Source organism: Nonomuraea angiospora, from assembly GCF_014873145.1.
In the GTDB taxonomy this organism is placed as follows: Bacteria; Actinomycetota; Actinomycetes; order Streptosporangiales; family Streptosporangiaceae; genus Nonomuraea; species Nonomuraea angiospora.
Genome location: NZ_JADBEK010000001.1, coordinates 3,924,835 through 3,982,021 on the forward strand (window position 1 = coordinate 3,924,835; position 57,187 = coordinate 3,982,021).

The 57,187-nt window shown below is 70.8% G+C and carries 49 protein-coding genes and 1 pseudogene (2 of these 50 running past the window's edge); 19 read left to right on the forward strand and 31 right to left on the reverse strand.

Features of this window, described 5'->3' with window-relative positions:
* On the reverse strand, positions 1–74 hold the 5' end (the start) of the coding sequence (locus H4W80_RS17765; protein WP_192786117.1) for a GNAT family N-acetyltransferase. It extends 451 nt beyond the left edge of the window; the window shows 74 of its 525 coding nt (coding positions 1–74); it begins with the start codon at positions 72–74; its stop codon lies off the left edge, out of view.
* Positions 75–120: 46 nt separating this feature from the next.
* Between H4W80_RS17765 and H4W80_RS17770 the strand changes: the two genes are divergently transcribed.
* Positions 121–708: a helix-turn-helix domain-containing protein gene (locus H4W80_RS17770; RefSeq protein WP_192786118.1), complete on the forward strand. Its 588-nt coding sequence runs from the start codon at positions 121–123 to the stop codon at positions 706–708.
* 27 nt (positions 709–735) lie between these two features.
* Here H4W80_RS17770 and H4W80_RS17775 read toward each other — a convergent pair whose 3' ends face one another.
* The 3 genes from H4W80_RS17775 to H4W80_RS17785 all read right to left on the reverse strand — a co-directional run bounded on the left by H4W80_RS17775 (position 736) and on the right by H4W80_RS17785 (position 4,139).
* Complete coding sequence (locus tag H4W80_RS17775; RefSeq protein ID WP_192786119.1) at positions 736–2,205, reverse strand: SDR family oxidoreductase; 1,470 nt, start codon at positions 2,203–2,205, stop codon at positions 736–738.
* A gap of 107 nt (positions 2,206–2,312) precedes the next feature.
* A complete protein-coding gene (locus H4W80_RS17780; protein ID WP_192786120.1) occupies positions 2,313–3,179 on the reverse strand; it encodes a hypothetical protein in 867 nt (288 codons plus the stop codon).
* A gap of 51 nt (positions 3,180–3,230) precedes the next feature.
* On the reverse strand, positions 3,231–4,139 hold the full coding sequence (locus H4W80_RS17785; RefSeq protein ID WP_192786121.1) for a LysR family transcriptional regulator: 909 nt from the start codon (positions 4,137–4,139) through the stop codon (positions 3,231–3,233).
* A gap of 141 nt (positions 4,140–4,280) precedes the next feature.
* Here H4W80_RS17785 and H4W80_RS17790 point away from each other — a divergent pair, with 141 nt between their 5' ends.
* Positions 4,281–5,342: an alpha/beta hydrolase gene (locus H4W80_RS17790; RefSeq protein WP_192786122.1), complete on the forward strand. Its 1,062-nt coding sequence runs from the start codon at positions 4,281–4,283 to the stop codon at positions 5,340–5,342.
* A gap of 108 nt (positions 5,343–5,450) precedes the next feature.
* On the opposite strand, the gene H4W80_RS17795 is transcribed toward H4W80_RS17790, so the two are convergent.
* A complete protein-coding gene (locus H4W80_RS17795) occupies positions 5,451–6,653 on the reverse strand; it encodes a hypothetical protein (protein WP_192786123.1) in 1,203 nt (400 codons plus the stop codon).
* Between the two features lie 174 nt (positions 6,654–6,827).
* Between H4W80_RS17795 and H4W80_RS17800 the strand changes: the two genes are divergently transcribed.
* Positions 6,828–7,412 carry a hemerythrin domain-containing protein gene (locus H4W80_RS17800; protein ID WP_225963504.1) on the forward strand — a complete coding sequence of 195 codons (585 nt, stop codon included), beginning with the start codon at positions 6,828–6,830 and terminating at the stop codon, positions 7,410–7,412.
* Between the two features lie 87 nt (positions 7,413–7,499).
* On the opposite strand, the gene H4W80_RS17805 is transcribed toward H4W80_RS17800, so the two are convergent.
* From H4W80_RS17805 to H4W80_RS17815, 3 genes are all read right to left on the reverse strand, one after another.
* Positions 7,500–9,008: a nitrilase-related carbon-nitrogen hydrolase gene (locus tag H4W80_RS17805; RefSeq protein WP_192786124.1), complete on the reverse strand. Its 1,509-nt coding sequence runs from the start codon at positions 9,006–9,008 to the stop codon at positions 7,500–7,502.
* Between the two features lie 104 nt (positions 9,009–9,112).
* Positions 9,113–9,772, reverse strand: coding sequence for a response regulator (locus H4W80_RS17810; RefSeq protein WP_192786125.1), 660 nt, complete (start codon positions 9,770–9,772; stop codon positions 9,113–9,115).
* Positions 9,773–9,776: 4 nt separating this feature from the next.
* The gene (locus H4W80_RS17815; RefSeq protein ID WP_192786126.1) at positions 9,777–10,880 is read right to left on the reverse strand and encodes a sensor histidine kinase; all 1,104 of its coding nucleotides are present in this window, start codon (positions 10,878–10,880) and stop codon (positions 9,777–9,779) included.
* A 242-nt stretch (positions 10,881–11,122) separates the two neighbouring features.
* On the opposite strand from H4W80_RS17815, the gene H4W80_RS17820 reads away from it, so the two are divergent.
* Complete coding sequence (locus H4W80_RS17820) at positions 11,123–12,682, forward strand: alpha-L-arabinofuranosidase B (protein ID WP_192786127.1); 1,560 nt, start codon at positions 11,123–11,125, stop codon at positions 12,680–12,682.
* An 86-nt stretch (positions 12,683–12,768) separates the two neighbouring features.
* Here H4W80_RS17820 and H4W80_RS17825 read toward each other — a convergent pair whose 3' ends face one another.
* The 4 genes from H4W80_RS17825 to H4W80_RS17840 all read right to left on the reverse strand — a co-directional run bounded on the left by H4W80_RS17825 (position 12,769) and on the right by H4W80_RS17840 (position 17,749).
* Positions 12,769–13,998 (reverse strand): serine/threonine-protein kinase, encoded by a 1,230-nt coding sequence (locus H4W80_RS17825; RefSeq protein WP_192786128.1) that lies wholly within the window; start codon positions 13,996–13,998, stop codon positions 12,769–12,771.
* Positions 13,999–14,105: 107 nt separating this feature from the next.
* On the reverse strand, positions 14,106–15,794 hold the full coding sequence (locus tag H4W80_RS17830; protein WP_318786919.1) for an aminotransferase class V-fold PLP-dependent enzyme: 1,689 nt from the start codon (positions 15,792–15,794) through the stop codon (positions 14,106–14,108).
* 74 nt (positions 15,795–15,868) lie between these two features.
* Entirely contained in the window at positions 15,869–16,789 is a 921-nt protein-coding gene (locus H4W80_RS17835; RefSeq protein ID WP_192786130.1) for a phosphotransferase, read from the reverse strand.
* 33 nt (positions 16,790–16,822) lie between these two features.
* Positions 16,823–17,749, reverse strand: a complete 927-nt coding sequence (locus tag H4W80_RS17840) for an alpha/beta fold hydrolase (protein WP_192786131.1) — start codon at positions 17,747–17,749, stop codon at positions 16,823–16,825.
* 400 nt (positions 17,750–18,149) lie between these two features.
* On the opposite strand from H4W80_RS17840, the gene H4W80_RS17845 reads away from it, so the two are divergent.
* Complete coding sequence (locus tag H4W80_RS17845; RefSeq protein ID WP_192786132.1) at positions 18,150–18,869, forward strand: carbonic anhydrase; 720 nt, start codon at positions 18,150–18,152, stop codon at positions 18,867–18,869.
* A 210-nt stretch (positions 18,870–19,079) separates the two neighbouring features.
* Positions 19,080–20,513, forward strand: a complete 1,434-nt coding sequence (locus H4W80_RS17850) for an MFS transporter (protein WP_192786133.1) — start codon at positions 19,080–19,082, stop codon at positions 20,511–20,513.
* On the opposite strand, the gene H4W80_RS17855 is transcribed toward H4W80_RS17850, so the two are convergent.
* The 3 genes from H4W80_RS17855 to H4W80_RS17865 form a co-directional block, all read right to left on the reverse strand.
* Positions 20,477–21,253: a GNAT family N-acetyltransferase gene (locus H4W80_RS17855; protein WP_192786134.1), complete on the reverse strand. Its 777-nt coding sequence runs from the start codon at positions 21,251–21,253 to the stop codon at positions 20,477–20,479. The genes H4W80_RS17850 and H4W80_RS17855 overlap by 37 nt on opposite strands.
* Positions 21,250–22,362: an LLM class flavin-dependent oxidoreductase gene (locus tag H4W80_RS17860; RefSeq protein WP_192786135.1), complete on the reverse strand. Its 1,113-nt coding sequence runs from the start codon at positions 22,360–22,362 to the stop codon at positions 21,250–21,252. The genes H4W80_RS17855 and H4W80_RS17860 overlap by 4 nt, the downstream gene beginning before the upstream one ends.
* A gap of 86 nt (positions 22,363–22,448) precedes the next feature.
* Entirely contained in the window at positions 22,449–23,507 is a 1,059-nt protein-coding gene (locus H4W80_RS17865; RefSeq protein ID WP_192786136.1) for an LLM class flavin-dependent oxidoreductase, read from the reverse strand.
* Positions 23,508–23,626: 119 nt separating this feature from the next.
* Here H4W80_RS17865 and H4W80_RS62725 point away from each other — a divergent pair, with 119 nt between their 5' ends.
* Positions 23,627–23,752 carry a hypothetical protein gene (locus tag H4W80_RS62725; RefSeq protein WP_264085988.1) on the forward strand — a complete coding sequence of 42 codons (126 nt, stop codon included), beginning with the start codon at positions 23,627–23,629 and terminating at the stop codon, positions 23,750–23,752.
* Entirely contained in the window at positions 23,752–24,846 is a 1,095-nt protein-coding gene (locus H4W80_RS17870) for a YeiH family protein (RefSeq protein WP_192786137.1), read from the forward strand. Before H4W80_RS62725 ends, H4W80_RS17870 begins: the two co-directional genes overlap by 1 nt.
* Before the next feature lie 167 nt (positions 24,847–25,013).
* Here the strand turns inward: H4W80_RS17870 and H4W80_RS17875 are convergent, their stop codons facing one another.
* Complete coding sequence (locus tag H4W80_RS17875) at positions 25,014–26,045, reverse strand: oligogalacturonate lyase family protein (RefSeq protein WP_192786138.1); 1,032 nt, start codon at positions 26,043–26,045, stop codon at positions 25,014–25,016.
* Positions 26,046–26,112: 67 nt separating this feature from the next.
* On the opposite strand from H4W80_RS17875, the gene H4W80_RS17880 reads away from it, so the two are divergent.
* Complete coding sequence (locus tag H4W80_RS17880; protein ID WP_192786139.1) at positions 26,113–26,970, forward strand: AraC family transcriptional regulator; 858 nt, start codon at positions 26,113–26,115, stop codon at positions 26,968–26,970.
* Between the two features lie 66 nt (positions 26,971–27,036).
* Positions 27,037–27,936 (forward strand): phytanoyl-CoA dioxygenase family protein, encoded by a 900-nt coding sequence (locus H4W80_RS17885; protein ID WP_225963505.1) that lies wholly within the window; start codon positions 27,037–27,039, stop codon positions 27,934–27,936.
* Between the two features lie 71 nt (positions 27,937–28,007).
* Here H4W80_RS17885 and H4W80_RS17890 read toward each other — a convergent pair whose 3' ends face one another.
* From H4W80_RS17890 to H4W80_RS17905, 4 genes are read right to left on the reverse strand one after another with little or no spacing between them, the layout of a single operon-like run.
* Positions 28,008–28,898, reverse strand: a complete 891-nt coding sequence (locus H4W80_RS17890) for a carbohydrate ABC transporter permease (protein WP_192786140.1) — start codon at positions 28,896–28,898, stop codon at positions 28,008–28,010.
* On the reverse strand, positions 28,895–29,827 hold the full coding sequence (locus H4W80_RS17895) for a carbohydrate ABC transporter permease (protein WP_192786141.1): 933 nt from the start codon (positions 29,825–29,827) through the stop codon (positions 28,895–28,897). Before H4W80_RS17895 ends, H4W80_RS17890 begins: the two co-directional genes overlap by 4 nt.
* Before the next feature lie 14 nt (positions 29,828–29,841).
* The gene (locus H4W80_RS17900; protein WP_192786142.1) at positions 29,842–31,212 is read right to left on the reverse strand and encodes an extracellular solute-binding protein; all 1,371 of its coding nucleotides are present in this window, start codon (positions 31,210–31,212) and stop codon (positions 29,842–29,844) included.
* A gap of 15 nt (positions 31,213–31,227) precedes the next feature.
* A complete protein-coding gene (locus tag H4W80_RS17905) occupies positions 31,228–34,353 on the reverse strand; it encodes a DOMON domain-containing protein (RefSeq protein ID WP_192786143.1) in 3,126 nt (1,041 codons plus the stop codon).
* Positions 34,354–34,562: 209 nt separating this feature from the next.
* On the opposite strand from H4W80_RS17905, the gene H4W80_RS17910 reads away from it, so the two are divergent.
* Positions 34,563–35,603: a LacI family DNA-binding transcriptional regulator gene (locus H4W80_RS17910; protein WP_192786144.1), complete on the forward strand. Its 1,041-nt coding sequence runs from the start codon at positions 34,563–34,565 to the stop codon at positions 35,601–35,603.
* 46 nt (positions 35,604–35,649) lie between these two features.
* Here the strand turns inward: H4W80_RS17910 and H4W80_RS17915 are convergent, their stop codons facing one another.
* Positions 35,650–36,906, reverse strand: coding sequence for an MFS transporter (locus tag H4W80_RS17915; RefSeq protein ID WP_192786145.1), 1,257 nt, complete (start codon positions 36,904–36,906; stop codon positions 35,650–35,652).
* Positions 36,907–37,115: 209 nt separating this feature from the next.
* Between H4W80_RS17915 and H4W80_RS17920 the strand changes: the two genes are divergently transcribed.
* A complete protein-coding gene (locus H4W80_RS17920; RefSeq protein WP_192793572.1) occupies positions 37,116–38,042 on the forward strand; it encodes a LysR substrate-binding domain-containing protein in 927 nt (308 codons plus the stop codon).
* A 39-nt stretch (positions 38,043–38,081) separates the two neighbouring features.
* On the opposite strand, the gene H4W80_RS60765 is transcribed toward H4W80_RS17920, so the two are convergent.
* The 4 genes and pseudogenes from H4W80_RS60765 to H4W80_RS64565 form a co-directional block, all read right to left on the reverse strand.
* Entirely contained in the window at positions 38,082–38,603 is a 522-nt protein-coding gene (locus H4W80_RS60765; protein WP_225963508.1) for a hypothetical protein, read from the reverse strand.
* Positions 38,604–38,612: 9 nt separating this feature from the next.
* Positions 38,613–41,327, reverse strand: coding sequence for an ATP-binding protein (locus H4W80_RS17925; protein WP_318786920.1), 2,715 nt, complete (start codon positions 41,325–41,327; stop codon positions 38,613–38,615).
* Between the two features lie 38 nt (positions 41,328–41,365).
* Positions 41,366–41,803 carry an AraC family transcriptional regulator gene (locus H4W80_RS60770; protein WP_420540607.1) on the reverse strand — a complete coding sequence of 146 codons (438 nt, stop codon included), beginning with the start codon at positions 41,801–41,803 and terminating at the stop codon, positions 41,366–41,368.
* A 15-nt stretch (positions 41,804–41,818) separates the two neighbouring features.
* Positions 41,819–42,408, reverse strand: a pseudogene (locus H4W80_RS64565) (AraC family transcriptional regulator); the annotation flags it as partial.
* A 253-nt stretch (positions 42,409–42,661) separates the two neighbouring features.
* Here H4W80_RS64565 and H4W80_RS17935 point away from each other — a divergent pair.
* Positions 42,662–43,096, forward strand: coding sequence for a VOC family protein (locus H4W80_RS17935; RefSeq protein WP_192786146.1), 435 nt, complete (start codon positions 42,662–42,664; stop codon positions 43,094–43,096).
* 184 nt (positions 43,097–43,280) lie between these two features.
* On the opposite strand, the gene H4W80_RS17940 is transcribed toward H4W80_RS17935, so the two are convergent.
* From H4W80_RS17940 to H4W80_RS17955, 4 genes are all read right to left on the reverse strand, one after another.
* Positions 43,281–43,862, reverse strand: a complete 582-nt coding sequence (locus tag H4W80_RS17940; RefSeq protein WP_192786147.1) for a CHRD domain-containing protein — start codon at positions 43,860–43,862, stop codon at positions 43,281–43,283.
* Positions 43,863–44,799: 937 nt separating this feature from the next.
* Positions 44,800–45,234 carry a VOC family protein gene (locus H4W80_RS17945; protein WP_192786148.1) on the reverse strand — a complete coding sequence of 145 codons (435 nt, stop codon included), beginning with the start codon at positions 45,232–45,234 and terminating at the stop codon, positions 44,800–44,802.
* Between the two features lie 110 nt (positions 45,235–45,344).
* Positions 45,345–46,034: a type 1 glutamine amidotransferase domain-containing protein gene (locus H4W80_RS17950; protein WP_192786149.1), complete on the reverse strand. Its 690-nt coding sequence runs from the start codon at positions 46,032–46,034 to the stop codon at positions 45,345–45,347.
* A gap of 265 nt (positions 46,035–46,299) precedes the next feature.
* Complete coding sequence (locus tag H4W80_RS17955) at positions 46,300–49,560, reverse strand: BTAD domain-containing putative transcriptional regulator (protein WP_192786150.1); 3,261 nt, start codon at positions 49,558–49,560, stop codon at positions 46,300–46,302.
* Between the two features lie 182 nt (positions 49,561–49,742).
* On the opposite strand from H4W80_RS17955, the gene H4W80_RS62735 reads away from it, so the two are divergent.
* The 4 genes from H4W80_RS62735 (at position 49,743) to H4W80_RS17970 (ending at position 51,483) form a co-directional block, all read left to right on the forward strand.
* Positions 49,743–49,865, forward strand: a complete 123-nt coding sequence (locus tag H4W80_RS62735; RefSeq protein WP_264085989.1) for a hypothetical protein — start codon at positions 49,743–49,745, stop codon at positions 49,863–49,865.
* 359 nt (positions 49,866–50,224) lie between these two features.
* A complete protein-coding gene (locus H4W80_RS17960) occupies positions 50,225–50,626 on the forward strand; it encodes a QcrA and Rieske domain-containing protein (protein ID WP_225963510.1) in 402 nt (133 codons plus the stop codon).
* A gap of 68 nt (positions 50,627–50,694) precedes the next feature.
* On the forward strand, positions 50,695–50,838 hold the full coding sequence (locus tag H4W80_RS17965) for a hypothetical protein (protein WP_192786152.1): 144 nt from the start codon (positions 50,695–50,697) through the stop codon (positions 50,836–50,838).
* A gap of 201 nt (positions 50,839–51,039) precedes the next feature.
* The gene (locus tag H4W80_RS17970; RefSeq protein ID WP_192786153.1) at positions 51,040–51,483 is read left to right on the forward strand and encodes an SRPBCC family protein; all 444 of its coding nucleotides are present in this window, start codon (positions 51,040–51,042) and stop codon (positions 51,481–51,483) included.
* Between the two features lie 371 nt (positions 51,484–51,854).
* On the opposite strand, the gene H4W80_RS17975 is transcribed toward H4W80_RS17970, so the two are convergent.
* Positions 51,855–52,922, reverse strand: a complete 1,068-nt coding sequence (locus H4W80_RS17975) for an NAD(P)-dependent alcohol dehydrogenase (RefSeq protein WP_225963511.1) — start codon at positions 52,920–52,922, stop codon at positions 51,855–51,857.
* Between the two features lie 400 nt (positions 52,923–53,322).
* Here H4W80_RS17975 and H4W80_RS17980 point away from each other — a divergent pair, with 400 nt between their 5' ends.
* Both H4W80_RS17980 and H4W80_RS17985 read left to right on the forward strand, forming a co-directional pair.
* The gene (locus H4W80_RS17980) at positions 53,323–54,717 is read left to right on the forward strand and encodes an NADP-dependent succinic semialdehyde dehydrogenase (RefSeq protein ID WP_192786154.1); all 1,395 of its coding nucleotides are present in this window, start codon (positions 53,323–53,325) and stop codon (positions 54,715–54,717) included.
* A gap of 454 nt (positions 54,718–55,171) precedes the next feature.
* Entirely contained in the window at positions 55,172–56,434 is a 1,263-nt protein-coding gene (locus tag H4W80_RS17985; protein WP_192786155.1) for a S1 family peptidase, read from the forward strand.
* Between the two features lie 298 nt (positions 56,435–56,732).
* Here the strand turns inward: H4W80_RS17985 and H4W80_RS17990 are convergent, their stop codons facing one another.
* Positions 56,733–57,187: the final stretch of an MBL fold metallo-hydrolase gene (locus tag H4W80_RS17990; RefSeq protein ID WP_192786156.1), read on the reverse strand. The gene runs 601 nt beyond the window's last position; only the last 455 of its 1,056 coding nucleotides appear in the window; its start codon lies beyond the right edge, outside the window; the stop codon is at positions 56,733–56,735.

Below are 57,187 nucleotides of genomic sequence, written 5' to 3' on the forward strand. Positions count from 1 at the left end.
TACGCGTAGATCTCGGCCACGGCCTCCAGGTCCGCGAGGACGGCGGGGCGGATGACCGCTTCGGGGACTGTCACATGAAGCTCATTTCTCTATAGCGAAATTCGTTGTTATTATAGCGGAATGCTGGATCTGGCGGTATTGGGCGGGCACATCCAGGCGCTGCGGCACGACCGGGGCCTGACCCTTCAGCAGCTGGCCGAAGCGGCCGACGTGAGCCTGAGCATGCTGTCGTCAGTGGAGCGCGGGCAGAAGGCGCCCACCATCGTGGTTCTCGCCCGCATCGCGGACGGCCTCGGCGTGCCCCTCGCCGACGTCGTCACCCAGCCGGACGAAGGCCGGGTCATCGTGCGCCGCGCCGCCGACCAGGACACCGTCGACGAGCCCGGCGGGTGGCGGCGGACGATCCTCACGCCGGTCATGCCCGGCGTGAACTTCGAATGGATCCGCACCACCCTGCCGCCGGAGTGTGACGCGGGCCGGTTCCCGGCCTACGCCCCGGGCTCCCACGAGTACGTCGTCGTCGAATCCGGCACCCTGCGCCTGACCATCGCCGACACGCCCGTCGAGCTGAAGGAGGGCGACTCGGCCTACTTCGCCGCCGACGTCACCCACGCCTACGCCAACGCGGGCTCCAGCCCCTGCACCTATTACGTGGCCGCCCTGATCATGCGTCCCCGCGCGGCCCAACCACGTACCAACTCCGGTTGATCCAGCCGGTTCGCGCGGGAGCGGATCTTACGCGGGCACGGCCTTTCGCCGGGCGGCGGCCGCCGCCACGTTGACGGGCATGCGCCCGAAGATCAGGTCGTGGAAGGGGCGGATCGCCCACCAGTAGAGGTGACCGAGCAGGCCGTGCGGGTGGAAGATCGCCCGCTGCCGGTAGAACGTGCCGCCGCCGGAGCGGGAGACGCTCAGTTCCAGCCAGGCCAGGCCCGGCAGCCGCATCTCGGCGCGCAACCGCAGCAGGCGACCGGGCAGCACCTCCTCCACGCGCCAGAAGTCGAGCGCGTCGCCCACCCGCAGCCGGTTCGCGTCACGCCGCCCGCGGCGCAGCCCGACGCCGCCGAAGAGCCTGTCCAGCAGGCCGCGCAGGTGCCAGGCGACGGGAAGGGAGTACCAGCCGTTGTGACCGCCGATACCCTCGATGACCTGCCACAACGCCTCCGGGTCCGCGTCCACGCGGAGGCTGCGGCAGTCGATGTAGAGGCTGCCGCCCGCCCAGTCGGGATCGGTCGGCAGCGGGTCGCTCGGGGTGCCGGATACGGAGGCCGAGGACCAGCGCGTGGCGACGTCGGCCTCCTTGATCTTCTTGAGCGCCAGGGAGACGGCCTCGCGGAAACCGATCAGCCCGTCCTCCGGGTCGGGGACGTAGCGGGAGATGTCGTGTTCGCCGCAGATCCCCTCATTGCGTAGCGACTCGACCAGCGGCCGCGCGATCCCCGACGGGACCGGGGTGACCAGGCCCACCCAAAGGCTCGACAACCTCGGGGTGAGCACCCGCACGGGAATGATCGCGCGGTGGGGCAGACCGGCCACGGACGCGTAGCCGTGCATCATGTCGGCGTAGGTCAGCACGTCCGGGCCGCCTATGTCGAAGGCACGGTTGACCTCGTCGGGCACGCTCGCCCAGGCGGTGAGGTAACGCAGCACGTCCCGTACGGCGATGGGCTGCGTGCGGGTGTGCACCCAGCGAGGCGTCGTCATGACCGGCAACCGTTCGGTCAGGTAGCGCAGCATCTCGAACGACGCCGAACCGGAGCCGATGACGACCGCGGCCCGCAGCACCACCGCCGGCACCACCGCCCGCAGGAAGATCTCTCCCACCTCCGCCCTGGACCGCAGATGAGGGGAGAGCCGCTCGCGGGGGACGAGCCCGCCGAGGTAGACGATGCGACGCACCCCCGCCTGCCCGGCCGCCGCCGCGAACGTCTCGGCGGCCCTGCGGTCGTTCTCGGCGAACTGCCCGGCCCCGCCCATCGTGTGGATCAGGTAGTAGGCCACGTCGATGCCGTCCAGGGCCTCCCGGGTCTGTCCGGGGTCGGTGGCGTCCGCCTTGACGACCGACGTCCGCGCCACCCACGGCAGGTCGCGCAGTCTCTCGGGGGAACGTGCCATGCAGCGGACCTCGTGGCCTGCCGCGAGCAGTTCGGGGGCCAGCCGGCCGCCGATGTAGCCGGTCGCCCCGGTGACCAGACAACGCGCCATCTCCGCACCCTCCGCTGTAGCGGGCACCAGGACAATCCCTTCGGGTCGCGCTACCCAGCAGATTGCGACATAACCGCACGTCAGCGCGTACGGTCGCCGGGTCGCGCTCAGCGCCTGTTCAGCCCGCGCAGCACCGGCAACCCCGTACCGGAGTCGAGCACGAGGCGGTCGCCGAGCGGCCGGGCGAGGGTGACGGTGATCGTGGCCGTCTTGAGTATCGCCGGGCAAGGCTTGCCGGAGCCGGTGTGCTCCTCGTCCACGCCGACCACCACCAGCTGTCCGGTCTCGTAGGCGCGTGCCCCCCGAACGGTGTCGCAGGCGCCGTACCCGTAGCGGAGCAGCAGTTCCTGCGGCCTGCCGGCGACAAGGTCGAACGCCGGCACCTCCTCGACGTCCCCCCGCGCCCGCTCGGGACGGGAGGTGACGGCCGAGGGGTCGACCGCCACGTGGACCTTCTTCTGCTCGACCCCCTCCACGGTGAACATCCAGGCGGGCACCTGGACCGCGCCGCGGCTGGTCTCCAGCGGGACCCTGCCCAGCCTGGCCCCGGTCACCCGGAGGGGGCGGCATCCCTTGGCCGGGCACTCCTCCTCGATGAGATCGGCCGGTTTGCTGAACTCCGCGTACGCGCGCTCCGCCGTGATGATCGGCACCTGCGAGACCTCGCCGTCCGGCCAGCGCACCTCGGCGCGGGCCGGGGAATCGGCGGGCAGCCTGGCGGCCAACCGCCAAGCGCCGTTGTGCGAGCTCCTGTTCACCCAGGCCGGGATCTGGCGCACATGGTTCCATCCGTGCGGATTCAGCACCTCCAGCGCGACGAACCCGTCGCGCCAGGCACGGTCGTCGGCCGACCCCTGCCAGCGCTCCGCCACCTCCCGGGCACGCCTGTCGAACTCAGCGGCGCCAGGGGACCCGCCCCCACCGCAGGAGGACAGGAGCAGCATCAGGGACAGGCACGCGATCGCTCTTCGCACGAGACCTCCACGTTCGACGATTTTCCGGCGAGGTTGCGGGAGTGCCTGCGGTCAGGGCCCCGGCCCCCGTCCGGCGTCGAGCGGAGGGAACAGGGCGCGGAAGTTGTGGACGAGCGGGTTGAGGTCGCCGGTGCGCCAGGTCAGGTCCAGGGTGACCACGCGGGTCGCCGGTGACAGCGGCCGGAAGACGACGTCGCCCCGGCGGAGGCGGGCCACCGACTCCGGCACGATCGACACCCCCAGCCCGGCCGCCACCAGCCCCACGATGGTCTGCATCTGCACGGCCTCCTGCACGATCCGGGGCTCGAACCCGGCCGCCCTGGCCACCCCGATGATCTGGTCGTGGAGGCCGGGCCCGAACCGCCGGGGGAACATGACGAACGGCTCCCCCGCCAGCATCTCCGTCGGCAGGGACTTGCGCGCGGCATGGGGGTGGCCGGCGGGCAGGGCGGCGAGCAGGAGTTCGCGGGCGACGGTGCGGGTGCTCAGCACCTCGGCGGCCGGCCCGGCCAGCGGGGCGTGCAGGAGGCCGACGTCCAGCAGCCCCTGTCGCAGCTCTTCGGCCTGCTGGGCGGTGGTCAGCTCGCGCAGGTCGACCTCTACGCCCGGATAGCGGGCTCGGAACCGGCGCAGCACCCGGGGCAGCGTGAGGTTGGTCGCCGACCCCACGAACCCGATCGCCAGCCGCCCCGCCTCCCCCCTGCCCGCCCGCCTGGCCGACTCGGCCGCCAGCTCGGCGTGGGCGAGGCTGGCGCGGGCCTCGGCGACGAAGGCCTCTCCGGCGGGCGTGAGGCGTACCTGCCGGGTCGTGCGCTCGAACAGCCGCACCCCGAGCTCTTCCTCCAGCTTGCTGATCTGCTGGCTGAACGGCGGTTGCCGCAGGCCCTCGCGCAGGGCCGCGCGGCCGAAGTTGAGCTCGTCGGCGAGCGCCACAGCGTAGCGGAGCCGCTGCAGATTCATACGCGGATCATATGAGTCGCGAGCGACCGATTGATATGCCACGCATATGGATCATCGCTGATTGCGCGCACAATGCGGTCCCGCCAGGGGAGGCGGCGGCAGGATCGAGATCTCATGTCCGTTTCCCGAGAAGGAGTTCCGATGGGTTTCCTGCTCAACACCGTCGTCGGCCTGGTCGCCGTCGTCTCGTTCACGGTGGAGACGAGACCGCAGGAGGTCGAGCGCGCGGACTTCCACGTCACGAGCGACCCCGGCGTCAGGATCGCGGTGCGCGAGGTCAGCACCAGGAGGTCGGCCGGCCCGCCCGTCCTGCTGCTGCACGGCGCCCGCGTCCCCGGCGTGGGCAGCTTCGACCTGCCTGTTCGCGGCGGCTCGCTCGCCGAGGACCTGGCCCGCGCCGGCCACCGGGTCTACGTGATGGACGCCAGAGGCTACGGCCGCTCCACCAGGCCCCCGGCCCTGTCACAGCCGCCGGAGGCGAACCCGCCCGCCGTACGCTCCGACGCCGTGGTCCGCGACGTCGCCGCCGTCGTGGACGGGATCCGCCGACGCTCCGGCGGCGGCGGGGTGGCGCTGCTCGGCTGGGCGACCGGCGGCCACTGGCTCGGCCAGTACGCCGCCGCGCACCCGGACAAGGTGGACCGCCTCATCCTCTACAACACCCTCTACGGCCCCGTCCCCGACCACCCGACGATGGGCCGTGGCAGCGACAACGAGCACCCGGATCGCCCCGGCCAGTTCAACGCCGCCCGGTTCGGGGCGTACCGGCTCAACACCGGCGACAGCCTCCTCCCGTCGTGGGACCGCAGCATCCCGGCCGAGGACAAGACGACCTGGCGCGACCCGGAGGTCGTGGAGGCGTACGTCACGGCGGCCCTCGCCTCCGACCCGACCAGCGGCACCCGCACGCCGCCCAGCTTCCGCGCCCCGTCCGGAGCCATGGAGGACAGCTTCTACCTGTCCACGGGACGCCAGCTCTGGGACGCCAGTCTGATCACCGCGCCGACACTCGTCGTGCGCAGCGGCAACGACTTCTGGAGCCGTCCCGAGGACGTCACCACCCTCAGCTCCCACCTGGTCCACGCCCGGTCGGTCAAAACCGTGGAGCTGCCAGGTGCCACGCACTACGTGCACCTCGACCGCCCCGAGCGGGGGCGTGACCGGTTCCTGCGGGAGATCACCGCCTTTCTGGCGGCGCGCTGATCGCGACGCTCCCGGCCTCCACCCGGTCGATCCCCCACCCGATGGTGTGCCACCGCTCGTCCGCCGCGTCCAGCGCGGTCATCTCGAAAAACTGCCCCGCCGGACGACTCAGCGGTGGAAGGCCAGGCTGCGGACGGGGTGCTCGCCCTCGGTCTGCAGGCGGTACTCCTGGCCGGAGATGGCCCGGTTGTCCTCGATGACCCGCTCGGACGGCGCCTTGTCGCCGCCCATGAGCGCCTCCTGCATCTTCTCGAAGCGCTCGTGGGCCTCCTGCACGTAGCCGGTCCCCAGCGTGGTGTAGTCGATCTGGGTCGCGATCAGCTCGCGCAGGTACGCCTTGTTCGGCTCGAACGTGACCGGGGCGGGCAGCTCGGGGGCGCACACCTGCTCCGGATCGCGGCCGTCATGCCTCTTGAACAGCTCGGCGGCCAGCCGCAGGTGCTCCAGCTCCATGTTGAGGTGCAGCTCCCAGATGCTCTTCACCTTGGGGTCCGACTCGGTCTCCATGAACGAGTGGTACAGGTAGCACTCGTTGTACTCGTGGTTGAGCAGCATCTCCCACCAGCTCTCGCCCGGATCGACGAGCGACTCGTAGTGGGTGACGTGCTCCTCCTCGATCAGGCCGATCTCCTGATACAGCTGGCGGGCGATCGGCTCCATGTACATGGGGCCGACGTTCATGTAGAAGTTCATGGTCTGCTGCTCGGCGGCCATGATGGTCAGCGCGTGCAGCTTGCTGACCGGGGCGGTGTCGTTGCGGTCGTAGGGCTCGCGCACGTTGTCGACCGGGTCGCGGTGGTGCAGGTAGGTGGGGCGGCCGGGCATGACCTCGGTGAGCGCGTCCACGATCTTCTCGGCCTTGCGGTGCTCGATCATCTCGTACAGGTTCGCGTACCGGTAGAGGTGGTCGAAGTCCTCCAGCACGCCGAACTGGTAGGCCTGCTTCAGGTACCCGTTCGGCTCCATCCGGGCCACCCAGGCGGTCAGGTCCACGGCGACCTGCTCGTAGGCGATGGTGGTCTCCAGGACCGAGGCCAGGCCGGGCAGCAGCCAGTTGACCGCCTTCTGCTGCTGCGCCTCGATGTAGCGCACCCGCGCGAGCTGCTGCTTGAGCTCGAGGTCCGGGCAGTGGCGGGCGAGCTGGTGGCTGAAGAAGACCGCCTCCGTCTCGATCCCGTTCATCGTGATGATCCGGCACCGCGTGTACGGGTCGGCGTGGTCGGGATCGATCGGCGTCACGTTCAGCTCGCGCCAGTTCCGCAACTGTCTGTCCAGCGGGATGCCCCGCTCCCGGAGTGGGTTGAATGTCATCTGCCTCGTGCTCCTCGTCGATGGTCCAGGCGGCGGCGTCCGCAAGCCGGGCCTACCCGAGGGCTCCGGGGACAACCTCTACGCCTCACCGCCGGACGTTCCAGAGTCGGTAAGGCCAGGCTTGACGAGGAATGTCACGGGTAGTCACCGGCCGTATCCGAGAGGAGACCGATCATGACCACTCAGCGGACGAGGCCCGAGACGATGGGCGAGAACGACGTCATCGACCTGCTTCTTGCCCAGCACGCGATGATCAGGAACCTGTTCGACGAGGTCGAGCAGGCCGCGCCAGACCGGCGCGGCGAGGCGTTCACCCGGCTGGTGCGGCTGCTGGCCGTGCACGAGACGGCCGAGGAAGAGATCGTCCACCCCTACGCCCGCCTCAAGATCGAGGGCGGAGACGCGGTCGTCGACGACCGCCTGGCCGAGGAGAACCACGCCAAGGAGCTCCTGCAGCAGATGGACCAGGCCGGGCCCGAGGCGCCGGACTTCGCCGAGAAACTCGCGGTGCTGCGCGCCGCCGTCGAAGCCCACGCCCGCAGCGAGGAACGCTACGAGTTCCCGCAGCTACGCGGCCACACCAGCGAGGCCGAGCGCCGGAGCATGGCCCTCGGCGTCAAGGCCGCGGAGGCGATGGCTCCCACCCACCCGCATCCGGGCACCGAATCGGCGACCAAGAACGTGCTCATGGGGACCCCCATCGCGATGATGGACCGGGTCCGCGACGTGATCCGCCAGGCCATGGGCAAGCGCGGCTGAGCCGGGGCACGCCCGAGAGGCGGGGCCGTCCGGCCCCGCCTCTGCCGGGGAGCGCCGGCGAGTACGAACGGCCGGCCGGCTCGTCGCTCATGCGCTGAGCTGTCGCCGAAGCCGACGAGGCGGACGTCGCCGGGACGCGGAGCCCGCGGCCGGCCAGGCCCGCGCCGAGATCCCGCCCCGTTGCCGCGCGAATGCCCCGCCCGCGCCCATCGCGGCCAGCAGGAGGGCGCAGGCCCACGCGAACCAGTCGCCGAACCTCGTGTACGGGGTCGACACCGCACGGTCCGGCAGGTCCGCGACCACCGACACGAACGAGGCGCCGGTGGTGCGGGCCTCGGCCAGCAGGCGGCCGTTGGGGTCGCTCACGGTCAGGGCGCCCTGGCGGGACGCCCGCGTCACCGTCAGGCCGTTCTCGATCCCGCGCGTGATCGCCATCCGGCTGTGCAGCCACGCGTCGTCGCCGAAGTCCCAGGCGGGCACGAACAGCGCGGTCGCCCCGCCGCGCCGATAGCCGCGGACCAGGTCGGGGAAGTCGAGATCGAAGCAGATCGCGATCGCCCACCGCCCGCCGGACCCGGGCACGAACGCCTGCGCCGTTCCCGCCTCGAACTCGCTCTCCAGGCCCGGGACGAGGTGGCGCTTGACGTACTCGACCGGCGGGCCGCCATCGGAGGGGAAGTCGATGGCCGCGTTGTACTCGCGCCCGTCCCTGGTGAGGACCAGCCCGAGGATGATGTCGAGGCAGTGGCCGGAGGCGAGCCGGGACAGCGGTCCGGCGAGCAGCGGCAGGTCCGCCTCATCCGCCCGGAACGCCTTCTCGGGAAGGACGACGACGTCGGCGCCGCGCTCGGCCAGGGCCGGGATGCGGCTCAGGTAGCCGGCCAGCAGGGCTCGCCCTTCGGGATCGGTCACCGCCACCGGGTCGATCGACCGGTCGGTGGCCAGCAGCGCCACCTTGCCCGCCGTTCCCGCGTCAACCGGTCGTAACTGCCAGAACCCGTATCCCGCCGCCACCGCCGCGACGACCGCGGCGGCCACGGCCACCCGCACCCGGCCGGCCGCGCCGGGCGTCAGCAGGGCGGCGGCCGCGGCCGGAGCTCCCATCAGCAGGAACGTCACCCCCCACGGCCCGGTGGCCGAGGCGAGCTGGATGACGGGGAGGACGTCGGCCTGGGTATAGGCCAGGCTCCACCAGGCGCCGTTCGGCGTGACCAGCGACAGAGCGTACTCGATGACGACCCACGCCGCCGGGACGACGCCGACGGCCATCAGCGGGTGTCCGCGCAGCGTCAGGCCCCGATAGGCGATCAGCACCAGGCCGAACAGCAGCGCCGAGCCGAGGAGCAGGAGGACGACCATCACCGGCGGTATCTGCACCGTATTCAGGAAATATCCCCACATGGGGGTTTGGCCTGCGAGCCAGGCGACGGACGCGGTGGCCAGCACCGCGCGCGCCGAGCAGCGCGGCGCCAGGACGAGGATCGGGATCGGCGCGATCCACGTACACCAGGGCACCGGCCGCAAGCCGGTGCCGAACCAGAACAGCGTGGCCGACAGCACCGCCGCGGCGATCGGCCACCATCGTCGTGATCTCATCGAGCAGACTCCTCCGCCAGGGAAACTGCCTCGATGCTCCGGGCCGGAGCCCTGTCGCCGCATCGGCGGGCAGAGTGATCTCCGCCCTCCCTCTCACGGACCGCTCAGCCGCCGGCGACGACGAGCCCCGACTCGTAGGCGAACACGACCGCCTGCACCCGATCGCGCAGCCCCAGCTTCGTCAGGATCCGGCTGACATGGCTCTTGACCGTGTACTCGCTGACGACCATTTCCCCGGCGATCTCCGCGTTGGACAGCCCTCGGGCCACCAGCCGTAGCGTCTCGGCCTCACGGCCGGTCAGCTCGGTGAGGCGGGCGGCCAGCCGGGGCGCCACCCCGTGATTCGGCCGGAGAACCAGGTCCTCGATGAGCCGTCTGGTCACCGTGGGCGCCAGCAGCGACTCCCCAGCCGCCACCACGCGCACCGCCGCGGCAAGCTCGTCGCGGCGGATGTCCTTCAGCAGAAACCCGCTGGCCCCCGCGCGCAGTGCCTCGTAGACGTACTCGTCCAGGTCGAACATGGTCAGCACCAGCACTTTGGCGGACGTCGCCGCGCAGATCAGCTCGGTCGCCTCGATCCCGCCCATGCCGGGCATCCGGACATCCATCAGGACGACGTCCGGGCACAGCTCGGTGGCGGCCCGCACGGCCTCGGCGCCGTCGGCCGCCTCGCCGACGACGGTGATGTCGGCCTGAGCGTTCAGGATCATGGCGAAGCCGCCCCGGAACAGATCCTGATCGTCGGCCACGAGCACGCGGATCATGGGCCTATCCAACCGGAAGCGTCGCCACCACGACGAAGCCGTGGCCTCCCGGACCGGCGTGCAGCGTCCCCCCGCAGGCGGAGGCCCGTTCGCGCATCCCGATCAGGCCGTGCCCTAAGGCGGCGCCGTCCGCGCCCTCGCCGTCGTCGGCCACCTCGACCCGCAGCGCGCCCGGCGTCCAGCACAGCCGTACCCGCGCGGTGCTCGCGTGCGCGTGGCGCAGCACGTTCGTCAGCGCCTCCTGAACGATCCGGTACGCCGCCACGTCGACCTCGGCGGGGAGCGGCCGCGGCGGGCCGTCGCCGGTCAAGGTCACCCGCAGCCCGGTGCGGCCGGTCCGCTCGACCAGGTCCGGCAGGGCCGCGAGCCCGGGCTGCGGCTCGCGGTGACCGTCCTGGTCCGAGCGCATCGCGCCGAGCAGGGTCCGCAGCTGGGCGATCGCGCCCCGGCCGGTGTCGGCGATCGCGTCGAAGGCGGCCTGCGCGCGGTCGGGATCGGACCGGAGCATCAGCGGTCCGGCCTCGGCCTGGACGACGATGAGGCCGACCGAGTGGGTGAGGATGTCATGCATGTCCCGGGCGATGCGAGCCCGCTCGTGAGCCGCGGCGATGGCCCGCTCCCGCTCCAGCCGCAGGGCGCGTTCGGCCAGCTCGGCGGCTCGGGCGCGGCGGGCGCGGGTACTGGTGCCCAGCGCGTACGCCGCGACGAACGCCGTACCCACCACCCGATAGGACTCCAGCCCTTCCTGCGGCAGGGCGAGCGAGACGTACACGCCTGCGCCGATGACCGGGATGGCCACCAGCCGCAGCAGCGGCGGGCTCAGCGCGGCGATGGTGTAGGTGCCCACCAGCGGCCCGTACGGCAGCATCGGCTTCTCCCACATCACCAGCGCCGTCATCGCCAGCCCGACCACCCAGGTCACCGCGATCGGCGCCCTCCGCCGCCACAGCACCGGCACCGAAGCCAGCACGGCCAGCGCGACCACCCACCACGGCTGCCGGAAGGGGACCAGCGCGGGACCGACGGTGGCGGCCGACACGACGACAGTGATCGCTACGTCGACCAGGCGCGGGGGTATGTGGTGAAACCGCTCAATGAGTCCGGGCATCTCGCTCAGTATCGGGATCCATCCCGCCCGGCGCATCCCTCTCACGACGGAAGCGCCCTTTCACTCTCAAGAGGCTGGCGCGGTGAGAAGAACCTTGACGAGCGATCGCTTCCGATTCATAGTGAGCGCGTCAACCCACGAAGCCGCGGAGGTCGTCCAGCCCCTGGAATGTTAGCGCTAACATCCACCCTCCCCGGCTCATCCAGCGTTCGCGGTGCCCCCGAGAAAGGCAGAGGATCATCATGATCGTCGGGTCCGGATTACGGCACGTGAAAAAGACGATGCTGTCCACCGGGGCAGCCGTCGCGCTCGCCGCCGGCCTGCTGGCCGGCGCCCCCGCCCCGTCGCAGGCCGCCGCGTCGCAGGCGTGCGACATCTACGCCGCCGGCGGCACCCCGTGCGTGGCGGCGCACAGCACGACCCGCGCCCTGTACGCCTCCTACAACGGCTCGCTCTACCAGGTGCGCCGCTCCTCGGACAACGCCACCCAGAACATCGGCCTGCTCAGCGCGGGCGGGTACGCCAACGCCGCGGCGCAGGACTCCTTCTGCGCCCGCACGACGTGTGTGATCACCGTCATCTACGACCAGTCGGGACGCGGCAACCATCTGACCCAGGCGCCCCCCGGCGGCTTCTCCGGCCCGGCGGCCGGCGGGTACGACAACCTCGCCGTGGCGACGGCGGCGCCCACCATGGTCGGCGGGCACAAGGCGTACGGCGTGTTCGTGGCCCCCGGCACCGGCTACCGCAACAACAACACCAACGGCATCGCCAGGGGCGACCAGCCGGAAGGCATGTACGCCGTCTTCGACGGCACGCACTACAACGCCGGCTGCTGCTTCGACTACGGCAACGCCGAGACCAACAGCCGCGACAACGGCAACGGCACCATGGAGGCCATCTACTTCGGCAACATCAAGGTCTGGGGCTACGGCACCGGCAACGGCCCCTGGGTCATGGCCGACCTGGAGAACGGCCTGTTCTCCGGCGCGAACCCCGGCTACAACGCCGGCAACCCGACCGTCAGCCACCGCTACCTGACCGCCATCGTCAAGGGCGAGCCGAACCACTGGTCCATCCGGGCCGGCAACGCCCAGTCGGGCAACCTGTCCACCTACTACAACGGCGCACGCCCCAACGCCGCGGGCTACAACCCGATGAAGAAGGAAGGAGCCATCATCCTCGGCATCGGCGGCGACAACAGCAACAGCTCCGCCGGCACCTTCTACGAAGGCGTGATGACCACCGGCTATCCGACGGACGCCACCGAGAACGCGGTCCAGGCCAGCATCGTCGCCGCCGGCTACACCACGGCCGCCCGTCCCAGCGGGACGCCCGCCGCCGGCACGTCGATCTCGCTGCGCGCGACGACGGCCTGCTGCACCGGCCGCTACGTCCGCCACCAGAACGACCAGGCCGTCACGTCCGTGATCACCTCCGCCAGCTCGTCCCTGGACAAGAACGACGCCACGTGGATCGTGCGCAACGGCCTGGCCTACAGCGCCTGCGTGTCGTTCGAGTCGAAGAACTACCCGGGCAGCTACCTGCGGCACAGCAACTACCAGCTCTACCGCAACGCCAACGACGGCAGCGCCCTGTTCGCCAACGACGCCACCTTCTGCCCGCAGCCCGGCCTGAACGGCCAGGGCCTTTCGTGGGCCTCCTTCAACTTCCCGAACCGCCTCCTGCGGCACTACAACAACATCGTCTACATCGGCAGCGAGGGCGGATCGAACACCTTCGACAGCGCCACGTCATGGGCCGACGACGTGAGCTGGGTCGTCGCCTCGCCCTGGGCGTAGGCACGCCTCAGGCCCGCCCGCCTCGGCGACCGCGTGCGAGAGGCGGGCGGTGACCATCGGCTCGGCGGTGGCCTCGGCCGAGACCGTCATTTCGGGCCGTGCCGCTTGATCTTGACCTTCTTCGTCTTGACCTTCTTGGCCGGTCCATGCGGGACGCCCGCCGCGGAGGTGGACAGGGGCGGTTCCGTGCGGGCGCGCTTCGGTTCGCTCCTGGCGACCTGGCGCCGGGCCGAGACGAGGTGGCCCGGCAGCCCGGTTTCCGGCTCCGTCGTGGCGGGCGGCAGCGGAGTGGCCTGCGTCCCGGGTGGGGACTGGTGCGTGCCCGGCTCGGCGCGCCACCACGAGCTGGTCGCCATCACGCTGACGATGAGGGCCGCGATGACGGCTGTCTGCCGCCAGCGCTCGACGACCCACTGCCGGTACGGCGCCCGCTCCCTGAACGGGCGGCCGACGGGCGAGCCGCTGATCCGCCCGCTGTCACCGTCAACGGTCGGAGGGTCCGAAGAGACCGGAACGACCGGTTGCTCGCACAGGGCGGACAGTTGATCGTGAAGGCGAGCCGCGTCCGTACGCCGGTCCGGATCCTTGTCCAGCAGCCCGCCGATGATCGGGGCGAGCGGCCCCGCGTGCTCGCACGGCGCCGGGTCCGAGGCCAGCACCGCGGACAGGGTGGCCAGCTCGCTGCTGAACCCGAACGGGGCACGGCCCTCGACCGCCGCGTACAAGGTGGCGCCCAGCGACCACAGATCGGCTTGCGGCGTGGCAGGGCCGCCGCGGGCGCGTTCGGGGGCGATGTAGGCGGGTGTGCCGACGACGATGCTCTCCCGGCTGAGGCGCGCCTGGTCGTCCAGGGTGCTGGCCAGCCCGAAGTCGGTGAGGATGGCGTGCCCGTCGTCGGTGATGAGGATGTTGGCGGGCTTGATGTCGCGGTGCACGATGCCGCCGGCGTGGGCGGCGCGCAGGGCGTCCAGCACTTCGAGCCCGATTCGGGCGACCTCGGACGAGGGCAGCGGTCCCCGTTCGGTGATCACCTGGGCGAGGCTGGGGGCGGGGACGAGTTGCAGGACGATCCACGGGCGTTCGTCGGCGACCACGACGTCGTACACGGCCGCGATGCGCGGGTGGCTCAGCCGCGCGGTCAGGCGGGCCTCGCGCAGGGTGCGCCTGAGCAGCGCCTCGCGCTCCGGCCCTGGCCGGTGCGGGATGTGGATCTCCTTGACCGCCACCTGCCGATCCAGCAGCTCGTCATGAGCGCGCCAGACCCTGCCCATGGCCCCCCGGCCCAGCTCGGCCAGCAATCTGTACCGAGCCCCCAATAACCATCCTTCATAGCCTGCGACGGGCATGACGACATGCGTACCCGATCATCGTCCGTACATGCACACCCGGCCTGGTGCCCCGACCGGGCCGGCGCGGCGGCCGGTCAGGTCGTGGCCAGGCAGGCGGCCGGCAGCGGGAACCAGCGCAGCCGCTCGAAGTCGTCCGGCAGGCCGGGCGGGCTCAGGTCGATCTCGTCGGAGCGGGCCGCCAGGATGGCCCGCGCCTCCTCCAGGTAGCCGGGCAGGGCGTCCTCGCCGGCCCGCACGTGCGGGGCTGGCAGCGCGCCGGGGTCGTCGAAGCGCAGGTCGGAAAGGTGCAGCGGCGGCTCGGCGGAGTCGCGGTGGTGCCGCCACAGCCCGGTGCGGGGCTCGAAGCGGTAATCGGGCAACAGCCGGTGGCCGTAGCGGGCGGCCAGTTCGACGGCCTGGATGAGGTAGTCGCAGACCGCGTCGGAGACGAAGTAGTTGAAGTTGATGCGTACCCAGCCCGGTTTGATGCCCTGGCAGCCATGCCCGATCTCCTCCTCGAAGGCCCGCGAGCGCGCGGCGTCGATGGCCAGCAGGCGGTGGCCGTAGGGGCCGGCGCAGGAGCAGCCGCCGCGTGCCTGGATGCCGAACAGGTCGTTCAGCACCGCCACCACGTAGTTGTGGTGCAGGAACAGCTCCCCGGACCGGATGCGGACCGACACGATGGACAGCCGGCGGGAGTGCCGGTCGCCGAGGATCTCGATGTTCGGGCTGCTCTCCCAGCGTCGCAGGGCCCGCTGCCAGAAGCGTTCCTCACGAGCCTGGATGAGGTCGGTGCCGATGGCCTGCTTGAGCCGGAAGACCAGCCCGGCGCGGATCGACTCGACGATGGCCGGCGTGCCGCCCTCCTCGCGGGCGATCGCGTCGTCGAGATAGCGGTGCCCGGTGGGGTCCACGAACAGCACGGTGCCGCCGCCCGGCGCGGTGGGCACCCGGTTGCGGACCAGCTCGCGCCTCACCACCAGGACACCGGGCGTCTGCGGCCCGCCGATGAACTTGTGCGGCGACAGGAAGATCGCGTCCTTGTGGTCGTTCGCGCCGGGCGCGCCGGCGGCCATCCGGATCGGCACGTACGGCCCGGCTGCCGCGTAGTCCCAGAACGACAGCGCGCCGTGCTCGTGGAGCAGCGCCGCGATGCGCTCGGTGTCGGACAGGATGCCGGTCACGTTCGAGGCGGCCGAGAAGCTGCCGATCAGCAGCGGCCGGCCGGCGTGGCGGGCCAGCTGGGCACGCAGGTCGTCGCAGTCGATGTGGCCGTCGCGGTCCTCGCCGATGGCGACGGTGTCGGCGATGGACTCGCGCCAGGGCAGCTCGTTGGAGTGGTGCTCGTACGGACCGACGAACACGACCGGCCGCTCCTCCTCCGGGACCATCGGCGCGTACCGGCCGGGGACCCGCAGCTCGAGGATGCCGACGAGCTTGTTGACCGCCGCGGTCGCGCCCGAACCGCAGAAGATCACCAGGTCGTCCGGGCCACCGCCGACGGCGTCGTGGACGGCGGCACGGGCCTCCTCGCGTAATCGGCTGGTCTGCAGCCCGGTCCCGGAGCTCTCGGTGTGGGTGTTGGCGTAGCGCGGCAGGACGTGGTCACGGATGAAGTCCTCGATGAAGCCGAGCGACCGGCCCGAGGCGGTGTAGTCGGCGTAGATGATGCGGCGCGGTCCGTACGGGCCCCGCAGCACCTCGTCGTCCCCGATGACGCCGGCGCGGATGCGCTCCAGCAGCGGCGAGGTCGGCGGTGCGGAGGCGGATCGTTGTGTCTGCACCCGTCCAGGATCCCGCGCCCGCCCGCCCGGGCAACAGGCCACCGATCGCCCCTGGCCCTGACCTCGGCCTGCTTTCAGGCGTTCGCTCGGCGGAGGCGTTCGGCCGCCTGTGCCCAGAGTGCTCTGCCGGACACCGCGGTGTAGCCGTGCAGTGCTTCCCATCGGAGGTCGTGGGCCGCCGTCCACAGGCCGGCCGCCCACGCGACCTGCCGCTCTTCGGCGGTGAACCAGCGGCCCCGAGCGTCCTGATACGCGGCCAGGAACGCCTCGGTGCTCTCGATCGGCGGCATGGTGGCCGGTCCCATCTTGGGGAACACCGCGCTCGCGGCTCCCACCAGGGCGGCTTCCGGCTGCCATGCCAGGCTGTCCCAGTCGTGCACCGTCCACACCTGCCGGTCGTGCCACCGGAGGTTGTGCGCCTCGAAGTCGGCGTGGCCCAGCACGCGGGGCAGGTCGGCGGCCAGCATTCGCCGGCGGGCCCTGGCGGCCGTGTCCGTGACGTAGGCAGGTACGGGACTCTGGTCCATCTCGTCGAGCGACTCGATCGACGGCCACAGCCCGGGGTCCGGGTGATCCCACCGCACCCAGCGCGGATTCGGCAGCGGCGGCGTGACGGCGAGGTCCGCCAGCGCGGTCATCAGCCGGGCGAAGACCTCCGCGTAGCGCACGGCGTTGTCCGGCGCGTCTCCGTGCAGCACCTCTCCCCCGGGGCGGAACTCCTCCGCGTGCACGGCCAGGGCACCGACGCCGACGACCGGCGTGAGCGGGCGGGCGCAGGGGAACCCGTCGTCGGCCAGCCGGGCCTGCGCCGTGACACATGACCCCGCCCGGCCGTCGTCGTCGCGGGCCTTGACCACGACGTCCGTGCCGCCGGCCAGCCGGAGACCGAACACCGCCGACATCGATTGTTGCCGGAACAGCACGTCGGCGGGCCGGTCCCCGAGATGCTCAAGGCACCACGCCGGCAGCCAGTCCGGCAGATCGTCAATCGACACAGGGGAAACTGTGCCACAGGCGACAGGCGCCGCTCACCGGACCGACCCGATCGCGTCGATCACCAGGTCGGGCTGGGCGTGCTGCACGTAGTGGTCCGTGGTGCCGGCCACGACGACCCGGCCGCGGCTGGACAGCGCGGCGAGACGGCCCGCCTGATCGACCGCCGTCGCGGGCTGGCCCGAGGGGATGACGACCACGACGGGCAGCTCGCCCCACGCGCCTGGTCGTACCGTCGCGCGGACCTGGGCGGCGCTGTCCGCCGCGGCCCAGGCCTCGGCCCGGGCGGCGCCCATGCTGCCCGCGCCGTAGACGACGGGAGCGCTCGCCCGCGCCGCCGCCGTGGCCTCGGCGGGCACCAGCGTGTCGCCGAACAACCGCAGCACGCCGACGCGCGCCAGGACCTGGTTGACGGTGAACTGCGCGGCCAGGAGCGGGCGGGAGACCTGGAGGGCTTCGGTGGCGTTCTCGTCCGTGACGTCGATCAGCACGAGCCCGGCGGTCAGCGCGGGCCAGTGGTGCGCGAAGAGCCGCACGATCGTGCCGCCGTAGGAGTGTCCGACCAGGACGTACGGCCCCGCCTCGCCCGCCGCGGCGAGCAGCGCGCGCAGTTCGGCCGCGGCGCGGTCCGCCGTACGAGGGGCAGGGCCGTCCTCGCTCCAGGCGTAGCCCGCGCGGTCGTACGCGCACACGCGGCCGGGCAGTCCGCGCTGGATCATCTCCCAGCTCGCGCTCGACTCCGCCAGGCCGGCCTCCAGCACGACGGTCGGCGCTCCCGCGCCCGTGCAGTGGACGTGCAGCCGATGGCCGCCCACCGCGACCAGCCGCCCAGGCACGGGTGGGTCCCCCTGCCGGGCCACCGACTCGTAGCAGAACCCGGCGAGGGCCGCCAGCACGACCACCGCCGCGCACCAGGCGACGACCCGGCGCAGCACCCGGGCGGCCACAGCTCTCTTGGACACGTCACGAATCTAGGGACGCGATCGCCCGGCCACCTCGTCCTCCAGGACGAACCGCGCGTAGGAGAAGAGGCCAGGAAGCCTCATCCGTCAGGATCAGGCGACCCTCGCCTTCGACCGTGCCGGTTCCGGCGGGCGCCATCCCTGGCCACCGCGCAGCGCCACCAGCGTCGTCGGCCCCTGCCAGGCGTCGACCGACACCAGACGCAGCTCCACGGGGAGGTCGGCGGGGTGCCCGGTCGTGCCGGGCGGGTAGCTGAGGTCTTCTTGTCGCTCACTTGCCGGCCTCCTCGGCGAGGTTTGCCCGGATCCCGGCGACGATCATGACGCGGCGCAACATCATATGTGATGATCGTTACATAGTCTGGCGCATCAACGCGAGCGCGGCACATACTCCTGTTCCATGCCAAATCACGTGATCAACCGGCGGGCACTGCTGCGCGCCGGCATCCTCACCGGCGGCCTCCTGACCGGCGTGGCCTCCGCGAGCACCGCCGTATTCGCCCGCACCGCCCAGCCGGCGAACGGGACCGCGCCGGACCAGCGTCCCGCCACCCCGGACCAGGCATGGGCGACGCTGCGCGAGGGCAACCGCCGCTGGGTGGACGGCACCGCCACCCACCCGCACCAGGACGTCGACCGGCGCAGGGAGGTCGCGCAGAAGCAGGACCCGTTCGCGGTCGTCTTCTCGTGCATCGACTCCCGGGTCTCCCCCGAGTTAATCTTCGACACCGGACTGGGCGACCTGTTCGTGGTACGCACCGCCGCGCAGACCATTGACCCGCTGGTGACAGGCGCCGCCGAGTACGGCCCCGCCGAACTCGGCACCCCGCTCGTCGTCGTGCTCGGCCATCAGCGCTGCGGAGCCGTCACGGCCGCCGCGGAATCGCTGCACGAGCACAAGAAGCTGCCCGGCGAGCTGGACACGATCGCCTCCGCCCTGCGTTCGGCCTACAAGCGTTCGGGCGGCGACGTCGACAAGATGATCCGCATCAACACCATCGACGTGGTGAAGCAGCTCAAGAAGGACAAGCTCTTCGTGCCCCGCATCGCCAAGGGCCAGCTCAAGGTCATCGGCGCGTACTACTCCATCGACACCGGTGTGGTCACCCGCCTCGTCTGACCCGGTGGGAAGAGGGGTGCCCCGGCGGCCGGTTCCAGGGCCTTCACCCCGGCCCGGCCACTGTGGGCGGTCTCGGCTCCACCGTTCGAACGCCGGTCCGTAGCCGATCCGAAGGGATCCATAACTCCACAGCTCCAGGGTGAGGGTCAACCGTTCGCCGCGCCGCGGTGTTCTTGCCGACGTCCCTCCCCCGGTCCCCTGGAGCCCCTCATGCCTTCCCGCCGCTGGGCGGCACTGCCCGTGCTGCTGGTCGCGGTGTTCGTGACCACGCTGGACTTCTTCGTCGCGAACCTGGCCGTCCCGTCCATCCGCGCCGATCTGCGGGCCGGTGACGCCGCGGTGCAGTTCGTGGTCGCCGGGTACGGGCTGGCGTACGCGGCCGGGCTGATCACCTCCGGGCGGCTCGGCGACCTGTACGGGCACCGGCGGATGTTCCGCGCCGGGCTGGCGCTGTTCACGCTGGCGTCGGCGGGGTGCGGGCTCGCGGGCGAGGCCGCCTGGCTGGTGGCAGCCAGGGTCGCGCAGGGCGTGGCGGCGGCGCTGCTCGCGCCGCAGGTCCTCACGCTGCTCGGCGATCTCTACCGGGGCGCCGACCGGGCCACGGCCTTCCGCTGGTACGGCACGGCCGTCGGCCTGGCCGGGGTGAGCGGCCAGGTGATCGGCGGCGTGCTGGTGGCCACCGATCCGCTGGGGCTGGGCTGGCGGGCCTGCTTCCTGGTGAACGTGCCCATCGGCGCCGCGGCGCTGGCCGTGACGGGACGCCTGCTCCCCCGGCCCCTGCCGTCGCCGCCGCGGCCAGCCGCGCCCCCCGCCCGCCGAGCCGGGCTCGACCTGGGCGGGGCCGCGCTCGTGACCGCCGGGCTGGTGGCGATCGTGCTGCCCCTGATCGAGGGCCGCGAACAGGGCTGGCCGCCGTGGGCCTGGTGGTGCCTGGCCGCCTCCGTTCCGGTCCTGGTCGCGTTCGTCCGCCGTCAGCGGCGGGCGGCGGCCTCCGGGTGGACCCCGCTGCTCGACCTCGACGTGTTCGCGGACCGGGCGTTCGCCTGGGGCCTGGTCGCCGTGGGGCTGCTGTTCGGGACCTCGGCCGGGCTGTCGTTCGTGCTCGCCCTCTACCTGCAGGACGGCCTCGGCCTCGGCCCGCTCGCCGCCGGAGCCATGTGCACCGCGCTCAACGCGGGCTTCTTCGCCGCCTCTCTCCGGCCTGGACGCTTCGGCGCGCCCGTACTGCTGCTCGGGCTGTGCCTGCTGTACGAGGTCGTGGCACGCGCGGCGCAGCCGTACCAGGTGGCCTTGGCCCTCCTCGTGGTCGGGGCCGGGATGGGGCTGATCATGTCGCCGCTGCTCTCCTCGGTGCTGTCGGCCGTACGCCCCGCGCGGGCGGGAGCCGCGGCCGGGGTGCTCGGAACCGTTCAGGAGACCGGGGGCGTGCTCGGCTGCACGATCACCGGCACCGTCTTCTTCGGCGCGCTGGACGGCGGCGACTGGCGGTCCGCGACGCTGGCCGCGCTGTCCGTGCTGGTCGCGGGCGCGCTGGGCGTGCTGGCCCACGCCGCGCTGCGTCCCCGCGCCCGAACCCCGCTGACGGCGACGTCAGGCGGGCGGCACGATCACCGGCCGGATGGCGTGGAATGCCGGCGACCGTAGCGGAGCGCAGGCACCGGTTCCCCCAGGTCCCCCGGGGAAGGGCCGGGCGCCGGGACCCGTGCGGTGCGGAAGTCCGTGGTACGGCGCAGGCGGAAGCCGAGCCGCTCGTACAGGCGGATGGCGCCGACATTGGCGGCGGACGTGTGCAGGAACGGTGTCTCGCCCCGGTCCCGGATGCCCGCGGCGACGGCGAGGACCAGCCGGGTCGCCAGTCCGCGGCCTCGATGGGCGGGGTCGGTGCAGACGGCGCTGATCTCGGTCCAGCCCGGCGGCCGCAGGCGTTCGCCCGCCATCGCCACCAGCGCGCCGCCGTGCCGGATGCCGAGGTACACGCCGAGTTCGACGGTACGCGGCAGGAACGGCCCGGGTTTCGTCCGCTCGACCAGGTCCAGCATCTCCGGCACGTCCACCGGCCCCAGCCGGACCACGTCGGCGTCCGGCGCGCCGGCGACCCGCTCCCCGGTGAGCTGGACCCCTGGGATGTTCGCCACCTCCTCCCAGCCGGCCGGAAGCACCGACACCGCGCCGGGCACGGACACGTGTGCGCCGGGTCCGGCCAGCGCGGCCACGTCGTCCCAGTCGGCCGGACCGGGTTCGGCCGGCATCGACAGGAACGGGGAGACGTCGGGGGGATAGCGCAGCACGCGGCCGCGCCGTTCGGCGAGGTGGGCGTGCGTTCCGAGCAGGGAGGCCCGTGCCGGGTCGTCGAGGACGGCCAAGGAGGCGGCGGTCGTGGTCATGGCGCGACCGGGGTCAGCGGCGCCGCGGCGGCGCGCTGCCGGTCGCGTTCGGCGACCGCCTCGCGTACCAGCGGGATCACGTACCGTCCGAAGTCGATGGCGTCGTCCAGGATGTCGTAGCCACGGGCCGAGAGGATCTCCACGCCCAGGTCGTAATAGTCCAGCAGGGCCGCGGCGACGGTCTCGGGGGTGCCGACGAGTGCCGTCGAGTTGCCCGCGCCCCCGGTGGCCGCGGCGGTCGGCGTCCACAACGCGCGGTCGTGCCGTTCCCCCTTGGCCGCGACCTCGAGCAGCCGTTGCGAGCCGGCGTTCTGCGGCGGGCCGGACAGGCGGCGCCGGTTCGCCCCCACCCTGCGCAGGTCCCCCAGGATGCGCCGGGCCTTCTCCCACGCCAGTTCCTCGGTCGGCGCGATGATCGGCCGGAACGCCACCTGGAATCTGGGCACGTCATCGCGTCCCGCCCGCGACGCCGCCTCTTTCACGGAGGCGATCTGCTGCGCCGTCTCGGCCAGCGGCTCCCCCCACAGGCAGTAGATGTCGGCCTCCGCCCCGCCGGCCGCATAGGCGGCCGCCGACGAGCCGCCGAAGGACACCTTGGGCCGCGGCTGCTGCACCGGGAACACGTCCGAGACGAAATCCTTGAACGAGTAGTGCTCGCCCGCGTGGTCGAACGGCTCCCTCGACGTCCAGCCCTTCTTGACGATCTGGATGTACTCCCTGGTCCTGGAGTAGCGCTCGTCCTTGGTCAGGACGTCGCCCTCCCTGCCCTGCTCGTGGTCGTTGCCGCCGGTGATGAAGTGCACCGTCAGCCGCCCGTCGCTGATCTGGTCGAGGGTGGCGAACGTCTTGAGCGCGTACGTCGGATAGGACACGTTCGGGCGGTGCGCCAGCAGGATGCGCAGGTCCTCCACCCTGGTCGCCACGTAGGCGGCGACCTGCGCCGGATCCGGCGAGCCCGCGCCGTAGGCGAACAGCACCCGGTCCCAGCCGTACTCCTGGTGGGCGCGCGCGAGCCGCAGCGTGTACTGCTTGTCGAAGGAGGGACCGGAGCGCGGCGAGGTCTCCGAGCCGTCATTGGTCCCGCCGATCCCGAGGAACTCCACAGGCATGAGCCGAGGCCTTTCTGATGTCGTCAGCGACTATCAGCTCAACACAGCCCAGCAAAACCGTCAAGTCCTACTGGTTTAATGGGTTATTAGCGCAGCAGCGGCAGGAGCTGGTCGCCCTGGCGCCTGATCTCCGGCAGGTAGGGGGTGTCGGAGAGGACGAAGTGGGTGATGCCGAGGGCCTGGTAGGCGCGCAAGGATTTGGCCACGTCCGCGGCCGAGCCGACCAGCCAGGTGGTGCCCGCGCCGCCGCCCCCGAACCTGCCGGGGGCGGTGTAGAGGTTGTCGTCGAGCACCTCTCCCCGCGCGGCCAGGTCGAGCAGCCGCCGCTGGCCGACGGCGGCGAAGTGGTTCGGGTCGCGCGAGATGGCGCCTGCGGCCATCTTCTCGACCTTGGCCTCGGCGTCGGCCCAGGCCTGTTCGGTGGTGTCCCGCACCAGCGTGGTGACCCGCAGCCCGAACTCCAGCGGCGGGTGCTCGCGCCCGAGCTCGTCACTGAGGCGCCTGAGCCGCTCGATCCGCTCGGCCGTGTCGGCGAGCGGCTCACCCCAGAAGAGCTGGACGTCGGCCTCGGTGGCGGCCACCCTCTCCGCGGCTTCGGAGGCGCCGCCGAAGTAGAGCCGGGGGTGGCGGCGTTCGCCCCGGACGACCGTGCGCGGCGCCACGGTGGAGCCGCTGACGCTGAAGTGCTCGCCGCGGTAGGTGACGTTCTCCTCGGTCCACAGCTTGCGCACGATCCGCATGAACTCCTTGGTACGGGCGTAGCGGTGCGCCTGGTCGCCTTCGCTGTCGCCGTACGCCGCCAGGTCGTCCTTGCCCGACACGACGTTGACCAGCACCCGCCCCCCGGTGAGATGGTCGAGGGTCGCGGCGGCGGAGGCGAAGTTGGCCGGACGCCAGTAGCCGGGCCGGATCGCGATCAGCGGCTGGAACGTCGTCGTCCGGGCGGCCAGCGCGGTGGCGACCGTGAAGGTGTCGGGCCGCCCCCAGCCGGCGCCGATGAGCGCCCCGCTCCACCCGTGCTCCTCCAGCGCCCTGGCCTGGCCGCTGAGGGTCTCCAGGCTGTTGTGGTCGGTGACGACGTCGTCGCCGCGGTGCCCGGGCTGCGCCTGGTTGGGGATGTACCAGAGGAACTGGAGGCTCGTCATGGGGTTCTTCCTGTTCTGCTCAGAGAGCCGCGACGCCATATTCCATCTTTTCCTATTGATTTTAGGGGGAATTTTGCGGAGGATTCCGGACTGAGACCCACGTCACAGGGAGGCATCTCATGAGCGCGCAAGAACCCCCCGAGAGCCGTGCCGCGTTCAACGAGGACTGGGCCGCCACCATCCTCGGCCTGGCCCTGCTCGTCCTGATCCTCGCCGGCGTCATCCCGCCGGGGCTGGTGCCGTGATGACCACCCCGATCTCCGCCGGCGCCCGCACCTGGCAGTGGAGCGCACTGGGCGTGCTGGCCGTCCTCCTCCTGGGCGCCGTCACGAGATTCCTGGAAAAGGGCGTTCCCTCCTGGTTCGAGGGCTCGGCCCTGGCCAAGGCCATCGAGTTCCCCGTGTACGCGATCGCCCTGGGCCTGCTCGGCAACGCCGTGCTCACCGCCTCCGGGTTACGGGAGCGGCTGGCGGGCGGCTTCCGTACCGAGTTCTTCATCAAGACGGGGCTGGTCCTGCTGGGCGCGTCGATCAACCTCAAGCTGATCGTGACGGCCGCCGGACCCGCCATCGTCCAGGGCATCGTGCTGATCAGCACGGTGTTCCTGTTCACCTGGTGGCTGAGCGGCAAGCTCGGACTGGACGACAGACTCCGAGCCCTGCTGTCGGCCGCCGTGTCGATCTGCGGGGTGAGCGCCGCCATCGCCGCGGCCGGGGCCGTACAGGCCAAACGCGAGCAACTCGCCTACAGCGCCAGCCTGGTCATCGCCTTCGCGCTGCCGTCCATCTTCATCCTTCCCGCTCTCGCCTCCCTCCTCGGGCTGAGCCCGCAGGTGGCCGGCGCCTGGATCGGCGGCAACATCGACACGACCGCCGCGGTGACCGCCGCGGGCACCATCGTGGGCGAGGACGCGCTGGCCATCGCCACCATCGTCAAGGTCACCCAGAACGCGCTCATCGGCGTCGTGGTGCTGGCGCTGACCGCCTGGTTCGCCTTCCGGGTCGAGCGGCGCCCCGACGCGCCCCGTCCCGGCCTGGCCGAGTTGTGGCGGCGCTTCCCGAAGTTCGTGCTCGGCTTCCTGGCCGCCTCGGTGATCGCGACCTGGTACCTGACCACGGTCGCCGCGGACGAGGGCAAGGCCGTCATCGGCGTCGCCAACGACCTGCGCACCTGGTTCCTCATCCTGGCCTTCGTCAGCATCGGCCTGGAGTTCCGGGTGTCGGCGCTGCGGGAGGCCGGCTGGCGGCCGGTCATCGTGTTCGCGACCGCGACGGTCGTCAACGTGCTCGTCGCCCTCGCTCTGGCCGGCCTGCTGTTCTCAGGGTTCACCACCGGCTGACACCTGGCGCGCTCAAGGTCGGCCATTGCGCCCACGATCGACCGTTGTGACTTCTCCACCGCCCATGCCCACCGCCGCCGTCCCCGTTCAGGAGCACCTCGAGCCCCGCGTCCCGCCGGGGAAAGGACCGGCCGGGACGAGGCCGCGGACGACGGCGAGGTGGGGGGTCACGGGAGGTCGACGCGGGTGACGGAGAGCGTGCCGTCCGCGCCGAGATCGTTGAACAGGACCGCTGAGCCGTCCGGGGCGAAGACCGGGTGGGGGTGGGCGGGGTGGCGGGTCGCGCGGGTGCGGGCGAGCGGCGTCGTACGGCCCTCCGCCAGGTCCACCAGCAGCACGTCGGCGACACCGTCGGCGCCGTCCCAGCCCTTGCCCGGCCGGTCCGCGGGTCCGGTCGTGTCGACCACCGCGAGCGTGCCGTCCCGGCTGATGTCGCAGTGCCAGTAGCGGTCGCCGCGCGACAGCAGGCGTCCTGAGGGCTCGTCCGGGGAGGTCCAGTAGAGGCCGCGCGGCTCGGCCGGGCTGACCCCGTAGGCCACGACCACCGCACCCACCGCGTGATGCGCCCACCGCTCGTGCCCGAAGCACAGCCCCTCCGGTTGCTTGAGCACGCACCGGCCCTCGGGCATCTCGACGGCGTGCCGCGCCCACACGCGATCGGGCACGGTCTCCGTGGGTCCTTCGTGGGAGAAGCCGATCCACTCCTCGTCGGCAGGGCAGTAATGGGCGTGGTTCGCCCACCAGTCGCGGGTGTGCAGCTCGCGAACGCCTCCGGTGTCGACGTCCATCTCGAGCAGCGTGTACGCCCCCGGCGACTCCTCGGAGAACAGCACCCGATCGCCGGACGCGCTGATGCTCACCAGCCCCTGCAAAGTACGGCCCGCCGGCGCGCGATACACGGTCTCGGGCTCCGCGGCGTGATCGGCGAGGTCCACGACGTGCAGCGCGTCGTCCCACACCGCGGCCAGCCGTTCCGCCGCACGCGCGACGTCGAACCAGACGGTCCCCTCCTTCGCGCAACGGTCCGGCAGCCCGCACACCTCTCGCGGGTCCGCCTCGCCGGGGCTCCGCCAGGCCACGCTCGCGAACCCGGTCGCCAGCCGGTCGGGATCCCAGCGGGTGACGACCAGCCTCTCCCCGCCGGCGTGGAAGCCGTTGGCGTGGGGGTAGGTCAGGTGCGCGCCTGTCGAGATGTTCATCGGTGAATCCTTCCTTCGTGGGTGTTCACTAGGCTGTGGGTGTGCGTGGACGGATCGTCAGCCGGTCATGACAGCGCGGCGACCTGCCGGCTGGGCCCGATATCTGACGCCGGCGCCGGAGTCCTTCCGGCTCGGCCTCGTGTGCCTGGGTGTCGGCGCCATCGAGGGCAAGGTCGTGTCGCAGCCCGACCGCACCCTGGAGTCGTACGCCGCCGTGCTGGTGACCGGGGGGCGCGGCCGGCTGCGGTGGGACGGCCGCCGACACGACGTCGTCGCGCCGGCCATGTTCTGGCTCCCGCCGGGCGTCCGGCATGCCTACGCGCCGGACCCACCGGGATGGAGCGAGTGGTGGGCGCTCTTCGACGGTGACGCGACCCAGGTGTACGAGCGGTTCGGTTACATCGATCTGGACCGGCCCGTGCGGCGCCTGCACGACACCGGCGCGCTCGAGGCCGCCTTCCACACGCTGGCCAGGGCGAGCCGGCCGGACGATCCGCGCAGCGACGTGGAGGCGGCCGGCGCCATGCACCAGCTGATCGCCGCAGCCTATAGGTCGATCTCCGCGGCGGAGCCGGCCCAGAGCCCGGTGCTGCGGTCCCTGCTGAGCGAGGCGTACCGCCCGGTGTCCGTGGAGGATCACGCCGGCCGCCTCGGCATGTCGGTGACCGCGTTCAGGAACGCCGTACGGCGTGCCGCCGGCTGCGGCCCCAAGGAGTACGTGCTCCGGCTGCGGCTCAACCGCGCCAAGGAACTGCTGGTGAGCACGGAGCTGCCGGTCGCCGCGATCGGCAGGCGCGTCGGATACGACGACGCCGGTTACTTCAGCCGCCTCTTCACGCGCAGGACCGGGATCGCGCCGAGCCGGTTCCGCGAGAGCCGGCGCCGGATGGGTGGAGCCCCGCGACCCTGGGCTCCGCAACCCTGAGCCCCGCCGCTCTGAGCCCCGCCGCTCTGAGCCCCGCGGCCGTAGCCGCCGGAAAGTCCATCCGGCATGCCGATCCGTGCATGGCGGGCGCGGTTCGCGGTTGGCAGGGTCGTCTCCATGCTCACCTCCAACGGCTACACCCTCGACGAGTCCCGGCTGGGCGAGCTCGAGGCCGTGCCCGGCGCCGAACGTCACGATCGCGACGCCCTGCTGACGCGGATCCGCCGCGACGGCTACCTCTTCCTCAGGCAGGCTCTCGATCCGGCCGCCGTGCTCGCGTTCCGCCGGTACTACTTCGAGCGGGCCAGCGCGGCCGGCGCCGGTCTCACGGCGCCGGGAACGCCCGCCGGGGACGGGATCGCGGGCGGGCGGGTGGACCCCGCGGCGCTGCGCCGGGCCCTGTTCACCGACATCGTCCCGGGCTCCACCTACCACGCGTTCTGCACGCAGCCCGCGATCAGGGACTGGTTCGCCTGGTTCCTCGGCGGGACGACCCACCTGCACCGTCGCAAGATCATCCGGCACACGGCGCCCGGCGAGTCCGGGATCGGCACCGCCACCCAGGCGCACTACGACCTCGTCTACATCCGCGAGGGAACGGACCGCGTGCTGTCGGCGTGGATCCCGCTCGGCGACTGCCCGCTGTCCCGCGGCGGCCTGACGTACCTGGAAGGCAGCCACCGCCGGGTCCTGCGCGCGGAAGCCGAGGGCACCCTCAAGCGTCCCGCGGCATCGATCACCGCCGACCTGCCGGCGCTGGCGGCGGAGTACGGCGCTCGCTGGCTGGTGGCCGACTACCGGGCCGGCGACCTGGTCGTCCACACGGCTCACATCGTGCACGCCGCACTCGACAACGTCGATCCGGACGGGGTCATGCGGCTGTCCACCGACATCCGCTACCAGCGCGCCGACCAGCCCATCGACCTTCGCTGGCAGGACGACTGGCACGACCGCGACGGGCTGTGACCCCGCGGGGACGCCGCCGCCCCGCGCACTGGCGGGGCGGCTCGCCCGGCTCCGGCCGTACTCGCACGGTCTCAGCCCTTGATCCCGTCGGCCAGCCCCGCGCCCCGGATGAAGTAGCGCTGGAAGAGCAGGAAGATGACGATCGGCAGCACGACGGAGATCAGCAGTCCCGCCATGAACAGGTTGATCTGCACGTTGTCGCGGATCGACGGGAGCATCACCGACAACGGCTGTTTGGCGCGGTCGGGCAGGACCAGCTTCGGCCACAGGTACTCGCGCCAGGCCGCGATGACGGACAGCAGCGACACCACGCCGATGATCGGCCCGGACAGCGGCAGCACCAGCGACGTGAACATCCGGAAGTTGCCGACGCCGTCGATCTTGGCCGCCTCGAACAGCTCGGCCGGCAGCTGCGCGAAGAACCGGCCGGTGATGATCACGTTGAAGGCGCCGGCGCCGGCGGGCAGCCAGATCGCCCAGTAGCTGTTGATCAGCGACCCGCCGACGATCGGAACGTCCAGCACGGTCAGGTAGAGCGGCACGAGCGAGATCACGGCGGGGATGAACATCGTCGCCAGCAGCGCCCCGTTGATGATCTTGGCGTACCCCGGTCGCAGGATCGCCAGCGCGTAGCCTCCGGTCGTCGCCACCAGCACCGACACGGCCCAGTTGCCGAGGGCGATCAGGACCGTGTTGACCAGCGCCGGCCCGACCCGGAGCCGGGACCAGGCGGTCTCGATGTTCTGCCACTGGGGCGGGCCGGACCACAAGCCGAGCGGGTCCGCGGCGATGTCGTGCGGTTGCGAGATCGCCGCCTTGGCCAGCCACAGGATGGGCCCGAGGCCGGCCAGGGCGAGCAGGACCAGGATCAGCGCCTGGCCGCCGCCGAGGGTCCAGCGCACCACCGGTCGCCGTCGATCCGCCGCGGAGATGAGGCCGCGGTCCTCGGACCGGGCGCTCACGTCGTGCTCCAGCGCCGCGTGAGCCGGAAGTACAGCAGCGACAGCAGCCCGAGGAAGACGGCGAGCAGCACCGACAGCGCGGTCGCCCCGCCGTAGTCGCCGTTGATGAAGGCGTAGTTGTAGAGCAGCATCAGGATCGTGGTGGTCGCGTTCGCCGGGCCGCCGCCGGTGAACAGGAACGGTTCGGTGAACACCTGGAAGGTGCCGATGATCTGCAGGAGCAGGGTGATGAGCAGGATCGTCCGCATCTGCGGCAGCGTCACGTGCACGATCCGCCGCCAGATCGAGGCTCCGTCGATCTCGGCCGCCTCGTAGAGATCCGTGCGGACCCCGGACAGCGCGGCCAGGTAGATGATCATCGTCGAGCCCGCGTTGGCCCAGGTCGCCTCGAGGACGATGCTCGGCATCGCGGACCGCGCGTCCTGCAGCCACTGGAACGGGCCGAGGCCGAGGCCCCGGGCGAGGGTGTTGAACAGGCCGGAGTCACTCGCGTCGTAGAAGACCCGCCACAGCAGGATCGCCACCACCGGTGGCAGCACCACCGGCAGGTACGCCAGCACCGAGAACAACGCCCGGCCCCGGCGCAGCTCGCGGACGAAGACCGCCAGCGCCAGCGGCGCCGGATACCCGAACACCAGGGCCAGCAGCGCGAACCACGCGGTGTTGCCCGCCGCGGTGACGAGCAGCGGATCGGCCAGGACCTTGCGGAAGTTGTCCAGCCCGACCCACTCCGCCGCGGTGACGAGGTTCGTCTGCTGGAACGCCAGGACCAGTCCGCGCGCGATCGGCCACCACGAGAACAGCCCGAAGACCACCAGCGTCGGGATCAGGAACACCAGCGTGCTGATCCCGCCGCGCCGGACCCACCGGGCCACGCGCCGCGTGACGCGCGTGGCCCGGCCGTCCTCGGCCGAGAGCGGGAGACTCATCGCCTTCGACGCCGTCACGAGTTCGCCAGCAGCCCGTCGACCGCCTTCGACGCGTCCGCGAGCAGCTTGCCGACGTCGGCGTCCTTCTGGGTCAGCACGGTCTGGACGACCGAGTCGAGGTTCGCGTACACCTTCTGCCCGGCGACCGGCGGCTCGATCATCAGCTTCAGCGACGCGGCCTTGGACGTGTACGGCGTGAAGTTCGCCTGGACCGTGTTCACATAAGGCTTGATCCACTCGTCGTACCGCTTCTTCGACGCCTCGTCGAACAGCCAGAGCATCGGAAGCCCGACGGAGTACTGCTTGTCCGCGTTCGCGGCCTTGGCGTCGGTGACCGCATGGTCCTGGTCGGTGAACTTCTCCAGCCAGAAGAACTCGGCCCACTTGACCGCGGCCTCGATCTGCTGCTTCGACGCCTTCGGGTTGAACATCTGCACGGCGCCGCCGGTCAGCGTGCCGCCGTCCGGCGAGCCGAGCGGCAGCGGCGCGACGCCGAAGTCCTCGCCCTTGGCGCCCATCGTGGTGACCGCGTCGCGGTAGTCGCCCGGGGTGCCGATGTACATCCCGACCTTGCCGCCGGCGAACTCCTGCTGCAGCTGCTTCTGGTTGAACAGGAAGTTGCTGCCCATCGCGTTGTCGGTCCAGCGCATCTGCTGGAGCGTGGTGAGCGCGCCCGTCATCGGGGCGTCGGCGAAGGCGGCCGAGGCCTTGCCGCCGTTCACCTTCTCGATGGCTCCGCCGTAGGTGTAGGTCATGGCCGTGAGGACCCAGCCGCCGGTGTTGTTGGTGGTCATCATCGCGTAGCCGGCCTTGCCGGTCTTGTCCGCGATCGCCTTGGCGGCCCGGCGGACCTCCTCCCACGTGGCCGGCGGCCGGTCCGGGTCGAGCCCGGCCTGCCGGAACAGCGCGCGGTTGTAGTTGAGGCTCATCGTGTACGCCTGCACCGGCAGGCCGAAGATGTGGCCGCCGGCGTCCTGGACGGTCTTCAGCACCTCCGGGTTGATCTTGCCGCCCACCGGCGAGGCCTTCACCACGTCGGTGACGTCGGCGAGCTGCTTGCGCTCGATCAGCCCCTGAACGTCGGTGTACGGGATCGCGACCACGGTCGGCAGCGTCCCGGCGGCCAGGTCGGCCTGGAACGTCTGCACGTCGTACCCGTACTCCGAGCCCTCGATCTTGACCTTCGGGTTCGCCTTCTCGAACTGCGCGACCCGGTCGGTCCAGGTCTTCAGCGCCGCCGCCTGGTCCGGCGTGGGCTTCTGCCCGACCGTGATCGTCACGGTGCCGTCGTCGCTGACTGCCGTTCCGGACCCTGCCGAGCAGGCGGTGGCCGCCAGGATCGCCAGCGCGGTGACGGCCCCCGCCCTCCATCGTGTGGTCAGCACTCTTCGCTCCTTCTTTCAGCTGGTGAACGTTCCTGGCAGGAACAAGGTGGTGGTCTTGCCCGTGACGATCCCGCTCGCCCACTGCAGGGCGCCGGCACGCCCGGCGCCGTCGTCCTCGTTCAGGGCGAGGGCGATCGAGACCGGTCCGGCCGGCCGGGACGGGAACCCGAGCGCCGTCCAGGGCACCTTGACCTGGTACGACGTGACACCGTCCGCCCGTTTGATCGCGGCGGTGGCGCCGGGCGTGGTCCCGGCGGGGCTGCCGTCCGAGGTGCCGAAGGTGTACACGGCCGGCCCGGCCGGCAGCAGGGCGGCGCCGATCTCGGTGGCGGCCGGGCTCTCTCCCGGAAGCCCGTCGCTGATCGCGAACTGCAGGCTGTCGCCCCGCCACAGGGTGGCGGGGGTCCCGGTCTGGGAGAACACGTCATCGGTGACGGCCGCGTCGATGGTCAGCCCGGTCGCGTCGTACTGGAGGCTCGCCGTGCCCGAGAGGTCGGCGGGCCCGCCCCAGGGGCGGGTGAAGGCGATCCAGCCGGCGTCGGCGGCGAGGTCGATCGAGCTGCTCGGGGCCGTCGCCGAGGGCGTGATCGGGTTGAAGGCCGTGGTGCCCTTCGCGGAGACCTTGTTGCCGTCGGAGGTGGTGAGGTCGACCGTGTAGGCGTAGGGCTTCCAGGGCTGGAGGCCGGTGACCGGGATGCCGATCGTGGCCTTCTGTCCCGGCGCGATCGATTGGCCGGCGCCGGCTGTGCCTTTCTGCCCGGCGATGGTCCAGGTCAGGTCCTGGATCGTCGCCGCCGCGCTCGATCTGGTGTTGGCGAGCTCGACGCCGAGGCCGGCCCGCAGCGGTGAGACCTGGGTGATCTGCGGGAGGATGCGGATCTTGGTCGCCGGTTCGACGCTGGTCCAGGCGACCAGGCGGGCGGCCGGCTTCCCGTTGCGGGCGACGGTCGCCACCAGGTGGCGCGAGCCGAGGGTGTCGCTCGCGGGGACCGGGATGGTGACCGTGGTGTCCTTGCCCGGGGTGACCAGCACCTGCTTGGTCCGGCCCGCGATCGTCACCGCGCGCGGGCCGAGGTTGCGGACCGTGCCCTTGAGGGTCACCGTGACCGCGGTCGGCTCCAGCGAGTTGGACGGATCCGCGGCCGCGACCTTCAACTCCGGCTTCGACTGCTGGGAGGCCGCGGTGGCGGGTCCCTTGACGAACAGCGGATCCTGGTCGACGGTCAGGTTGACGACGCCGCCGACCGGGGTCAGGGTGGTCTTGTGGCCGTACAAGTCGGTCACTTCGAGCGGGCTGCTCGTGGTGAGGTCGACGGATGAGGTGCCGGTGCCGGTCGACCAGAGCACGCGGGTGGTCGCGGCGCCGGAGCCGAAGCGGTAGGAATGCAGCGGGGACGGCAGGGTGTCGCGGCCGCTGTAGGCGAGGCCGGTGAGGGCGCGGATCGTGGTCGCCTTCGCGACCAGGCCCGGCTTCGGGGCCATGCCGGCGATCGGCCCGGCCGGGGCCTGCAGGAGGCCGAAGGTGCTCTCCTTGTCGTCCAGGTTGGTGCCGTCGTTCAGGGCGTCGTACCAGTAGAACTGGCTGACGCCGTTCGCGATCATGATCACGTCGTTGCGGATCGACTTGCGCGCCTGGTCGAGCATCGAGCCGCCGAAGCTCGGCGCGGTCGGGTAGCCCTCCTCGCTGATCCAGATCGGCTTGCCGGCGCCGCCGTGCGCGTCGGCCGCGGCGCGCAGGCTCTGGATCTGGGTGTCCAGGTCTCCTTCCGGGCCGGGGAACGTGTAGATGTGCGCGTTGACCGAGTCCACGTAGGCCAGCCCGCCGAGGGACAGCAGCTGGTCGCGGAAGGAGGTGTCGCCCTTGTTCGGGCCGACGTCGGCGATGACGTTCGCGTTCGGGTTGTCCTTGTGGGTCTGCTCGTACGCGGCCTTGATCAGCTGGAGGAAGCAGGCGCCGGTGATGCCGCAGGCGCTGTCGTTGAAGCCGGCCATGTAGTACTCGTTGTAGGTCTCGATGTCGTTCGTGGTGCCGGCGAAGTGCTTGAGCCACCAGCTCTGGTAGCGGCCGTACGCCGCCAGGCCCTCGGGCGTGCTCGGGGTCCGGCCGCCGTCGTACAGCGGGTTGCGGTATCCGGTGACCAGCAGCGGGATGATGCCGTTCGCCTTCGCGTCCGCGATCATCGCGTCGTACCGCGGGTCCACCGCGTAGTTGCCGGGCGAGCCCGACTCGACGCGCGGCCACTCGAGGCTGTCGCGGATGTGCGAGAAGCCGGTCAGGGCGAGGGCGCGGATCAGGGCGCCGCTGAGGTCGTAGTAGTGGGACATGTGCGTGTTCACGCCCCACTTGCCCGTCGGGGACTGGATCCCGGCCGGGAGCGGCGGGATGACGGCGAGCGTCGTGCCGACGACGGTCTGGCCGGCGGTGAGGCGGAGGTTGTAGAAACCGGGCTTCAGGCCGCCGGTGCTGATCGAGCCCGCACCGGCCGCGATCGGAGCGTTGCCCGAGGCCACGGGAAGGTACTGGTCGTCGGTGATGCTCCAGGCGACCGAGGACGCGGTCGAGCGCAACGTGACGCTGCCCGCGCCCTGGGTGAAGACCAGGCTCTGGTTGGTCACCGTGATGCCGGTGGTGTCGGCGAACGAGACGCTGACCGACGAGACGCAGACCGGGCTGATGACACCGCCGGGCGCGTTCGCCATCAGGCGGATGTCGGCGCCGTTCGCGCGGTTCTGGAAGTTGACGCCGGACATCCGTAACTGCGTGGTCGCCCAGGCTCCCGAGCCGGGGAAGGAGAACCACGGCAGCGGGGTGAAGGGCGCGCTGACGCCGTCGTACTGCGCGGTGAGCTGCTGGCCCGGGCTGTCGAAGTAGTTCACCGTGAGCACCGCGTCGGTGGCGCCGGCCGGGATCCGGGCCGCGTCGATGTTCAGGTAGATGTACTGGTCCTTCAGGTCGTCGCTGGTCTGCCAGCACGGCACCCCGAGCCGGCTCGACGCCGCGTGCTCGGGGGTCTTGTCCCGGTCTCCCGGCCAGGCGGTGATCCCGTCGGCGGCCACCGGGTTCGTGAAGACGATCTCGGGGTCGGCCGCGGCTGAAGCCGGTGCCACCAGCTGGGTGGCGGTCAGCACCACGGTCGCCACGAGGGTGAGAAGCCTGCGACATCCGCTGCTGACTCTGCAATGGTGCATGGCGAACCTCCGGATCGACAGCGCGTTGGGTCGTCATACTGCCCGGCTAGCGCTTTCCCGACAAGACCGCCAGTTCGGTTTTTTTGCTGCTATACGGGGGCAAAGATTGGAATGTGGCGTCGGACAGCGCTGTCCCGCCCGAGGTGGCTATCATGACAATCGTGTCGAAGGAACCGAATGGGACTCCCCGGCTGGCCGATGTCGCGCGCGCGGCGGGTGTGTCGCCGTCCACGGCCTCCCGCGTGCTCAACGGCAGTGTCCGGCAGGTCGCCGACGAGTACCGGGAGCGGGTGCTGGCCGCGGCGGAGCAGGTCGGGTACACCACCAACCTCGCCGCGCAGGCGATGGTGCGCGGTCGCTATCCCGCGGTCGCGCTGGTGGTCGGCGACATTCGCGACCAGTTCTTCGCCAGGATCGCCTTCGGGGCGATGCGGGAGGCGTCCAGGCGCGGCTACATCCTGAACCTGCTCTCGACCGACGGCGACGAGTCGCGGGAGCGCGATCTGGTGCAGGATCTGCGCCGCCAGCGCCCCCAGGCGCTGGTGCTGGCCAGGAAGCGGGACACGACCGCGAAGGCCGGCTCCCGGCTGATGGAGCAGCTGCTCGGCTTCCAGCGCGAGAGCGGCCGGGTCGTGATCGTCGGCGAGGCGTCCGAGCCGGTCCTGGCGATCAGGCCGCCGGACTTCGACGGCGGGAAGGCGCTCGCGGGCGCCCTGCTCGGCCTCGGCTACCGGCGTTTCGTCGTCTTCCTCGCCGACGAGGCGGTGCCCTCGGAGCGCGATCGGCTCGACGGTTTCCGGGTCGGGCTGTCCGCCGGCGGCGTGGCGCTGCCGGACAGCCGCGTCTACCGGGCCGTGCACAGCGTCGCGGGCGGGATGGAGGCCGCGAGCGCGTACCTGGCGGATGGACCCGAGGCCGAGATCATCGTCAGCACCGAGGACGTGGTCGCCTGGGGCGCGATTCATCGCCTGCGGGAGAGCGGCCTGGCGGTGCCCGACGACATCGCGGTCGCCGGGTACGGCCATCGCATGTTCAGCCCGTTCGCCGACGAGGCCGACTGGCTCACCACGATCCGCTCTCCCCTGGAGGAGATGGGCGCCGCCGCGGTGAGCGCCGCGCTCGATCCGCTGGCGAGCGACATCCCGATGCCGTCGCCGAAGATCCATCTGGGCGGCAGCACACCGGATCGCACCATGCGCTGACGGACGCCCTCGCCGCTCACCCGGCGGCATCGGCGCCGCCGGCGGGTCAGGGGTGTCGCGATCGGGTGTGCGGTGTGGGTTCCTGGCCCGTGCCGGACGGGCGCGGGGACGCGCCGGGCGGTGGCACCGCGGCGGGGCGGCGGACGAAGTACGAGAGGGACAGCAGGACAAGGGCGGCGGCGGGAACCGCGCCGGCGAGCGCCAGACCGATCCGGGGGCCGAGGTGCTGGTTGATGGCGCCGATCAGGGGTCCGCCGAGGGCGCCGCAGCCGAAGAACACCAGGAGGTAGACGCCCATCGCCCGGCCGCGGAGCTCGGTGTCGGCAGCGACCTGCACGGTGGCGTTGACCGCCGTGAACAACAGCGTGGTCGCCATGCCGATCCCGGCGAGCGCGCACGCGAGGCTCCACGGCGTCGGCATGGCGGCGGCGAGTAAGTACGTGGCTGCCACCGCGCACCCGGTCCAGGTCAGCCCGTGCATGGTGGTGCGGGTGCGGCCGGCGGCGATCAGCGCGCCGAGCATGGAGCCGACGGCGACGACGAAGGTGAACATCGCGTAGCCGGAGGCCCCGATGCCGAGGGTGCGGGCGTAGGCGGACAGCGTGACCGGCAGGCTGCTGGTGAACATGCTGAACGCGCCGGCCAGCGCGATGGGCCGCCAGATCTCCGGCCGCCGTACCAGTGCGCGCATCCCGCCTGGAGCGAGTGCGGCGGCGCGCGTCGCGGGTCGCGGGCGTGGGAGCCGGTCCGGGTCGATGCAGGCGAAGGCGATGAGCGGGACGGCGTAGGAGACGGCGTTGAGAGCGAAGGCCCAGCCGGGACCGACGGCGCTGATCAGCGCGCCGGACACCGCCGGGCCGGTGAGGGCGCCGAGCTGGTACGTCGAGGAGTTGAGACTGATGGCGCTGTACAGGTGGTCACGCTCGACCAGGTCGGTGACGAACGCCAGCCGGACAGGCTGGTCGATCGCGGCGATGATGCCGAGGCCGGCCGCCATGAGCTGGATGTGCCAGGCGGTGACGTGGCCGGTGAGGGTGAGCACGGCGAGCATCGCGGCGAGGACGCCGGTCGCGGCCTGGGTGGCCTGCAACACCCGGCGCTTCGGGTAGTGGTCGGCGATCCACCCGCCGGCCAGGCCGAAGAGCAGCATGGGCGCCAGTTGCAGAGCGGTGGTGACTCCGACGGCGGTGGCGTCTCCGGTGAGGCTGAGCACCAGCCAGTCCTGGGCGATGCGCTGCGTCCACATCCCGATGGTCGCCACTGTCTGGCCGAGCAGTAAGAGCCGGAAGTTCCGCGACTGCAACGCGGCAAGCCTGGCACGTCGCGGGATGGGTGGTTTCGGCCGGGGACTGGGGGGCTCTGGCCTGTCGGCCGCCCTGGTCACGATGAGACTCCTCTTTCGGTAACGGGCTGTGTCTCCATCGTTGGGCACGGCGATCAATTCACGAAAGGGAATTGATCAAATAAGTCTTATTGCGAATCATGATGAGCTGGGCCTAGCGTCGGGTCGTGATGTTTCCTCCGGAGCAGGTGCGGACGTTCCTGGCAGTGGCGCAGTCGTTGAGCTTCTCCCGGGCCGCGGCGGCGCTGGGCCTCGGTCAGCCCACGGTGAGTCAGCACATACGCAAGCTCGAGCAGGCGGTCGGCCGGCCGTTGCTGGTCCGGGACACCCGCAGCGTGACGTTGACCGTCGACGGAGAGGCGATGGTCGGCTTCGCCCGCTCGATTCTCACCGCGAACGCTCAGGCGGTGGACTATTTCACCGGCGCGGGAGTGCGGGGCCGGTTGCGATTCGGAGTGACCGACGATCTCGCGCTGAGCCAGGTGCCGCGGATCCTGCGCGACTTCCGGCACCTCAACCCCGGCGTCACTCTGGACCTGACCGTGGCCCAGCAGGGCGCGCAACTGCAACGCCGGGTGGAATCCGGCCACGTCGACGTCGCCTTCCTCCAGACCACCGCCGGAGAGGGGCGGGGCCGGCTGGTGCGCCGCGACCGGCTGGTCTGGGCCGCCGTCGAGGGCACCGGCCTGCGGTGGGACGAGGGACAACGGGTGCCGCTGATCGTGTACCAGGCGCCCAGCCCCAGCCGGGCGCTGGCGGTGCGGGCGTTGGAGCAGGCAGGCGTCAAACACCGGGTGGTCTGTACGGCGCGCGGGGTCAACGCCGTGCTGGCCGCCACCCGCGCCGGCCTCGGCGTCGCGATCTTCGCCCGCAGCCTGCTGCCCGCCGATCTGGTCGAGCTCCCCAAGGGCGCCGGACTACCCGAGCTGGGCGAACTCGACCTCGTCCTGCTGACCAACCCGCGCGCCCCCTCCGAACTCGCGGAGGCTCTGACCAGCGCCATCCTCACGCACGCCAACCCCACCGGCTCCATCCACGGCACCCGTCACCGGCCGGAGGCTCCGACAGGCGCGGAGATCCGCCGCACGCGTCAGTAGAGGGCAAGGGCTCGACTGCCCCCTGCCGCCACGGGTGGATCAGTGGACGACCGGTCGGTCGTCCAGCGTGGCCAGGAACTCTTCGGCGCGCCGGGCGAACAGGTGAGTCCCACGTTCGGTGGACAGCCTGCGGCACCTCTCGGCCACGGCCCTGACCTCGGCGATGGGTTCGCCTCTCGCGTGCAGCAGTCGCGCCCGATGCAGCAGGATCAGGCCCTCCCCGAAACGCTGATCGTAGAGATCGAGGCAGGCGTCGGCCCGGTCGAGGGCTGCGGCGGCCTTGTCGAGCGCCCCGGCGACCAGCCACATCTCACCGAGATGCCCGTAGAAGATCGCGATACTCGCGCGCGTCGGGTCGAGGAGGTTCGTGGCGATGAGCCGTTCGGCCTCCGCCGCGGCGCCGGCCGGATCGCCGCCGGTCAAGGCCAGCGCCCAGCATCGGACCAGCCGCTGGTAGGTGCCGAGGAACACGAAGGAGAAATGGGGATCCGCGGCGATCCCTCGTTCGGCCGCGCGCAGGGCTCGAACCGGGTCGCCGATCTCCGCCTCCGCCCTCGCCACGTGGGTGGCTTACACCGTGACCATGAACGGGTCGTCGCCGACGGCTTCCAGCCTGTCGAGGAGCGCTCGCGCGCCGTCGACGTCCCCGTGCATCGCGGTCGCCTCCGCGAACATCCCGATCATCAGGAGTCTCAGGTCGTACCAGACGGGATCCTCCTCGCGCCGGGTGACGCGGGCCATCAGGATCCGGCTCGCCTCGCTCAGGTACCGGAACGCCTCGCCCATGTATCCGTCGCTGAATCGCTGCAGTCCCCACGTCTGCAGGCCGTAGGCGCGCACGAGCGGATCGCAGGACACTTCGCCCTGTTCCAGCAACCGGCGCGCCAGCGGCCTGCTGCGATCCGATTCGAGGGCCTGGGCGTGCGCCGCCCAGCGGGAGTAGAGGAAGACGGTGGCGTCGAGCTCCCGATCGAGGCTCCTGGCCAGGTGCTCCGCCCGTTCCAGCAGCTCCAGCGCCGAGGTGCCGTACATCGTGAGCATTCCCACGACCGCGATCAGCTGGGTCAGGGCGGACAGCTCCAGGTCCGCCAGGTTCGCCGTCCGCGCCACCCGTACGGCCAGGCGCAGCTGCCGCTCGGCGGCCTCGAACGCGGACTTGGTCGCCGCGCGACGGCCCGCGCGTACCAGCGCCGCCGCGGTCCGGCCCGGGTCGGCGAGCGGACCGGCAGACCACAGGTGGTGAGCGACGCGCTCGGCGACATGGTCACCGAACGCGTCGGTGCGCTCGAGCGCGTCGGCGACGCGCAGATGAAGGGGGATCGCTCGTCCGGCGGGCGTGGCCTCGGTGACCGCCTCGCGGATCAGGTCGTGGGAGAAGCGGAAGGAGAACGGGTCTCCGGGCGCGGGTTCGAGCAGGCCGAGCGCCTCCACGGGCCCCAGACGGTCAAGACAGGTCTGGATGTCGAGGTCGGCGACGTCGGCGAGCAGGCTGAGCTCCACGTCCCGTCCGATCAGCGCGGCGATCTGGAGCAGATCCCTGGCGCCGTCGTCGAGCCCGCTCATCCGGTCACGGACGACATCTCGTACGGTGGAGGGCACTCCCACGCGCGACGCGGCATCCTCGGTGAGCACGCCGCTGTCGGCGGACAGCCGGGCCAGTTCCCGGACGTAGAAGGCGTTGCCGGCGGTACGCGTGTAGATGCTGTGGACGACGCCTGAGCCTGGATCGCGGCCGGTCTCACGGCGGACGAGCTCGGCCACGTCGGCCAGGCCGAGAGGACCCATCCGGATGCGGCAGTGACCCGGCACCCGGGTCGCGGCCGCGAGCATCCGCGTCAGCGCCGATCCGGGTACGGGCGCGCGGTCGCGGAGTGCTCCGATGATCACGGTGCCGCCCGGCAGGTGGGCCGCCAGGTGGCTGAACAGGTCCAGCGACGCGACATCCGCCCACTGCAGGTCGTCGATCACCAGCACCAGCGGACGCTGCGCCGCGAGCCGGCCGACGACGGCGAGGACGGCCTCGAACAGGCGGAACCGCGTCGTACTGTCGGGTGCCGCCGACCCGCCGAGAACGTCGCCGTCCGGTCCGACGAGGAGGCCGAGTTCGCCGGTGACCCATTCCTTCCGAGCCGTGCCGGGCAGTTCGTCCAGCACCCTGCCGACCACCTGGATCCACGGCCACATGGAGGGCGTTCCTTCGCCCTCCAGGCACTGCCCCCAGACGACGCCGGCGTCACGCCGATCCGCCTCGGCGGCGATCTCCTCCAGCAAGCGGGTCTTGCCGATCCCCGGCTCGCCCTCCAGGACGACGAGCCCCCCGCCTCCGGTGAAGGCCGGATCGATCGCCTGCCGCAGCGCCGTCAGCTCTTCGGTCCGGCCGACCAGGACGCCGCCGGACCGGGTGCCGGATTCTGCGGGAGCACGCGGCGGCGCGGGCACATCTTCGGCCGGCCGCTCGCCGGCCACCGTCAGGTTCTGGTTCAGCACCCGCCGGCGCGCGGCAGCCAGGGCTTGGCCAGGGTCTATGCCGAGCTCGGCGGCCAGGCGAGTACGGACGGCGCGGAACACCGACAACGCCTCCGCCTGCTGACCGGCGGCGCCCAGGGTGGAGATGAGGCTCGCTTGCACCGGCTCGTGCAGCGGCGCCATCCTGGCGGCCAGGTGTAAGGACGGCAGCACCCGTTCCGGCCGGCCCAGCGAGACCGCGAGCTCGGCCGCCGCCGTGCACGCGTCGAAGAACTGGCCGTCCAGCCTCGCGAAGATCGACGTCGCGGCCGGTCCCGGGCTCAGCCCGTCGCCCGCGGCGCCCTGCCAGAGCCCTAACGCTTCCGCGTAAGAGTCGAGAGCCTCCTCGTGGCGCTCCTCCGCCAGGGCGGTCCCGGCGGCCTCGACGAGGTCCCGGAAGACGACCAGGTCCAGCATCGCGGCACCGGCCGTGAACAGGTATCCGTTGCCACGCCGCTTCAGGTACGAGCCGGAATCCCGCGCCGAGAGCGCAGGCTCCAGCAGCCGGCGCAACGAGCCGACGTACTTGTGGATGACGTTGAGGGCACTGGCCGGCGGATCATCGACCCAGACGAGATCGATCAGTTCGTCGGTGCTGATCGGCCGTCCTTCCCTGGCCAGGAGAAGGGCCAGCAGAAAGGCCTGCTGCCGCGGGCCGGCGTGCAACTCGACGCCGTCCCGCCAGAGCCGTAACGGGCCGAGAATCCGGAAGATCAGGGAACTGCCGGCAGCCGATCGGTCCTCGCCACCGCCACCGATGGGAGGGATTGGCGCAGCCACGCGTTGTTACCACCTTGTTCGTCGAGACAGCTTGCGGATCACCTGGGCTCGGTCAATAAAGCGAACCGCGAAGCCGGCGAGTATCGCGATCCTGCTGAATCAGTGCCCATTCCCAGCCGGTGACATCGCGCCACGCCCTTACTCGTCGTCCGAGCGCATCCTGCGCAACCCGGCTGCCACATTCTGCGCGTCGACGTAGGCTCTCGGTGTGACGCCGAAGCGGTTGCACTGTACTCCTTCAGAAACTGATAAGGCGTACGACCTGTGACCTCGCGGAACAAGGCCGAGAAGGCCGACGGGCTCAAAGCCACCTGCTTGGCCAGATCATTGACCGTCAAAGGCTCCGCATAATGCGCCCGCGCGAATGTGAGCACGGCGGAGATCGGGTTGTGCGAGGTCTGCCTGGCCGCGATGTGCAGCATCCGGGAGAACTGCTCGCGGCTCAATACCCGGTAGACCATCTCCTCGACGCACATCGGCGCCAGTACCCGTCGATCGGCCCCGCTGCCGAGCGAGCCCAGGAACCGCAGGACCGCCGCCATGAGCTCCGGATCGAGCGGAGAGACGACGCACCGGTCGGCCTCGCCCTGCTCCGGGACCGCATCGACCGCGCCTGACCGCGGACCGAGCATGTCGACGGAGACCTTCCGCACCAGCGCCGGGTCGATCTCCAGCACGAAGGACAGGAACGGCTCGCAGGGCCGGCTTGCAGAACCTCGGCCTGGAAATGCAGGTTGCTGCTGATCACAAGGTAATGGAACGGGTCATAGACGTAACGCCTGCCATCCACGATGACCGCCTTGCTGCCCTGCGCGACGATCCCGAGAGACAGTGACTGGATCTCCTCCCAGGCGGGCGCCGTCGGCTCGGTGAAACGGTACAGCGTCAGGCCGGGCCAGCCGCCGTCGTTGCCTCCGGTCTCGGGCGCACGCGCGGCCAGCGCCGAGATGAGGTCCGCCGAGCTCACGCGGTGCTCGAGCTCCGAGGTCGTCATGGTCAACCCCTCCTGCGGCCACGGATCTTCACAGCTTGCGCTCCCCGGCACTCCGCCCAAGCTCCTGAAGCCATCTTCGCGGCACATCTATTCATCGCGCGACCTCGCGTTCACGGGTGGACGGGCTCCTTCACGGCTCTGTGGCCCCTCGCGCGCCTCTGCGCCAGAAGCGGGCGGATCAGTCCTGTTCCCGTGGACACCCACCCAGGCGTTCGGGCTCACCTGGCATAACAGAGCCCGTTGCCGCACACGCATCCACTTGTCGTAAAGACTCCCTCCCTACCTTCTCTTAGAAGCATGCGAGAACGGCCAGTCCGTGTTTTCCGAGAGGGTGCGAAAGATGAGTGAACCGAGCACGCCGCCCATCAGCGGGCTGCACCACTTCGCCTTCACCGTGAGGGATCTTGAGGCGAGCATCGCCTGGTACCAGAAGGTCTTCCAGGCCACCTTGGTGGACGGCGACCTGCCGCACTACGGTCGCGAGTGGACCGGGTACGCGAACCTGGTCATCGAACCTCGTACCGGACTGGCCATCGGACTGCATCGCCACGAGGCCAACCAGGACGAGGAGTTCAACGAGGCCCGCACCGGTCTCGACCACGTCTCCCTGCGGGTCGACGGACGTGAGGGGCTGGAGGCCTGGGCGGACTGGCTCGACGGCCTCGGAGTCGCGCACTCCGGCATTCAGCGCCGGACGCGGCCGTTCGTCCACTCGACGATCGTCTTCCGCGACATTGACAACATCCAACTCGAAGTCGTCGCCATCGACGCCTGAAACACAACGGTGCGAGCCACGGCTGCACAGCCTCGAGCGGGGGGCAGTCCTGGGGCCGCCGGGAAAGGGAGCGCGGGGCCGGCCGGCCTTCCGCGAAGGGTTATGGCGACGCAGGATGGTTTCCCAACGCATGCGCCAGGCGGGCACTCCACCCCCGGTGAAGTGCCCTGCCGCAGAAGGTGATCTACCAGCGGCCGCCCGTGTGGAGCTGGCCGCGGACCGCGCCGTCGGGGAACTGAGCGGTGTGCAGGTTGGCGTACCAGTTCTTCGGCTTCGCCTTGATGTCCCTGAGCAGGCTGCTCTTGACGCGAACGGAGCCGAAGCCGGTGTTGCCCCGAATCCTGCCGTTGGACAGCAGGTCGATGACGACGGGACCGTTCGTGCCGGCCTTGCCCCTGTGGATGTGGAAGGCGGTGGGCCTGCCGGTGTTCCTCCACTGGACGAAGTAGTAGAAGCGGTTGCCGCTGATGCGGAACTTGGCGACCGCCACGCCGTTCGGGTCATTGACCTTCTTGCCCGGTTCGGGCACTTCGTTCCGGCCGAGGAGCCTGGCGGCGAAGTAGTACTTCCTGGCCGCGCCGACCAGGTGGGCCTGGCTTTGCGCGGCGGAGACCTCGACCACCCGGACGGTCCGGGGCGCGGCGGCCGCGGGGGCGGCGATCACCGTGCCGGTCACCACCGCCGCGACCACTCCTGCCGCCGCCGCGCCCCCGACCACGCGGTGCCACCCGATTCGCCCGCCGCTCGGCTGCTTACGCATGTTCATCGTGCTCAACTTTCTCGATCGCCCATTGTGGCTTTTTGCCACCTGCAGAACAGTAGAGACGACGATAGTGGGGATTCTGTGCATTAATTCACATAACCCGTGTGATGAATGCCACAGCACCACGCCTGCAGAATCGGTGAGCCAATCCAGTAAATCTTCACTAGTTATCAACAAATGCTCAATTGATTTCCCGGCCGAGCCTTACTGCCATACCAGCTAAATGGCGGTCCTCCGTCAGGGACACGGGAATGGGCAGTAGCTCCCGCCACCTGGAGCATCTGTCCTGGCTCGCTACCTGTGCCCCGCCCGCCACCGCAGACTGCCGGCCCTCAGGCCGGACCGAACTCGTCGGCCTGGCCGTGGACGGCAAGACCCTGCGCGGCAGCCGCGCCAGCGAAGGCGTGACCCCACCTGCTGGCCGCCACCCGCCACGACACCCAGACTCTCGTGGCCCAACGGCCGGCGGCCACTACGTGTTCATTCGTCAAAGGCAACCAGCCCACGCTCCTGAGCCGGCTCATGGCATTGCCCTGGCGCGAAGCAATCCTCAACGACCGCACCGACGAAACCGGACACAGCCGCCGCATGAAGATCTGCACTCCGCCCCCGGACCGCCGTTCACGCCGCCCAGGCGATCCGGCGCCGCGCCGGAGTCGGACTGGATGACGGACGTCGCCAAGGACGGCCACGGCTTCGTCGTCACAGACAGCCACAGCCACCTGCCCCTGGACACGGACAAGGCGCCGCTGCCGTCCCAGACAGTGCGCGCCACGGCTTCGCGGTGGGGACGTCCGCTCGGGCTCGACCAAGCGGGTGGCCACCGCGGTCGGTGAAGGCGTGGGCGCCGGCTCCTCGGTGCACGCGGTCCTCGGCGGCTGAGCCGGCTCCCGCGCCGCGTACGCGGGAGCCGGCTCGCACCGTGACGGACGCCGGCGGGTCAGACGCCGACGGCCATGACCTCCAGCTGGATGTTGTCGATGTCCCGGAAGACGACTACGGAGTAGACGAAAGGCTCCTTGACGCTCTGGATGCCCGAGTGGGCGACGCCGAGGCTGTCGAGCCAGTCCGCCCAGGCAAGGAGCCCTTCGCGCCCCTCCACGTGAAGGGAGATGTGGTCGAGGCCGGTGCGGACCTCGTCGAACTCCTCACCCTGGTTGCCGGCATTGTGGTGCAGGCCGATGGCCAGGCCGGTGTGGGGCTCGATGACGAGCTTCGCGTACCCGGTCCACTCGCGGCCGTAGTGCGGAAGATCTCCGTCCACGAGCTCGGCCTGGAAGACTTTCTGGTACCACGCCACGCTGGCTTGCAGGTTCCTGACGGTGAAGGCGACATGGTGCAGGCCGCTGAAGGAAGGCGCGAGAGAGTCGCTCATCTGTGATTCCTCGTTCATGAGTGGATGACGCTGTCCCGCCGATCGGCGAGACAGAAGGTGAGCTGTTCCGGTGGTAGGGCGGGCGGCCGTCGAGCATCCCCAGAGCCGGGCTAGGCCGTCCTGGTGCCGGCCAGCGCGATCAGCTCGGCCGCGGCCGGTCCGGAGGAGGCCGGGTTCTGCCCGGTGATGAGCAGCCCGTCGGTCACCACGTACGCCTCGAAGTCGCCCTTCTTGGAGAAGTCGGCGCCCTTGGCGATCAGCTCGTCCTCCACCAGGAAGGGCACCACCTTCGTCAGGCCCATGGCCTCTTCCTCGCTGTCGGTGAAGCCGGTCACCCGCCGGCCCGCCACCAGCGCGCCGCCGTCCGGGGTCCTCGCGTGACGCAGCACACCCGGCGCATGGCACACCAGCGCCAGCGGCTTGCCCGACGCCACGATCCGCTCGATCAGCCTGATCGACGCCTCGTCCTCCGCCAGGTCCCACAGCGGGCCGTGCCCACCCGGGTAGAAGACCGTGTCGAAGTCGTCGGCCGACACCCTGTCCAGCGGCACCGTCGCAGCCAGCTGCGCCTCCGCCTGAGCGTCGGCCTCGAACCGGCGGGTCTGGTCGGTCTTGAACTGCTCCTCGTTGCTCTTGGGATCCAGCGGCGCCCGCCCACCCTTCGGCGAGGCCAGCGTGATCTCCCATCCGGCGTCCTTGAACCGGTAGTACGGCGCGGCCAGCTCTTCCAGCCAGAACCCGGTCTTACGCCCGGTGTCGCCCAGCCGGTCATGCGAGGTCAGAACGATCAAAACCTTCAAGGTCCCGCTCCTCGTCTCGTCCCTGGACTTCGATGACCACCCGCACCCTCCACCATCGGGCGCATCATCTCGTCGCTTATGTCCGAAACGTACGGGGTGTGCTCTTGATAAGTGCTGGACAGCAAGTGGAACGCGCGTCCTGTCGTCCGAGGCGGGCTGGACCAGCAGAGCGCGCACTCCCCCAGCGATCAGCTGAGCATTGTTGACGGCGAGTGGACGCTTACTGGATTCGTCGCCGACGGCCGATCTTCAGGGGACGGCGCGATCAGTGGCCGGCCGGCTCCTCGTCGAGTTCTGCCACGAACTCTTCGGCGCGGCGGGCGAACAGGTGGGCCTCGCGTTCGGTCGACAACGCCCAGGCCTTCTCGGCGGCGGCCCGGACCACGGCCGCGGGCTCGCCGAGGGCCTGCAGCAGCCGCGCCCGCAGCAACAGGAGCAGGCCTTCCGGGTAACGCTGGCCACAGGTGTCGAGGTAGTAGTCGGCCTTGTCGAGGGCGGCGGCGGCCGCGGCCGGTGCCCCGGCCGCGAGATGCATCTCGCCGAGCAGCCCGTACCAGGTGGCGACGCACGAGAGCGGCGGGTCCAGGAGGTTCGCGGCGATGATCCGCTCGGCCTCCACCGCGGCGCCGGCCTGGTCCTCGCCGGTGACGGCCAGCGCCCAGCACCGGGCCAGCCGCTGGTAGGTGCCGAGGTAGACGAAGGAGAAGTCCGGGTCCACGGCCATCCCCCGCTCCACGGCGCGAAGCGCCCAGGTGGGGTCGCCGACGAGCGACGCGGTCCTGGCGACGATGGCGGCCCAGATCGTGACCGCGTACGGGTCGTCGCCCGCGTCGGCCTCCAGCGTGTCGAGCAGCGCCCGTGCCTTTTCGACCTCACCGTGCAGTGCGGTGATCTCGGCGAGCATTCCGGCCATGAGCAGCTGCAGGTCGTGCCGGACCGGGTTGTCCTCGCGCCTGGCGAGGTCGTGGAGCATGATCTGGTTGGACTCGTTCAGCAATCGGACGGCCTCGCCGATGTTGCCGATGTCCCACTGGTGCAGGCCCCAGGCTTCCAGGCCGTAGGCGTACACGATCGGGTCGCTGGACGCCTTGCCCTGATCGAACAGCCGGCGCGCCAGCGGCCCGCTGCGGTCGAGCTCGATGGCCTGAGCGTGCATGACCCAGCGGGAGAAGAGGAAGTCGGTGGCCTCCACTTCCCGGCCGAGGTCACGGGCCAGTTGCTCGGCACGTTCCAGCGCGTCGACTGCCGCCGCCCCGTACATCGACCGCATCCCGACGACCGCGGTGAGCTGCACCAGCGCAGACAACTCCAGCTCGGCCCGGCCCGCCGCCCGCGCGACCCTCGCGGCCTTGCGCAGGTGGCCCTCGGCGGCCTCGAACGCCGACTTGGCCGCGGCGCGGCGGCCGGCGCGCACCATGGCCTGCGCGGTCCGGGCCGGGTCCGCCAGCGGGCCGGCGGCCCACAGGTGGTAGGCCAGGCGCTCGGCGACGGACTCGCCCTCCGGGTCGGCGTGCTCCAGCGCGTCGGCGACGCTCAGGTGCAGCCGAGGCGTGCGCCGCGCAGGCGTGGTCCCGGCCACCGACTCGCGGACCAGGTCGTGCGCGAACCGGAACAGGTACGGATCTTCGGGGGCCGGCCCGAGCAGGCCGAGCGCCTCCAGCGGTTCGAGGCGTTCGAGGCAGGCCGCGACGTCGAGGCCGGCGGCGCGGGCGAGCAGGCCGAGGTCGACGTCCCGGCCGATGAGCGCGGCGACCTGGAGCAGGCCCCGGGCGCTGTCGTCGAGGCCGGCCATCCGGTCGCGGACGACGTCGCGCACGGTGGACGGCACCCCCGTCCGGGCCACAGCGTCGTGGGTGAGCTCACCCACGCCGGCGAGTAATCGGGACAGTTCCCGGACGAAGAACGGGTTGCCGGCGGTACGGGCGTAGATGCTGCGGGCGGCGGCGGGACCGGGACGCCGGCCGGTCTCGCCGTGAACGATCTCGGCCACCTCGGCCACGTTGAGCGGGCCGAGGTTGATGCGGTGATGGCCGGGCAGCCGGCTCGCCGCGGCGAGCATGCGCGACAGCTCCGTGCCGGGCGTGGGCGCGCGGTCGCGCAGCGCGCCGATGGCCAAGGTGCCACGCGGCAGCCGGGCCGCCAGATGACTGCCCAGGTGCAACGAGGCGACGTCGGCCCACTGGAGGTCGTCGATGACGAGCAGCACCGGCCGCTGCGCCGAGACCTCGCCGATGGCGGCCACGACCCGTTCGAACAGCCGGAACTGCCCGCCACCGACCGGCACCGCCGGTGCGGCGACGCCTTCGTCGCCCGGGTTGACCAGGCGGCCCAATTCGCCGGCGACCCACTTCTCCCGCGCCGCGGCGGGCATCGCGTCCAGGATGGCGCCGACCGCCTGCACCCAGGGCCACATCGACGGCGTACCGTCGCCCTCCAGGCAGCGGCCCCAGACGACGAGCGCGCCACGCCGAGCCGCCTCGGCGGCGATCTCCTCCAGCAGGCGGGTCTTGCCCACCCCCGGCTCACCCTCGACGGCGACCAGCGCCCTGCCGCCGGCGAGCGCCGATTCCGCCGCCTGCCGCAGCACCGACAGTTCCTCGGTCCGGCCGACCAGGCCCATGGCAGGCGGTTTCGCGGATGCGGGGCCGCCTTGCCAGGGCGCCGGCGGTTGCCCGGCGGGCTGGCCGTCGGCCGGCCGCACCGCCGGTGCCGAAGTCTCGCTCAGCACCTGCCGGTGCGCCTCCCGCAAAGCCGGGCCGGGATCGATGCCGAGCTCCTCGGCCAGGCGGGTACGGATCGTCCGGAACACCGACAGCGCCTGCGCCTGCTGCCCGGCGGCGCCCAGAGTGGAGACGAGGCTCGCCTGCACGGGCTCGTGCAACGGAGCCATCGAGGCGGCCAGCTGCAAAGGCGGCAGCATTCGCTCCGGCCGGCCCAGCGACACCGCGAGCTCGGCCGCCGCCACGCACGCTCCCAAGAACTCGCCGTCCAGCCCCGCGAAGATCGACATCGCGGCCGGGCCGTAGGTCAGCCCCTCACCCGCGGAGCCCTGCCAGAGCCCCAACGCCTCCACGTAGGAGTCGAGCGCCGCTTCCCGCCGCTGCTCCGTGAGGGCTTCCCCCGCCGCCTGGACGAGCTCCCGGAAGACGGCCAGATCCAGCATGCCGGTCTCGGCCACGAACAGATAACCGTTGCCCCGGCGCCGCAGGTACGAGCCGCTCCCGCGGATCGGGAGCTCCGGCTCCAGCAGCCGCCGCAACGCGCCGACATACTTGTGGATGACGTTGACAGCACTGGCGGGAGCGTCGTCGTCCCACATCAGATCGACCAGCTCGCCCGTGCTGATCACCCGGCCCTCCCGGGCCAGGAGCAGAGCCAGCAGGTAGGCCTGCTGCCGGGGGCCTGCGTCCAGCTCGACACCGCCACGCCACAGCCGTAACGGACCGAGAATCTGCAGACGCAGGCAGCTGCCGGATGCCGACCCGGCCTCACCACCTGAGCCCGCCGGACGAACTGGCACAGCCACGCCTGTCAACCCCCCTGCATCGAGATGACGGATGGTCAACTGTGCGGGACGAGTTTACGACTCGCAAGCCTTGCAGGAAATCCGCTGCACAGGTGAGCGGCAGGCCGTTTCAGGGCCCGGGTTCAACAGGAAGCCACTGCTTTCCACAGGACATATACCCCGGGATGGAAGGCGGTACATAGGTGCGTCGGATAACGCTCTTCGACGCAACGATCACGGCCGGGGGCCTGATGCGCGCCGGCCGCCGCGCCGCGGCCAAGTCCGCGTTCGAGGCCGCCACGCTCAGCAGGAGGCCCGCCAGGTGATAGCTATTCCAAGAAATTTCAGGACGTGTGTGGAAAAGTACGTGGTCGTCTTCACCGGGACTTCGGCAAGCTCCTCGAGGTTCCGCGCAGAGGCCGCCGTCTGGGCGATGCCTTCGGACGAGAGCCGAAACGACTAACTGACATTCCCCCGGCTGTCACGGCACGCTGCTCCAGCATGCGCCGCGACCGACAGCGCGGGAAAGCACCTGGAGGGCGAACGTATGTGCACGATGTCTGGTCAGGAATGCCAGGCACGCCGAGCCGTGACCGATGACCGGCGGGAAGAACAGCTTCCGACGGGCGCCGCGGCGGGCACCTCTCGCCGCGCCGCCATCGTGGGCGTGGGAGGCGCCGGTCTGATGACCGTCTTGGCCGCCTGCGCCGGCAACGGCGAGACCAGCGCCGACGCCGGCCCCTCCGCCTCCCGGACCTCCGCACCCGCCGGAGACACCGCCACGTCCCCCGCCGCGAAGAGCAGCGCCATCCTCGCCAAGACCTCCGACATTCCCAAGGAGGGCGGCAAGGTCTTTCCGGACCAGAAGGTCGTCGTGGTCCAGCCGTCCGCGGGCAAGTTCCGGGCTTACAGCGCCGTTTGCACCCACCGGGGATGCACGGTGAGCGACGTCTCCTCCGGGATGATCAACTGCCCGTGTCACGGCAGCATGTTCTGGCTGGACGGCAAGGTCATGGGCGGCCCGGCCACCAAGCCCTTGCCCGAGGTGCCGATCAAGGTCGACGGCGACACCATCTCGCTCGCCTGACCTCGGCAGGCCGCCCCACCAGAGCCCAACTGTCGATCATCGTCACCGAGCTGTTCGGCGCGAACGAGGTGCCCGAACGGGGCAAGAAGGTCAACGACCGGGACGGCTTGGCCATCGCCAAGTTCCGCATCAGGGGCGCCCGGTTCTCCTGCTCCGTCCAGTTCCCCGACGGCGCGGTGCGTGGCCGGCTCCACGAGGGCGGCCACCGGTAGATCGACCGCGCCGGTCGAGGCAGACGGACCTCAAGCCGGGCGCGTGCCGGGCCGGTGGCATCGCACCAGGCCTGGCACGGCGGTCAAGCGCGATCAGTTGTGGCCCCTCTCGCGAAGCCCTCTTGAGGATGACCCCTGCGATCATGACTGCGCGGCCCCGTCATACGGGGCCCGCATCCTTCGACGAGTGAGAGGCAAACGATGCCGCAGACCACGCTCCGCAGCGTCTTCCACGTCCCTGCCCCGCCGTCCGCGGTGCTCGCGCACCTTGGCGAACCCTCGAACTACGTCGGCCTGTCACCGCTCGTGGTGGCGGTACGCGACGTGCGCAGGACGCCCGGCGAGTCCCGGTTCGTGTCCGTGGAGCGGTTCCACTTCTTCGGCTTCGTGAAGTACGACAACCTGATCGAGGTGACGCTGCGCGCCGCCGGCGACACGGTTGAGGGCGAGGTGCGCAGCCCCGGCGGGGTGTGGCTCGACTTCCGGTTCGCCCTGGCCGCGGACGGCGAGGGGACCCAGGTCGAGGACGTGCTGACGGTGCGCGCGACGATGCGGCCGCTGCTGTGGTACGCGGCCCGCAAGGCCCGCGAGGTGCAGCTCGCCCGCGGGGACATCCTCGCCGGACGTGCCGCGACCATGCTGTGAACGTCCCGCCCGGCCCCGTGCCGCGCCGCCCAGCCGGTGCGGCCACTCGAGTGGGCCGAGCGCTGCACCGGCCGAGCGGGCGCCGGTCGTGACGGACGGTTTCTGTTCCGGCCGCGCCGCACGACCCCGCAGGCCGCAAACCTTGGCGGATGTCTGGCGGTTGGAGGTGCCGTACGCGGCCTCGAGCCTGTTCCGCCGGCGCACGTCCCACACGCCACTGCGCGCCGCCGCCCGATCCAAGGGACAACAAGTCGCACGTGGCGCCCGTACGGCGGGTGCGTACCGCGTGGCGAGACAAGAGGTGGTCGAGACAGCCTTCCGTACCACTTGGCACTGGACGTGCCGCTGCTGCGGAGGGGAGTGTGCGGATGTCAGTCGAAGACGACGACCTGGCGGCCGATCACGTCGCCCCGGGCCAGTGCGTCGAGCCTGTCGTTGATGTCGTCGAGCTTGACCGGCGTGACGGTGTGCTTGATCCGGCCCTGACCGGCAAGAGCCAGAACCTCGGTAAGGTCGTTGTAGTTGCCCCAGAAGGACCCGGAGAAGGTCCTTTCGCCGGACACGAACGGAAACAGCGGCATCTCCGCGCTCTGGCCCATCAGGCCCACCGACACCAGAGCCCCCTCATAAGCCAGGAGCGAAGCGTTCAGGGCCAGCGACTCCGGAGCTCCGGAACAGTCCAGAACGGCATCGGCCTCTCCCCGGCCTGTCAGCTCCGTAAGCTCGGCCCGCACCTGATCACTCGTCTTGCCGCGCGTGTTGACCGTGTGGTCGGCGCCGTTCTCCCTCGCCACGGCGAGCTTGTCATCGCTGCGGGCGAACGCCACGACGGTCGCCCCACCACCGAGCAGCCGCGCATACTGCACACCGTAGCCGCCGAGCCCGCCGATCCCACTGACGATGACCGTGCGCCCGCCTCCCAGCCTCCCCGCCGCTTGCAGCTTCTTCATCCCCCGGTACGGAGTCAGCCCGGCATCCACCAGCGGCGCGAGGTACTGAGGCTGCAGATCGAGGTCCGGATCGATCCGGACCAGGTGGCGGCTGGGAGCCGTGACGTATTCGGCGAACCCTCCGGGCGGCCCGAACCCGATCCACCCCCCGCTCCCCGTGCACAGCTGCTCGTTGCCCTCATGACACTGCCGGCAGGTCCCATCCCCCCAGGCGGGATCCACGACCACCAGATCCCCCTCCGACAGACCGGCCGACGCCGGCACGCCAGCACCCACCTGCGCGACGTGACCCGCGACCTCATGGCCCGGAATGTAAGGGAACACGAGCTTCGATGGGAAGTAGCCGTCGATGAGCTGATAGTCGCTGCGGCACATGCCCGTGGCCGCGACCTTGATGAGAACCTCACCCGGACCCGGCTCGGGAACCGGAACCTCGTCGATCCGCAACGGCTGCTTGTAGCCGTGCATCCGGGCTGCGCGCATGGTCATGACGCCTCCTTGCTCCCTTTCGCTTCTCTTTCTCTCCCTACCGTCGAGCGACGCTAATCCCGGCAAGTGGAAGACTTGTTGATGGTGACTGGACCGCTTCGCGCGGGATTCAGGGCGCATGGCGCGTTGATCGACGATGCCACCGTCCTTCCTGACCGCACCCTGTCACGGGGGGTGGCGGGTTTCCCCTTTCCGTCCAGTGGTCGTCAAGAGCGGACCCCGTACCCTGCGGACATCAGCGAAGAGGTGACGCGCCTGGCCGAGGCCTGAGACGGGAGCGTCCGGGTAGTCGCCGAAGTCCACGGACGAGACGAGCAGCGGAACCGATCAGGTTGATCGAGCGCATCGTGGTGCCGGATGAGCCGCCGCCCGTGTCGGCCGAGCGGAAGGAGATCACGTCATGGCGATCGCCACGATCAACCCTGCGACCGGTGAGACGGTCAGGACATTCGACGAGCTGGGCGAGGCGGAGCTGCAGGAGAAGATCGCCCTCGCCCACGAGCGGTGGCGGACCTATCGCACCACCGGATTCCAGGAGCGGGCCGCGTACATGCACGCCGCCGCCGACCTGTTCGAGAAGGAGGCCGACGTCGTAGCACGGCTGATGACGACCGAGATGGGCAAGACGCTGGCCGCAGCCCGCAACGAGGCACTCAAATGCGCCCACGGCATGCGCTATTACGCCGAGCACGCGGCCGAGTTCCTGGCCGATGAGCCGCTGGCCGACCCGTCACAGGTCGGGGCCGAGCGCGCGCTGGGCCGCTATCAGCCGCTGGGCCCGGTGCTCGCCGTGATGCCGTGGAACTTCCCGATGTGGCAGGTGATGCGCTTCGCCGCCCCGGCGTTGATGGCAGGAAACGTCGGGCTGCTCAAGCACGCCTCCAACGTGCCGCAGTGCGCGCTGTACCTGGAGGACGTCTTCCGCCGCGCCGGATTCCCCGAAGGCTGCTTCCAGACGCTGCTGATCTCCTCCAAGCGAGTGGAGTCGATCCTGCGCGATCCGCGCGTGGTCGCCGCGACGCTCACCGGCAGCGAGCCGGCCGGCCGTTCCGTGGCCGCGATCTGCGGCGACGAGGTCAAACACACGGTGCTGGAGCTGGGCGGCAGCGACCCGTTCATCGTGATGCCCTCGGCGGACCTCGACCACGCCGCCGCCACCGCCGTGGACGCGCGCGTGCAGAACAACGGGCAGTCCTGCATCGCGGCCAAGCGATTCATCGTGCACACCGGCATCTTCGACGCCTTCACCGAGAAGTTCGTCGCCCGGATGCGCGAACTGAAGGTCGGGGATCCCTTCGAGCCGTCGACCGACGTCGGGCCGGTGGCCACCGAGCAGGGCCGGGCCGACATCGAGGAGCTGGTGGACGACGCCGTCTCCGCCGGGGCCACCGTACTGTGCGGCGGACAGCGGCCGGATGGGCCCGGCTGGTTCTACCCGCCGACGGTGATCACCGGCATCACCCGCGACATGCGCATCTACCTGGAGGAGGTGTTCGGCCCGGTCGCCTCGCTGTACCGGGCGGCCGACATCGACGAGGCCCTGGAGATCGCCAACGCCACCAGCTTCGGGCTGGGATCCAACGCCTGGACCAACGACGAGGCCGAACAGGAACGGTTCGTCACCGATCTGGAGGCCGGCCAGGTCTTCATCAACGGCAAGACGGTCTCCTACCCCGAGCTGCCGTTCGGCGGGACCAAACGCTCCGGGTACGGCCGCGAGCTCGCCGCGCACGGCATCCGGGAGTTCTGCAACCTCAAAACCATCTGGATCGGCAGCGGGGCAGCCTCGTCATGATCACCCGCCCTGACCCATCGAGCAGTTGAACGCCAGCGCGGGCGGCAAGGACATCTCGCCGCAGTTCGTACGCGAACCGCTCCGTGCGCGCGGAGGCGGTGGACGTGGCTCAGGCGACCGCCTCCGTCGTCTGGACGCGCCCGGGTGGCGCCACTCGAGGGACGGTGACGGCGAAGACGAGCAGGCCGGTGACGGTCAGCATTACGTGTGAAACCTCGAATGACGTACGAGTGGGACCGGCAAGGCGGGCCTGAACGGTCCCGTGGTGAGTCGCGGCGCATGAGGCGGACAGCCGTAATTCCTACGCCTCTTCGTGTGCGGCCGTCCGCCGATACAGAATCCGTAAAGAATCCATCCACTCCGGATCCACAGCCGCCTGACAAAATTCACGCGAATGGTCTGCGTTTCCATAACAGAGAAAGGCGCGACCCGCGTGCGAAGAAGAAGAGCGAGCTTGAGACTGGCCACGGCATTCAGCCTGGTCGTCGTCACCGGCCTTGCCGCCGTTCCTGATACGGCGCTGGCCGCTCCCGCCATCCGGCTGGCCGCCCCCGCGAAGCTACAGGCGGCGGACGTTCCCGGTTCCGTCGACTACCTGACGAAGAAATACGGCATCAGCGTCGACGAGGCGATACGCCGGCTGGAGCTGCAACAAACCGCAGGCGCTCTGCAGGAGGTGCTCGCCCGCGACTACGCCGACACCTATGCGGGCGCCTGGATCGACCAGGAGAACGGCGGTGTGCTGGCCGTCGCCAGCACCGCCGCCGGCGCGCTGGCCCCCGCGCTGAGCGCGATCCCGGACCGCGACCACATCCGCGTCGTGGCCGCTCGGCACTCTCTCAAGGAACTGGAGGCGAAGGCCGCCGACGTCAGTGCCCGCCTCGGGCTCAAGCCTGCGCAGGCACCGGTGATCAACGCGCGCGAGAACCGTGTCGAGCTGTATCACGAAGCAGCGGCCGCGGCACGCGGTTCGGCCGACCGGCTCGCCGCTGCCGCCGACCCGGACGTTGCCGTGGTCGATTCGCCGCCCATGACGAATGCGGCTTGTGAGATCACGTGGTGTCCCACTCCGATGCGCGGCGGCGTGCGGCTGGAGTTCTTCGACTCCAAAAAAAGACAGCTTTACAAGAGATGCACCAACGGTTTCAACGTGAAGGATACGAACGGGTGGGAGTACACGCTGACGGCGGGACACTGTCTCGAGGGTGAAGAATATTTCTCGAAGCACACAAACGCCTTCGTCGGCCACTGGGACGCCGACACCTACTTCGCCGGGTATCCGATCGATGCGGCGCTCATGCCGTACGTCACGATAGGTTCATACGAATACGTAAAGTATTGGGCGCAGAAGCCGAGAAACATGGTGATCTCAAGAAATACCACACAGTTCAGGATCACGGGATGGTGGCAGTACAAAGATATCCTGAACGGCTGGGTCGCGTGTGCGACCGGCCAGACGTCGAACAACACCGCCTGCGGCGAGGTCGTCAAGAAGGACGGCGGAATATGGATGAACATCTGCCGCAAGCTGGGGGACAGCGGCGGCCCGCTGTTCAGCGAGAACGACCACAAGGCGTACGGCATCCTCTCCCAGATCAATAATGCAGATACTGGTATCTGCAACGAAGATTCCCTGTCAACCTATTCGCCGGTCTCGAAAATCCTCGACTCCTTCAGCTACGGCGGTCTTACGTACAGCCTGCACACCACGGACTGATCCTCCGGCTGCTGTTCCATCGCACGCACCACGCGGGCGCATCTCGGCCGTCTAGGTCAGGGTCGCCTCTCGCGTGGTCCGCGGTGACGCCTCAGGCTCACGCAGTCCCGCCCCGGCGCGGCTGTGCAGGGCCCAGAATCCGGGACGAGTGCTGTCCTGGTGATGGGGGCTGTACGGCCTGGGCGAGGCGGACGGTGTCGGTGTTGGGGGTAGCCACGAAGCGGTGTCCAGCGTGGCCGTCCCCCTGGTCGGGTGGGGGTGGTGTTCGTGGGACCACGACCGCTGGCTCTTCGCCGGCTCAGGGATGGATGCCGAAGGGGCCGAGCAGGCCGGTGTCGATTCGCATGGACTCCAGCAGGCCGAAGGCGTTGTCCTTGGTGAACACGTCGGCGGCGGCCAGCGTGCCGAGGTAGTCGGCGATGACCGGGGCCGCGGCCTGCTGGGCGACCGCGTTCAGGTAGCCGTCGAAGATCGCCCACGCGTTGCCTGCCGGACCGTACTTGTCGAAGAACGGCGCCGGGTCGAGGCCGGCGACCGTGTTGCGGACGCTGGTCTGCAGGTCGGCCAGGTATCGCTGTTGCAGGTGGCCGTCGGCGCGGGTGCCGAGGCGGCCGAGGTGGCCGCCGACGAGGGTGCGCCAGGGATATCTCATGGCGATGTCGTGGGCCCGCAGCCAGCCTGGGATGTTCTGGGAGACGGCGAGGTTCTTGAACGGCACCCAGCCGGGATAGAGCACGTCGACCACCATCAGGG

Bases quoted from the DNA above. Each gene is read 5' to 3' on its own strand.
- H4W80_RS17980 (WP_192786154.1), top strand. From the start codon at position 53,323: ATGGCGATCGCCACGATCAACCCTGCGACCGGTGAGACGGTCAGGACA.
- H4W80_RS17860 (WP_192786135.1), bottom strand. From the start codon at position 22,362: ATGCCTGTGGAGTTCCTCGGGATCGGCGGGACCAATGACGGCTCGGAG.
- H4W80_RS17960 (WP_225963510.1), top strand. From the start codon at position 50,225: ATGACCGTCTTGGCCGCCTGCGCCGGCAACGGCGAGACCAGCGCCGAC.
- H4W80_RS17820 (WP_192786127.1), top strand. From the start codon at position 11,123: ATGATCGTCGGGTCCGGATTACGGCACGTGAAAAAGACGATGCTGTCC.
- H4W80_RS17935 (WP_192786146.1), top strand. From the start codon at position 42,662: ATGAGTGAACCGAGCACGCCGCCCATCAGCGGGCTGCACCACTTCGCC.
- H4W80_RS17880 (WP_192786139.1), top strand. From the start codon at position 26,113: ATGACAGCGCGGCGACCTGCCGGCTGGGCCCGATATCTGACGCCGGCG.
- H4W80_RS17970 (WP_192786153.1), top strand. From the start codon at position 51,040: ATGCCGCAGACCACGCTCCGCAGCGTCTTCCACGTCCCTGCCCCGCCG.
- H4W80_RS17805 (WP_192786124.1), bottom strand. From the start codon at position 9,008: ATGAGATCACGACGATGGTGGCCGATCGCCGCGGCGGTGCTGTCGGCC.
- H4W80_RS17865 (WP_192786136.1), bottom strand. From the start codon at position 23,507: ATGACGAGCCTCCAGTTCCTCTGGTACATCCCCAACCAGGCGCAGCCC.
- H4W80_RS17895 (WP_192786141.1), bottom strand. From the start codon at position 29,827: ATGAGTCTCCCGCTCTCGGCCGAGGACGGCCGGGCCACGCGCGTCACG.
- H4W80_RS60770 (WP_420540607.1), bottom strand. From the start codon at position 41,803: ATGTGCGTCGAGGAGATGGTCTACCGGGTATTGAGCCGCGAGCAGTTC.
- H4W80_RS17815 (WP_192786126.1), bottom strand. From the start codon at position 10,880: ATGCCCGGACTCATTGAGCGGTTTCACCACATACCCCCGCGCCTGGTC.
- H4W80_RS17775 (WP_192786119.1), bottom strand. From the start codon at position 2,205: ATGGCGCGTTGTCTGGTCACCGGGGCGACCGGCTACATCGGCGGCCGG.
- H4W80_RS17870 (WP_192786137.1), top strand. From the start codon at position 23,752: ATGACCACCCCGATCTCCGCCGGCGCCCGCACCTGGCAGTGGAGCGCA.
- H4W80_RS17845 (WP_192786132.1), top strand. From the start codon at position 18,150: ATGCCAAATCACGTGATCAACCGGCGGGCACTGCTGCGCGCCGGCATC.
- H4W80_RS62725 (WP_264085988.1), top strand. From the start codon at position 23,627: ATGAGCGCGCAAGAACCCCCCGAGAGCCGTGCCGCGTTCAACGAGGAC.
- H4W80_RS17940 (WP_192786147.1), bottom strand. From the start codon at position 43,862: ATGAACATGCGTAAGCAGCCGAGCGGCGGGCGAATCGGGTGGCACCGC.
- H4W80_RS17795 (WP_192786123.1), bottom strand. From the start codon at position 6,653: ATGACATTCAACCCACTCCGGGAGCGGGGCATCCCGCTGGACAGACAG.
- H4W80_RS17785 (WP_192786121.1), bottom strand. From the start codon at position 4,139: ATGAATCTGCAGCGGCTCCGCTACGCTGTGGCGCTCGCCGACGAGCTC.
- H4W80_RS17810 (WP_192786125.1), bottom strand. From the start codon at position 9,772: ATGATCCGCGTGCTCGTGGCCGACGATCAGGATCTGTTCCGGGGCGGC.
- H4W80_RS17850 (WP_192786133.1), top strand. From the start codon at position 19,080: ATGCCTTCCCGCCGCTGGGCGGCACTGCCCGTGCTGCTGGTCGCGGTG.
- H4W80_RS17975 (WP_225963511.1), bottom strand. From the start codon at position 52,922: ATGACCATGCGCGCAGCCCGGATGCACGGCTACAAGCAGCCGTTGCGG.
- H4W80_RS17855 (WP_192786134.1), bottom strand. From the start codon at position 21,253: ATGACCACGACCGCCGCCTCCTTGGCCGTCCTCGACGACCCGGCACGG.
- H4W80_RS17790 (WP_192786122.1), top strand. From the start codon at position 4,281: ATGGGTTTCCTGCTCAACACCGTCGTCGGCCTGGTCGCCGTCGTCTCG.
- H4W80_RS17945 (WP_192786148.1), bottom strand. From the start codon at position 45,234: ATGAGCGACTCTCTCGCGCCTTCCTTCAGCGGCCTGCACCATGTCGCC.
- H4W80_RS17920 (WP_192793572.1), top strand. From the start codon at position 37,116: ATGTTTCCTCCGGAGCAGGTGCGGACGTTCCTGGCAGTGGCGCAGTCG.
- H4W80_RS17875 (WP_192786138.1), bottom strand. From the start codon at position 26,045: ATGAACATCTCGACAGGCGCGCACCTGACCTACCCCCACGCCAACGGC.
- H4W80_RS17800 (WP_225963504.1), top strand. From the start codon at position 6,828: ATGACCACTCAGCGGACGAGGCCCGAGACGATGGGCGAGAACGACGTC.
- H4W80_RS17885 (WP_225963505.1), top strand. From the start codon at position 27,037: ATGCCGATCCGTGCATGGCGGGCGCGGTTCGCGGTTGGCAGGGTCGTC.
- H4W80_RS17770 (WP_192786118.1), top strand. From the start codon at position 121: ATGCTGGATCTGGCGGTATTGGGCGGGCACATCCAGGCGCTGCGGCAC.